The following is a 57,671-nucleotide window of genomic DNA, read 5'->3' as shown; positions in this document are numbered from 1 at the left end:
GCGATTTTTCGGGATTGTCCGGTTAGTCGGGAGCAATCCGGCCGACGCACAGGAATGTTCGGTCAATACGACCCGAATATTCGTTCTGTTCGGCATACTGCCTGGTGCGAGTGCGCGCGGCGACGGCTCGTTCACCGGTGTGCGCACGACGCGGGCTCGACATCCTGGTTCGGCACTTCTTCAGCAACGGAGGCATGGTGGGCAGGCAGGGCAGGCAGTACCGTTCGAATCACGGCACGCTCCGGCACCAGCGCCCGCCCGTCCGCATCGCTCAGCGGCCCGCTCACCCTTGGAGAGACATCTTCTGCGCCACCAGCTGGCTGTTCTTCGAACTGCCCACCGCAGTGCTGCTCGCGGTCTTCGTGGGCACCGGCTGGCTCGGGTATCTCCAGCACGTGGGCACTCCCGCCCAGCCGCGTTCGGCGGTCGTGGTGCCGGTCGACCCGGCCCGGCCGGGCGGGCACTGACCCGATCGGCCGGGTCCGATAATCCGATCCACCTGATCCGCAGACGAATTGACCCCGGTGCCGCACCAGCGGTACCGGGGTCGATGTCGTTCGTCAGGTCACGAGCGGGTCGTTCGGGTCTCAGTCGTCGACAGCGGTGCCATTGCGCGGCCGCGACGCGGCGCGGGCGCGACGGCGGGCGGCCTGCAGTTCGGCGAGTTCCTGCTCGAGGGTCTCGGCGATCCGGAACTGGCCGGTGTCATAGACATTCAGCGGAGGGACGGGATCGGTCAGATCGGCGAGCGGAGACCGTTCGTCCTCGTCGGACTTGCGACTTTTGCCCGTCGCCGAGCGACGCTCCTTGTCCGCGGACTTCGCGGGTTCCGCCTGGCTTTCGGCCTTGGCGGTGGGCCGAGGTTCGACCACTTGTGCTTCTGCGTCAACGGTTTTCTCGGCCTCGGCGGGCCCCGCGGTCAGCGCGGCGGGTCCGGTGGCGGTGGCGGTGCCCCCGGCCGACGGCGGCGTCGGGCGGGTGGGCCAGGCCACGACCGTCGGCATGGAGCGGCGGATCTGCTCACCCGGGTCGGGCAGGTCCCGGATCTGGTCGGTGGCGCGCACGATGGCCAAGCCGTACCGGGAGGCAGCGGCATTGTGGATCAGCAGCGCCACACCGATCATCACCGGCGCGATGGCGTGCACCGCCACGTCGTACCAGCTGCCGTTCTTCAGATACGGGTAGGTGTTGAGGATGACGGTCAGGCTCAGCAGCGCCATCTCGGCCACCACGACCTGACGACGGCTGTCGATCACACCCCACTCGGCGACCTTGTTGGTGCCGATCATGATGATCACGAGGCAGACGCTGATCATGCCTTCGAGCAGGTAGCTGAACCAGTAGAGCGGATCGGAGGGGCCGCCGGGCGCGATATTGTGCTGCACGTTGACCGCGGACCAGAGCATGCCGGCCGCGACGACACCGGCGAGCGCCCGCTGGCTCCACGCCCGATGCTTGTACAGCGACGCCAGTTTGGCGTGGGGGCTCGATTCCCGCCGCTGCGCGGCGATCGCCTTGCGGGCGAGCAGCAAGTCGCGAATGTCGGCCTTCTCAATCTCTTCGGAGGTCTGGCGGGCACGATCCGCCGCAGCCGCCGTGGCTTCGGCGTACTTCCAGCGCTGCGCGCGCTCCTGCTCGCGAATGCGCTCGGCGAGATCGCGCTCGGCGACGAGCTCGTTCTCCGACAGCGCGTCGGTCAGCGCGGGATCGTATTGGTACGCCAGCCGGCCGCGGGCCTTTTCGACCCGTAGCGCCAGCTGGGTGACGTCGTCCTCGCGCGGGTTGTCGATCGTCAATTGGTCCCCCGTCCAGGGACTCCCGATGGCTGGCACGTGATTCCGGTAGGCACGGAAGACATTTCTAGTCGATACACGGCCAACCGCGAAACTGTTGGTTTGCCGTTGGTCCAATCCTTACGGCGCGCCGCACTGCGACACGCGGATTGGGGTGTCCGTCCGGGCAGTAAGAACCCGCCGCTCCGGCCGGTGTCCAGTGGGGTTGCCGATGCCCGGATCGGGTCAATCGGTCAGCTCGAGTTCCTCGTCCATCGGGATCGCGCCCTCGAGCCCGTGCGGAAGGCGCCGCCGGTTGGGGGAGCCGAGGGCGGAGGTGAGATCGGTGCCGTCGTGCTCGGCCAGCAGGTCGTCCGAATCCCACACCAGCAGTGTCGCGCTGACGGTGTTCTCCGCCGCCGAGTGCGCCAGATCGTAGTGCGCGCAAGCGGGCACGTGCGGGTAGGTGATCCAGAGGTCGTAGCCGGTCATGAACAGGTCGAGGTCGAATTGCACCGAGAGCCCGAGCAGTTCGCTGCGGCCGTTGTCGTCGACGCCCGCGAACGCCTCGTCCAGCGCCAGCAGGCGCGGCGCCTGCGGGTCGGCGGAGTCGAGCATCACATGCGCGGCCGCGAACAGCGGAAGGTGCAGTGAGACCGACTGTTCGCCGCCCGAGAGCGCGCTGTGGCGGGCCACGGTGAGGCGGTCCTCGGTGCCGTCGGCGGTGAGAATGGTGAACGAGAACACCCGCCAGGTGCGGTAATCGAGGGTGGTCGCGAGGATTTCGGGGAACGAGCGCTCCGGGTGCGCGGCGCGGGCGGTGCGGATCTCGGCCGCGAAGTAGGCGCGGACGGTCGACAGGTCCTCCGGGGTGAGGTCGGCGGAGTCGCGGTCGAGCAGCTTGCACACCGCGCGCGCCGGTTCGGAGAGGTTGTCGGCCAGCACCCAGTGCACGCCGATGGTGTTGCCCGAGGACATGCGGCGCTGCTTCATCTCCGCGCCCATGCGGGAGATGAGATCGCGGGCGTCGGAGGTGCGTTCGTGGATCTGCTGGGCCAGCCCGGTCAGCAACGCGTCCTCGAGGATGCGGCGCTCGGCGTCGGTGAGCAGCAGTTCCTGATCGCGCCGGGCCGCGCCGATGCGCTCGGCGAAGTCGGCCAGCGAGGACAGCCCGTGGTCGTCGTGCACCTGCACCACGGTGAGGCCGTCGGCGGCGTCCCAGTGCAGGCGGTAGTCCTGGCGGGCCGCGGCGAGCGCGGCGTCGAATTCCTGCAGGGCGGTGGTGACGGCGCTGCGGGTGGCCTTGCGGGCCGCCTCACCCGCGCGCACCGAAGCGGTTGCGGTGGCGAGGTTCTCGAACAGGGCGGCCACTTCGGCGGGCAGCACGGCCGGTTCCTGCTCGGGATCGCCGTTCTCGATGCGGTACAGCAGCTGCTCGGGGGTGGACCAGGCGGCGTCGCCGGCGGGCCAGCGGCTGTCGGCGGGCGCGCCCAGCAGGCTGAGCAGGTCCGGGCGCGCGTAGGGGGCGAGATGGCGGACGTCGGCGAGCAATTCGGTGAGCGCGGTGCCCAGAGTGTCGTGGGCGGCGCGGTGCGCGCCCTCGGCCGCGCCGACCGCTTCGATGGCCTCGGCGGCGGCCTTGCGGGCGGCCTTCTGCTCGGCGCGGGCGGCGTCGATACGTTCGCGGGCCAGTTCCAGTTCGCGATCGATGTCGGCGGCTCCGGCGCCCAGCGCCTCGCGCAGGGTCTCCAGTTTGCGCAGCTGCTCTTCGTATCCCGAGCGGGCGGCCTCGGCCTCCTCGGCGAACGCCTCGGCCAGATCCTTGGATTCATCGAGGCGGTCCCCGGCCTCGCGGGCCCGCTCGTGTTCGCGCTGATGGTCGCCGCGCAGGCGCAGCAGCGCTGTTCCGGCGTTCTCGAAGTGCCGGACCGCGGCCGCCAGCGCGTCCAGTTCGACCGGATCGCGGGGCGCACGGTGGTCGGCGGCGATGGCGCGGACCTTCTTGTCCGCGTTGGTGTATTCGGCCACCGCCTGATCGAGTTCCCGCTCGGCCTGCGCGGCCGCCTCCGAGCGCGAGCGCAGCATGCCCGCGGCCTCGGCCACCCCGCGCAGGGCGGCGGTGACCGCGGTGGTGCGCGGAAGCGCCTTGGCGGCGGCCGAAATCCGGCCCAGCTCGGCCGTGGCGGCCTGCTCCTCGGTCTGGGCGGTCTCGGCCTCGGCGACGGCCGTTTCGATGGCAGCGGCCAATTCCGCCAGCCGCAATTCGCGGCGGCGGGCGCGGGCGGTGGTGCCGACGAATTCGGCGTCGGTCTTGACGTGCCGACCCGACTGGACGCCCTGGCGATAGCGGCCGTCGGTGGCGATGGTCAGCCCGCCCTCGGCCCCGACCGGCTGTGCGGCGGCCCCGGAGACGATGTGCGCCTTGTCCGCTCCCGCGCCGGTGGCCGTCGCGTGCGGTGACTCGTAGAGGGCGATCGAGGCGAGCACCCCGGCGACGGTCTCCCGGGGAACCGTCAGTGACGGTGAATCGTCCTCCACGACCAGCACGTCCGCGAGCGTGCGCCCGCTGGGCCGATGCTGGGGCGGCAGCGGAACCAGGAATTGGTCCGACGCGTGCGGCGGGAGCTCGGTCTCGGCGCAGACCCACGCGTCGAGCAGGTTGGCGGCCTGCAGCGCCGCCTCGAGTCCGGCGGCCTGCTGCGGCGCGACATCGTCGGCGAAGCGGACCAAACGCCACAGCGGCGCGCCGGGACGCGCTGCTCGCGCGTCCGTCCGGGCGGCGAAGGCCGGTGGCGCGTCGTCGCGTTCGGCCGCGACCCGCTCCCGCTCGGCCCGCAGTTCGCTCGCGCGGGCGGTGGCCTGGGCGGCGCGGGCGCGCGCCTCCTGGCGGCGGCCGCGGATCTCCTCGGTGAGCGGTTCGGTGCGCTCGGCCAGCACCTCGGCGGGGGTGGCGGGGACGGGCAGATCCTCCGGCGCGGCCTCGGCACCCGGTGCGGCCCCGGCGGATTCGCCGGTCGCGGGGGTCTCGGTGCCGGACGAGCCCTTGGCCTTCCCGGCGCGGCCGTTCGGCGTGCCGCCACCGCGGGCGAACGGTTCGGTGCCGACCTCACCGAGGGCCTCGTCGAGCGCCTCGAACAGCCCGGCGCGGATGGGGGTGTACACCTCGCGGTGCGTGTCCCACCAGTCGCGCAGGGTGATGGCGGTGTTCGAACGGGCCAGCGCGACAGCGGCTTCGGCCTCGGCGAGCTCGGCGGCGGCGGCATCGCGCAGTTCCACCGCGCGGCCGGAGGCGCGTTCGGCGCGGGTGCGTTCGGCGCCCGCCTGGTCGACCAGGGTCAGCGCCCGCCGGACCGCGCGGACATCGCCGTCGCGTTCCTCGGCGTGCGAGCGGACCGTGGTGGTGAGCTGGTCGGCGCGCGCCGATTCCGGCAGCGTGGTCCAGGGAATACCGGCTTCCTCGGCGACCGAACGCAATTCGTCCTCGCCGCGCGACAGCGCCGAGGCGGCATGGGCGACCGCGGCCTGCGCGCGCTCGGCTTCCTCGAGCCGCTGGTCCACGGTCTGACGGGATTTCAGCGCCTTGTCGTGGTGGACAGCCGCGGAGGTCTCCAGGCGGCGCACCGCGTCGGCGAGGTCGTCGAGCTGCTGTTTGCCCTCGTAGGCGCTGGAGCGCTGCAGGGTCTCACGGTCGGCCAGGGCCTGTTCGTAGGCGCGGTCGGCGTCCTCGGCGCGGGTCTCGGCGGCGGCGCGTTCGGTGTCGCGGCGGGTGCGCAGGGCGGCCGCGGCGTGCAGGGCGGTGCCCGCGTGGGTGACCGTGTCCAGGCGCGTCCGCACCTGGTCGACGTCCGTCTTCGCCTGGACGGCCAGGTATTTCCGGTAGACGGTGACGAAATCGCGGGTCGCGGTGTCGGCCTGCACCAGCCCCTCGAGGGTGCGCCCGACCTCCTCCATATCGCTGAAGGAGCGCGCGGCGTCGAGGATCAGCTGTTCGTCGAGGGGGCGCAGGCCGTCGGTGAGGGCCTGCGAGAGTCCGCGCGGGTCCAGGTTCTTGGCCAGCTGCGGGCGGCGCAGCGTCAGGATCAGATTGATCAGCTGGTCGTAGCGCTGCTGCCCGAGCCCGAACATGCGGGCGTCGATGGCCGCCCGGTACTCGACCGGCCGGTCCACGATGGTGTCGGAGCCGATCTGCTCGGCCAGCTGCTTGCGGGTCAGCGGCCGATCGTCGGGGCCCAGCAGTGAGAAGTCCACGCCGACCCGGCCGTCAGCGACGAAGTACCAGCGGGTCACCTTGTCGTTGGAGCGGGTGGCGCGCATGCCGATGCCGATGGTGACGGTCTCGGGGGAGTCCCAGTCGCCGCGCGCGAACTCCATCCACACGTACGAGTACGCCGATTCCTGCTTGCGGTACAGCAGGTTCGACTTCATCGTGCGTTCCTCACCCGCGAACGGGTTGAGACGGCGCGGCTCGATGCGGCCGTCCAGCACGAACGGGAACAGCACCTCGAGGGCCTTGGTCTTGCCGGAGCCGTTGGGGCCGCGCAGCACCAGACGGCCGTCGGCGAAGCAGAATTCCTGGTCGCGGTAGTCCCAGAGGTTGATGATGCCCGCCCGGGTCGGGACGAAGCGCACTCCACCGTGAATGTGGTCGGCCATCAGTTCCCCGATCCCTTCGCTGTGCTTTCGGACGCAGTGCCCGCGGTGCTGTCGGCCGGCGCGTCGTCCGCGCCGAGTTCGGTGGGGGAGAGGAACAATTCGGACTCCGCGCGGGTGCGGATGGTCACGATCGCGCCCCGGTAGCGGGCCAGCGCGGGCAGGATGAGCAGCCCGCCGTCGACCAGCTCCACCAGGCGTAGCCGTTCCAGCAGCGCCACCACTTCGCCGGTGAGGCCCGCGACATCGGCCTGCCACTGCGCGGCGAAGGTATTGCCGTAGCGGTCGGTGAGCATCTTCACGGTGTCGCGGATCCACGAGGATTCCAGGAACGGGAACTCCGCGATCTCGGGCTCCTCGGCGGGCTCGTCCGAATCCTCGTGGCCGCCGAACACATCCAGGGGATCGGCGAGCGGCGCGAAGACCGTGGTAGTGGGGATGGCGCTGTCGAGCTGTTCCACCAGATCGGTGTACGGACGCGCCGGGCGCGGCCTGCGCTCGACCGGATTGTCGATATCGAGGACCAGGTCCGCGATCTCACCCGCCAGCAGCAGCGCCACCTGGGCGAGCGTGCCGGTGCCCGGGAACCGCACGTCGGAGAGCCGGCCCGAACTGTCGATCAGCGCAACGCCTTCCGCGCGCCGCTCGGCCCGCAGCCCGGTCAGATACTCGACCTCGGTGACCAGTTTCTCCTGCGCCAGCAGCGACCGTTCGGGTTCGTCGAGTTCATCGGCGTAGACCACCGGCTTCTCGACCAGCGCCCGGCGTACTTTGCGGGCCGCGGCGGCCTGTGCGGGGGAACGGGTTTCGGCCCCGCCGCCCGCCGCCTCCGACAGCAGCCCGGTCACGCTCTGCAGGTGCTGGAGCGCGCGCGGCGGCCGGAACAGGGCGAACACGATGGACCGGTCGATGTCGTAGAGCGCCTCCCCGGCTTCGGGGTCGCTGGCCCAGCCGCCCGCGTCACCGTCGGCGAGGGTGACCGCGCCGCGCGCCGCCAGCCAGCCCACCGCGTCGACGAAGGCGTCGCGATCGGCGGCCCGGTCCGGCGCGAGCTCGAGCCCGTCGACCCGTTCGGTGTAGGCGGCCACCTGATCGGCCAACTCCGACAACGTGATCTGGTCCCCGGCCCGGCCCAGCGCGGCCAGCGCCAGCGCCAGGTACGCGTAGCGGCGGCGGTCGAAGACGCGGTCGCCGGTGGTGCGTGCGGGACGGCCCGCGTCGAGCTCGTCGAGGATCGGGAACAGTCGCGCGGTGGTCTCGGTGACCTCCAGGCGATAGCCGAACAGTTCGGCCAGATCCTCGCGCAGTTCGGTCGCCCACCGCCGCAACAGCGGCAGCGCGATCCGATCGGGGTAGGTGCGGGTGACCAGATGGTTGCCCAGGATGACCCGGGCGGCGCGCTGGTAGCTGTCCAGGGTCAGTGCATCGACGGTGCGCGCGTGCATCAGCGGACCTCCCCGCCCTGGCTGCCGGGCTCGTCGCCCGGCGGCGGTGAGTCGGTCCGATCCGGCCGCGCCACAGGGGATTTGCGTCGCCGCAAGGAGGCCGTATCGCGCACTTCCAGGCGTCGGTTGTTCAGGTACAGCACGCCCTTGGAGGTGCGGACCAGCGTGGACCCCTCGTGTTCGGAGACGGTGAGGGTGACGCCGTTGTCGGAACCGGAGGTGCCGGGCACCCGCCCGCTCACCGGCACCCACGCGGTGGAGGCGGCGTCGAGCAGTTTCAGCAGGACCTCGGTCTCGCCCTCGTCGAGTTCGCGGTCGTAGAGGTCGGCGGTGGCCAGTGAGCGCGCGGCCTCGGCGCGGGCGCGCTGGGCGTCCAGCTGGGCCTGGCGCAGCCGCCGGATGCCGGCGTCATTGCGTTGCAGCCGTGCGGGCGCGCCCGGCGTGGGCGGCCGCCCGGTCTCGGCGAGGGTGCGGGCGATCTCCAATGGCGGTGCGTCCCACCAGGATCGGATGGCCGGGATCACGTCGGCGTCGGGATGCTGCATGGCCAGGTGCCGCGGCCGCCCGAGGCCGAAGACCGCGTCGTAGAGGGCGTGCGCGGCGTCCGCGCTGGGGGCGGCGGTGAACCAGCCCGCCAGGTGCCGCAGCGCGGATTCGCGGCTGACGCCGCCCTTGCGGGTCTCGGTCACCCGGCGCAGCAACGAGAGTACGGCGGCGATGGCGCTCATGGTGGCCTCGCGCAGCCGCTCGCATTCGGTGAGCCCGCCGTCGTCGTCGCCGATGAACCAGCCGCGCAGGCCCTGCCAGCGAGCCCGCCAATCCGCTTGGCGCTCTTCAGGGTTGAGGAGCACCCGTTCGTCGCAGCGGGCGGCGCGTTCGATGAGGTCCTCGACGCCGGTGTCCTCGACCTCGCGGATGGCGGTGGCCAGCCGGGGCGCGAAACGCGCCAGGTCCATGGAGAATTCGCGCATGTGCGCCAGCAGCGCGTCCTTGTGCGCGAGGAACGCCTCCGGGGTGGCCTCGGTGGTGCGGACCAGATCGCCCAGGGTCAGATAGAAGTGCGCGGCGCGTTCGGCCAGATCGGTGAGCGCCCGGTCGAGCCGGTTCAGCACGCGGTAGACGCGCGGGGCGTCGGCGCTCTTGTTGGCCTCGGCCAGGGTGTGCAGATCGGCCAGCAGTTCCGGCAGCACCAGCCGCGAGAGCGCGGCCTCGTCGAGCCGGGCCTCGAGCACATCGGACACCGCGCGGAAGGCCTGGTATCCGGCCTGCGAGAACTGGTAGACGAAGTGCCGGTTCCGGTACTCGGCCAGTGTGGCCGCGCGGGTGCCGTCGTAACTGCGTTCCAGCACGCCCCAGTGATGCAGCTGTTCGAGCAGCGGCCCGATCTCGGTGGCGGTGAGAGCGGGCGCGCCCGGGCAACGTTCGAGCGTGTCGGCCACGTCGGAGGCGTGCAGCAGCACCACGTAGGCGGCGCGGGCGGTATCGAATGCCCGTAATACCCACAGGTAGTCGGCCCGCTTCTCGGCGGTGGCGAAGGAGAACAGGCGTAGCCGGTCGGTGCGCGGAAACTCCTCGGACCCGACCCCCCTCGGGTCGGGCAGCAATCCGTCAGCGGACTCGGTCACCGGGAGAAGGTTAGTACCCCCTGCCGACCGGTTCGGAATCGTGCCGAGTGTCGGCGCGCCCGATCCGGCCGGGGTGACCGGTTCCGCTACTCACGGTCCTGATGACGCGGCGTGAACGGACGATCAGTTGCCCAGCGCGGCGACACCCGCCTGCGCGAACCTCTCGTCCAGATCCCCGCTCGGCGCGCCCGCGACACCGATGCCCGCGATCGGAGCGCCGCCCTTGGCCGTCACCGGGGCGCCGCCGCCCAGGAACAGGGTGCCGTCGATGTCGGCCAGGTGCGGCGCGCTGTCGAGACGCTTGGCCAGCACCGAGGTCGGCGCGTTCCACGACACCGCGGTGAACGCCTTCTGCTGGGCGGAGGTGTAGGACTGCGGGCCCGCGCCGTCGCCGCGCAGGGTGACGACGGTATTGCCGTCGCGGTCCACCACCGCGACCGTCACGTGCTGGTTCTCCTTGACCGCGGCGTCCAGGGCGGCCTGCGCGGCCTTGGTGGCGGCGGCGATGGTCAGGTGGGTGCTCTGCGCCAGGTTGCCGTTGGCCACATCGGCCGCGACGGGGGTCTTGGTGCCCGGGTCGGGATCCTGGGCGTTGACCGACACCACGCCGATCACCCCGGCCGCCGCGACGGCCGCGACCGCGCCGCCGATGATCAGGCGCTTGCGGGTGGGGTTCGAGGGCTGCTCGGGGGTCATGACATCCTCCTGGGATTGCGGTGAAAGCTGTTCGCTCGGTTCGTAATCCAGCGTGCGGTCCGGAACGCCCCGGCACATCGGCGCAGTGGCTGGGATTCGGCGCGCGGTACGGCCGAACCCCGTATCAGCCGATCGGATGACCCGGGCGGCGGTGCGCGCACGGCAGAATGAGGGTGTTTGCCCGTCGTCGTCGCCGAGGAGGTGTTCGCATGCCGTCGTCCCGTGACGACACCCGGCTGCTGGGCACCATCGTGCACAGCGCCTTCTACGTCCTGCTGGCGGCATCGCTGCTGCGATTCCTGCTGCGGCACCCCGAGAGTCCGCGCACGCCGTGGGTGATCGGGCTCTCGCTGGCGCTGGCCGTGCTCTACGTGGTGAGCGAACTGCGCGCCTCCGAACGGCTGGTGTGGTTCGCGCTGCTGGTGTCGGGCTGGGCGGTACTGGTCGTGCTCGCACCGAGTTTCGCGTGGTGCGCGGTCCCGCTGCTCTATACGGGGCTGCGAATCCTGCCGGTCCGGGTGGCGCTGGCCCTGGTCGCCGGGCTGACCGCGTTCGTGGTGTGGGCGCAGCTGAAGCTCGCGGGCTGGATCGACCCGAACCTGCTGCTGGCCCCGCCCGCGGTCGCCGCCCTGAGCACCGCGCTGTTCCTGGGCCTGCTGCGCACCACCGAACGGCAGGCCGCCCTCATCGACGATCTGCGCGCCACCCGCCGCGAACTGGCCGCCACCGAACGTCGCGCGGGCACCCTCGCCGAACGCCAGCGCCTGGCCATGGAGATCCACGACACCCTCGCGCAAGGCCTGTCGAGTCAGCGCATGCTGTTGCAGGCCGCAGACCGGATCTGGGACAGCGATCCGGGTGCGGCGCGGGAGCACGTGCGCGGCGCGGCCGGGGTGGCCGAACACAATCTGGCCGAGGCCCGCCGCTTCGTCCACGACCTCGCGCCGACCGACCTGGCCGCGGGCGGTTCCCTGGTCGCGGCACTGGAGGCGATGGCGCGGCGGGAGGGCGGGGACACTCTCACCGTGCGCGTGCACGTGGAGGGCGCGGCGGCGGGCCTGCCCGCGGGGGTGGAGGCCGCGCTGCTGCGGATCGCGCAGGGCGCGCTGGCCAATGCGCGTGAGCACGCGGAGGCGAACACCGTCACCATCACCCTGACCGATCTCGGCGACCACCTGGTCCTCGACATCGCCGACGACGGAACGGGTTTCGACCCCGCGACGCTGCCCACGGCCGCCGACCGCGGGCACGGCCTGCCCGCCATGCGCGCCCGCCTGCGCCAGCTCGGCGGTGCCCTCACCGTCGAATCCGCCCCCGGGGACGGCACCGTCGTCTCCGCCGAAGTCCCCTTGGAGCGGCCGTGACCGACGCGAAAACCCCTGTCCGCCTGGTGCTCTGCGACGACCACGCGGTGGTCCGGGCGGGTCTGCGCGCGCTGCTGGGCAGCGCCCCCGACATCGAGGTGGTCGGCGAGGCGGGCAGCGGCCCCGAGGCCGTCGCCCTCGCCGAACGCCTGCACCCCGATGTCGTCCTGATGGACCTGCAGCTCGGCGGTGACATGGACGGCATCGAGGCCACCCGCCGCATCACCACCACCGTGCGGCCCGCCCCCTACATCCTGGTCCTCACCACCTTCGACACCGACGCCGACATCACCCGCGCGATTGCCGCGGGCGCGACCGGCTACCTGCTCAAAGCCGAACGGCCCGAAGAACTCTTCGCCGCCATCCACGCCGCCGCCCAGGGCCGCACCGCCCTTTCCCCGCCGATCGCCGACCGCGTCCTCAACCGCATGCGCAACCCGCAGCCCGCATTGACCGCCCGCGAACTCGACATCCTCGGCCAGCTGTCCCAGGGCCTGGGCAATCGCGAGATCGCGCGCGCCCTGCATGTCAGCGAGGCGACGGTGAAGACCCACCTGGGCCGCATCTACGACAAGCTCGGTGTCGACACCCGGGCGGCGGCGGTCGCGGTCGCCAACGAGCAACGGCTGCTGAAGTAGCACTCGGAGGCCTCGGTGCCCGCAGTTGCGCCGTCGGCGTTTTCGGGCCGATTCGTGTCATGATCGGGGCGGCGGCGGGCTCGCGGGCCGCGATCGCGACAGCGCTATCGGACAGGTGGTGAGGGTGGAAGACCAGGGTCAGCCGACGAATGAGGCCGAACAGCCGCTCGACTACCGCTTCACGCTCGCCAACGAACGCACCTACCTCGCGTGGATCCGCACCTCGCTCGGGCTGCTCGCCGCCGGCGTCGCGGTGCACACCCTGGTGCAGCCGTTCCACCACGCCGGAATCCGGCGCGCGCTCTCACTGAGCTGCATCGTGCTGGCGGTCACGCTCGCGGTCGGGGCGTACACGCACTGGCGGGACGTGCAGGCCCGCATGACCCGCGGCGACGTGCTGGGGAACACGCTGCTGGTCCCGATCCTGGCGGGCGGCATCGCCATCGTGTCGATTTTCGCGGCCGTCGCGACGGTGTGGACATGACCGGCACGGCATCGATGGTGCCGGCATGACCGAGGCGCCCACCCTCTACTCCGAGCGCACCGCGCTGGCGTGGCGGCGCACCGCCATCGCCGCCATGGGCACGTCGGCGCTGTTCGTGAATCACGCGGCGGCCAGCGGCTGGCATCCGGCCGCCATCGGGCCCGCGCTGGCCGCGGCCGGGCTGCTGTTCCTCGCGGGGATCAGCTTCGCGCGCAACAACTCCCTGCACCACGGGCATCGAGCGCACGGGCCGCGCGCCATCGCCATGGCCACGGCGGTGGTCCTGGCCGTGTGCGCGGTGGCGCTGTTCATCGCGTTCTTCGTCCCTGGCGCACCTCCCGCTACCACCTAGCGGGCGGGTTGGAGACGACTCAGGCGGGGCGGGAATCCGTTCGGCCGCCGCGTAATCCGGACGGTCGGTTCATTTCGCGGGCGTGAGCAGGGTGGTGAGAGCGCGGCGGACCGCCTCGGACGCGGACCGCGCCGAGAGCCCGCGGCGGTCGATCAGATGGTGGCGGTAGGGCCAGCCGACGGTGGCGTCGACCAGGTCGAGCAACTGCTCGCCGGAGTCGCCGGCCAGCTCCGGGGCGAAGCCGCGAGCCAGGGCCTCGCGAATCCGCTTGTCGGTCAGCCGCATCCGCTCGTCCACCGCGGGCGAGCGCAGCGATTCGACCAGGCCCAGCACCCGCGGCTCACGCTGCAGCCGGAAGATCGCCTCACCCTGGCGCACCACCGCCTCGATGCGCTTGTCCAGCGGCTGCGCCGGGTCGATCTCGGCGATGAGCGCCTCGACCTGTTCCGACTGCTGGTCCACCGCCGCGGTCAGCAGCGCGGTGCGCGACGGGAAGTGCACGAAGATGCTGCGTTCGGACACCCCGGCCCGTTCCGCGATATCGCGGGTGGTGGGGTCGAACTCGCCCTCGTGCACCGCCGACAGCAATCCCTCGATGATGGCCTTGCGGGTCTGCGGCGGATTGCGCCGCCGCCGCGGGCTGTCGCCTTTGCCCTCGCTCATGCCAGGAATCCGATCACATCGAGCCGGAACCCCGACGCGCAGGTCCCGGCGTATGGGTGAGGTCACACGGCCATGTTATTGCAGTAACGCTGCAATAGCGAGGTAGGCTGGGGTGGGGCCGGAGAGTTGGCGAATATTCAGCTAACGATCCTGCCACTCGCATCAGCCAGATGGAGACAGGAGCGCCGATGACCGACGACAACCGCACCGATCACGCGAACAACCCCGGACAGGGCCGATTCACGGTGTCGCGACGCGGAGTATTCGGGGTGGGCGCGGCAGCCCTCGCGGCGGTCGGGGTCGGCGCGGCCGTCAGCGGCTGCGACAGCAACGCCGACAACGGGTCCGCCGCGGAGCAGACCTCCAAGAATCCGGTCGACCCCAGCGGCCACATCACCGATCAGCAGGCGACGGTGAAGTCCTCGCTGCCGTTCTCCGACACCCAGGACTTCGCCGACACCGACAAGGGTTTCATCGCCAAGCTGGAACCCGATCAGGTCAAGGACGCCAAGGGCAATGTCATCTGGGACAACGACTCCTACGGTTTCCTGCAGGGCAGCTGTCCCAACTCGGTGCACCCGTCGCTGTGGCGGCAGTCGCAGCTGGTGGTGAAACAGGGCCTCTACGAAGTGGTTCCGGGCATCTACCAGATCCGCGGCCTGGACCTGTCGAACATGACGATCATCGAAGGCAGGACCGGCGTCGTCGTCATCGACCCGCTGATCTCCACCGAGACCGCCAAGGCGGGCATGGATCTGTACTTCGCCCAGCGCGGGCAGAAGCCGGTGACGGGCATGATCTACACCCACTCCCACGTCGACCACTTCGGTGGCGCGGCAGGCGTCATCACCGCCGAAGACGCTGCCTCGGGCCGCATTCCGGTGCTCGCACCGCAGGGCTTCACCGAACACGCGGTCGCCGAGAACATCTTCGCCGGCACCGCCATGGCGCGCCGCTCGGCCTACATGTACGGCGCCGCCCTGCCGCGCGGGGACAAGGGGCAGGTCGGCGCGGGCCTGGGCATGACCACCTCCACCGGCACGGTGAGCCTCATCCCGCCCAACCGCGACATCACCCGCACCGGGCAGGAGGAGACGATCGACGGGGTGCGCATGGTCTTCCAGATCACGCCCGGCACCGAGGCGCCCTCGGAGATGAACTTCTACTTCCCGGACTTCCGCGCCATGTGCATGGCCGAGAACGCCACCCACACCCTGCACAACCTGCTCACCCTGCGCGGCGCGCTGGTCCGCGACGCGCACGTCTGGTCGCAGTACCTGACCGAGACCATCACCATGTTCGCCGGCGTCTCCGATGTCGCGTTCGCCTCGCACCACTGGCCCACCTGGGGTTCGGACAAGCTCACCGAATGGCTGTCGCTGCAACGCGATACCTACGCCTACCTGCACGACCAGACCCTGCGCATGCTCAATCAGGGCTACACCGGCATCGAGATCGCCGAGCAGATCCAGATGCCGCCCGCCATCGAGCAGAAGTGGTACAACCACGGCTACTACGGGTCGGTCAGCCACGACGTGAAAGCCGTGTACCAGCGCTACATGGGCTGGTTCGACGGCAATCCCGCGCACCTGTGGGAGCATCCGCCCGTCGAGTCGGGCAAGCGGCACGTGGACGCCATGGGCGGCGCGAGCAGCGTGCTGAAAGTAGCCCGCAAGGCCTATTCCGACGGCGACTACCGCTGGTGCGTGCAGGTGCTCAACTACCTGATCTTCGCCGACCCGGACAACGAGAAGGCGAAGATGTTGCAGGCCAGCGCCTTCGAACAGCTCGGCTACGGTTCCGAGAACGGCACCTGGCGCAACTTCTTCCTCTCCGGCGCCTACGAGTTGCGCAACGGCAACTTCGGCACCCCGACGAAGGCCAACTCGGCGTCCATGATCAGCGCGCTGAGCGTGGACCAGGTCTTCGACGCGGCGGCCTTCCAGATCAACGGGCCCAAGGCGTGGGACCTGCACCTGGTCAACGACTGGGTGATCCCCGAGGAGAACAAGACCTACCGCACCGAACTGCGCAACGGCGTGCTCATCCACTACGTGGTGCCGCCGGACTTCAAGGGCCCGGCCGCCGACGCCACCTTCACCCTGCCGCGCCTCGAGCTCATCGCGGTGATGACGCGCGGCAAGGACTTCGTGAAGGAGGTCGCCTCCGGGGCGATCAAGGCCACCGGCGATCCGGCCAAGTTGAAGCAGCTCCAGGACGTGATGGACAAGCCCGACCCCAACTTCAACATCGTCACACCCTGATCGCGGGGTGGATATGGCAGAGTCCCTGTCACTTGTTCGACGAGAGTGGGAGTGGCTGTGCGGAATCGACTACGGAACGCGGTGGTCGTCGGGTGTCTGGCGATCGCCGCGGCCGTGCCGGGAACGGCGGGCGCGGAGCCCGATGCGGCCGGGGGCGCGCCCGATGCCGCCATCGCCGACACCGCGGCGCAGCTGACCGCCGCCACCACCGTCGACGCGTCGAAAGTGGTGAGCGCGGACATCGTCGACGACCGCAACCTGTCGCTCGAGGTGTACTCGGCGGCCATGGACAAGACGGTGCACCTGGACGTGCTGCGCCCCGGCGACACCTCGAAGCCGCGGCCCACCCTGTACCTGTTCAACGGCACCGACGCCGGCTACGGCGTGAAGAACTGGAAGACCCAGGTGCCGGAGGTCTTCGACTTCCTCGGCGCCAAGGACGTCAATGTCGTGGTCCCCACCGGCGGCCTCGCCAGCTACTACACCGACTGGCGCGCACTGGATCCGCAGCTGGGCCTCAACAAGTGGAAGACCTTCTTCACCGAGGAGCTGCCCCCGCTGATCGACGCGGGCCTGCGCACCAACGGCCGCAATGCCATTGCGGCGGTGTCGATGTCGGCGACCCCGGCGCTGAATCTCGCCCTCGCCAAGCCGGGCCTGTTCCGGGCCGCGGCCACCTACAGCGGCTGCGTGCAGACCAGTGACCCGATCGGCCAGGCGTTCGCGCGGATCGTCGTCGCCAGTGAGGGCGGCGACGCCGACAATATGTACGGCCCGTCCGACGACCCGATGTGGGCGGACAACGACCCCTACCTGCACGCCGAGCGGCTGCGCGGCATGGAGCTCTACCTGTCCGCGGGCAACGGCCTGCCCGGGCAGTACGACGTGGTCGACGGCAAGTACGTCATCTTTCCGGGCGCGCTCGGCTTCATGGTGCACATGATCTACGACGGCACCATCGAGGCCGCCACCGGTTACTGCACCCGCAATCTCGCCGCCAAGCTCACCGAACTCGGTATTCCGGCCACCGTGGACCTGCCGGCCAACGGCACCCACTCCTGGGGCGTGTTCCGCGACGAGCTGCTGAAGTCCTGGCCGGTGCTGGCCAAGGGATTGGACCTGCCCGTCTGATCAGGACTGGTGTGGGGCACCGTCCTTCGCGGCGAGCAGGTCGGATTCGGCTGCGACGGCGGCGCGTTCGACGGTCATCAGACTCTCGGAGTGGTGCTCGGCGTAGTACTTGGCCGCGCCGCCGTTCAGACCGAACAGGGACTTGCTCCACAGCAGCCAGATCACCGCTGCCAGGTTCACGACCAGCGCGGCCACCCGCAGGAAGGTGACCTTCTCGGTCAACTCGTACACCTCGAGCGGCAGGAACAGGCTGGTGGCCACCACCGCGAAGTACTCGCCCCAGCGCTTGACCAGCCACAGGCCCACGGCCTCGACGAGCTGGATGGTGGCGTAGGCGAACAGCGCGACCGCGATCCAGATCAGAATCGTCGGCGAGAGCGTGAACGCCGTGTCGATGCCCCGGATGATCTTGGAATGGTCGGGGTTGAAACCGATCTGGTCGGCCAGCTGGCGAATGAGCGGAAGATCCTTGTCCCAGCTGGCCTTCCAGTGCTCACGCGAACCGCGCAGCTTCAGCACGCCCGCGCCGAGCAGGATCAGCACCAGCGCGCGGCCGACCCGCTCGGCCGCCAGCAGCCGCATGATGATGCGGTCGCGCAGCAGATGCCCGCGCGGCACCTCCGGCGCGTCGTCGGCGGGACCGCTGCGGCGCGGCTCGCCCGGCACGAAATCGCCGCAGCGCAGACAGCGCCAGGATTCGCCCGCCGGGGTGGCGACGTGCAGTCGTGCCTTCAGCTCGGGCTCGGTCGGGGCGTAGGTCTCGTGCCCTCGGGCAGCGCAGGTCCAGAGACTGAAGTCCATGGGCTGGAGCGTACCCAGGCCCCGCGACAGCCGCCGTGGAACACGGCCGGGCCGCGCGCCTTCAGCCGGCGAGCGAGCGCAGCTGGTCGAGATAGGTTCTGGTGCGCGGATCTCCGGGGAAGCGCGCGACCATCTCCCGGGCCGCCTCGCCCGCGATCCACATGAGCGAGGGCAGCGAACGCCGCTTGCCCGCGAACGCGCGCATGCCTTCCTCCACCGCGAGCTCCAGATTGCGATCGCGCACCGCGACCACGGCCAGGGTCAGATGCGCCTCGGACACCCGCATGGGTTTGCGGATGCTGCCGTCGGGGCGGGTGGAGGTCGCGATCACCTGGCGGGCATAGGTTTCCGCGAGCCGGTCGTCCCCGGCGACCCGGCAGCAGTCCATGGCGTAGAAGTCGAACTTCTGCGGATCCACCACGAAGTGGTTGTCCAGATTGGTCGGGTGCTCGATCGCCTCGAGGATCGAACGGCCCTGGGTGAGTGCCTTTTCCACCTCGTGGCGGTCGCCCAGGCGGGCCCAGGCCTTGGCGCGCTGGGCGGCCAGCTGGACGCCCACGCCCAGGCGGCCGGTGGTGGCGTGCGCGGCCTCCGCGGCATCGATGGCGCCCCTGTAGTTGGCCTGGGTGAGGGCGAACCAGGCGGCCATTTCCGCTCCCCAGCCGATGATTTCGGCGTGGTCGGCCTCCTGGCCCAGGGACAGCGCCGCGCGGCGGGTGGCCTCGGCGGCGGTACGCCAGCCCAGGTCGTAGTCGACGCAGCCGACCAGCAGGGCGACCCATCCGGCCAGCACCAGCACCTCGCGATGTTGGGCCAGTGTGAGTCTGCCGTCCAGCAGCGAGGTGATGCGGCGCAGCCAGGCGGTGCCCTCGGCATGCAGTTCGTGCGGATCGGCGCACGGGTAGTCCGAGCAGAGCCGGTCGGCGGTGATGCGGATGGCGTCCAGCGTGGAAGCCGACACATCGGACATTCGTAGTCGCCCAATGAATTCGAGGGTGTCCAGTCCGGTTGCCGAGAGCATCTCGTCGTCCCGATTGGGCCGGGTCTTGGGGAAGAACGCCGCCGTCACAGTGTCGAAAGACGCGGCGATGATCGGGGCGTAGAAATCGTCGGGCCGCGATTCCCCGGATTCCCAACGCCGCCAGTTACGTAACAGTGTGCTGTCGGTGGGGAGATTGTGGCTCGACTTGGCACGCATCGCGCGCACCGCGTCGGCTTGTGACCACCCCCGAGCATCACGTTCGGCACGTATTCGGACAGCCCAGACAGGTCGATCGTCACCGGCGGACACGAGTTGTAGTATCTCACCAGTTAACGTCGGATGGACCCGGATAGGGCATCTGGATGTCAGTGGGTTGACATCTGCAATTGCATTCGCAAAAACGTCAAACTGTTTACCAGGGCACACGTCAGGACAGCGATCCCCAATCCAACGGAGGTTCGGGTGGAAGCGTTGATCTATGGGTACGTGCGTGACGATTTGGCCGACGGCCGCAGCGACGAGCTGGAGAACGCCATGTGCGGGCTCGCTCAGTCCGCGGGCCTCTGCTTCGCCGCCACCTTCCATGAATCGACCGCCGGCGATGGCACCGCGTTCGCGGAGCTGACCGCCGAACTCAAGCGCGCCGACGCGCACCACGTGGTGGTGCCGTCGCTCGAACACCTTGCGGGCCAGACCATTCCGCGCGACCTGCTGATCGCGAAACTGGCTCACGAGGCTTCCGCTCAGGTCTGGACCGTCGAGCACTAGCTCGACACGCGCCCGAAACGCCGCCGCACCCGCGTCGAGAACGCGGGTGCGGCAATGATTTTCGAGCTAATTCGGGACATTCACCTCGAAGCGGACCATTCAGCCTGAAACGGGCACGGTGGGATGCAGGGGGTCAGAGGCCGAAGCCACCCCGACCACGACGGCGCAGGTACTTCTCGAACTCGGCGGCGATGGCATCGCCGTCGATCTTGGCCATGGCGTCGTTGATGTCGACCTCGGCGTCGCCGCGTTCCTCGAGCGAGCGCACGTACTCCGCGATCTCCTCGTCGCCCGCGGTCATCTCGTTGACCGCGACCTCCCACTCCTCGGACTGCTCGGGCAGCGCGCCCAGCGGCACCTCCACATCGAGCACGTCCTCGACCCGGTGCAGCAGGGCGATGATGGCCTTGGGGTTGGGCGGCTGCGACACATAGTGCGGCACCGCGGCCCAGAAGGAGATGGCCGGCACACCCGCGCGCACGCACGCGTCCTGCAGCACCCCGGTGATACCGGTCGGTCCCTCGTAGCGGGTCTGCTCGAGGTTGAAGCGCTCCGCGGCTTCCTTGTTATAGGCGGTACCCGTGACGGGAACCGGGCGCGTGTGCGGGGTATCGGCCAGTAACGCGCCGAGGATCACCACCGTGGACACCCCGAGCTGTTCGACGAACTCGAGAATGTCATTGCAGAAGCTGCGCCACCGCATATTCGGTTCCACCCCGCGCAGCAACACCACGTCCCGGTCGCTGCCGGGGGGAGAGCAGACCGAGAGCATGGCCGAGGGCCAGACGATCTCGCGCGTCACACCGTCGACCTGGCGCACGGTCGGGCGGTTGACCTGATAGTCGTAGTAGTCCTCGGAATCGAGCTCGGCCAGCGGCTGGGAGTCCCAGATCAGTTCCAGATGTTCGACCGCGCCACTGGCGGCGTCGGCGGCATCGTTCCAGCCTTCGAAGGCGGCCACGAGCACCGGATCCCGCAGCGTGGGCAGGTCCGATTCGGGTGGCACCGGGGATTCACTGGCGTTCACCCGGTCAGCCTACGGTGTACGCAACCCCCGTGTGCATGCGACGCGCAATCGCACAATGAGCGCCGTGTGCATGATCGCCCGGTGGTTCGCGGCCCGTCTCGTTCTGGACTGAGTGGAGCGGGGGAGCGAAGCGGAGGAGCGGAGGGAGGGAAGAACGAGACCTCCAGGGCCGCGAACCCGCCGGAGCGGAGCGGAGGCAGTCAAATTCAGCTTGTCGCTGCTTCCCACTACTCTTGAGTACATGTCTGTACGCAGCCGCGCCGAATTCGACACCACCTTCTTGGACACGCTCAGACGGCGTGTCGTTATCGGGGACGGTGCGATGGGCACGATGCTACAGGCCGCGGATCTCACCCTCGACGATTTCCGCGGCCTCGAGGGTTGCAACGAGATTCTCAATGAAACCCGCCCCGACGTGCTGCGACACATCCACCGCGCCTACTTCGAGGCCGGCGCCGACGCCGTCGAGACGAACACCTTCGGCTGCAATCTGCCCAACCTCGCCGACTACGATATCGCCGACCGGATCCGCGATCTGTCCGAGCGCGGCACCCGCCTGGCCCGCGAGGTCGCCGACGAGATGGGCCGCTCCGCCGACGGCACCCCGCGCTACGTGCTGGGCTCGATGGGCCCGGGCACCAAGCTGCCCACCCTGGGTCACGCGCCCTACGTCTCGCTGCGCGACGCCTACACCGAGGCCGCGCTCGGCATGCTCGACGGCGGCGCCGACGCCATCCTCATCGAGACCTGCCAGGACTTGCTGCAGGTCAAGGCCGCGGTCACCGGCAGCCACAACGCCATGCTGAAGGCGGGCCGCCGGATCCCGATCATCACCCACGTCACCATGGAGACCACCGGCACCATGCTGGTCGGCTCCGAGATCGGCGCCGCGCTGACCGCGCTGGAGACGCTCGGCATCGACATGATCGGGCTGAACTGCGCCACCGGCCCGGACGAGATGAGCGAGCACCTGCGCCATCTGTCCAAGCACGCGCAACTGCCGGTGTCGGTGATGCCGAACGCCGGTCTGCCGGTGCTGGGCGCCAAGGGCGCGGAGTACCCGCTGACCGCGGAGGAGCTGGCCGTCTCCATGAGCCAGTTCGTGTCCGAGTTCGGGCTGTCGCTGGTGGGCGGCTGCTGCGGCACCACCCCCGAGCACATCCGTCAGGTCGCCGAGGCGGTGCGCGAGACCGAGCAGGGCAAGCGCAATCCGGTGCACGAGCCGAGCGTGTCCTCGATCTACTCCTCGGTCCCGTTCGAGCAGGACGCCTCGATCCTGATGATCGGTGAGCGCACCAATGCCAACGGCTCCAAGGCTTTCCGTGACGCCATGCTGGCCGGCGACTGGCAGAAGTGCCTCGACATCGCCAAGGACCAGACCCGCGACGGCGCGCACATGCTCGACCTGTGCGTCGACTACGTGGGCCGCGACGGCACCGCCGACATGACCGAGCTGGCCTCGCGCCTGGCCACGGCGTCGACGCTGCCGATCATGCTGGACTCCACCGAAACCCCGGTGCTGAAGGCCGGTCTGGAGCACCTGGGTGGGCGCTGCGCCATCAACTCGGTCAACTACGAGGACGGCGCGGGCCCGGATTCGCGGTTCCAGCAGACCATGGCGCTGGTCGCCGAGCACGGCGCGGCCGTGGTCGCGCTGACCATCGACGAGGAGGGCCAGGCTCGCACCGCCGAGCACAAGGTGGCCATCGCCGAGCGGCTGATCGCCGACATCACCGGCAACTGGGGGCTCGAAGAGTCCGACATCATCATCGACACGCTGACCTTCACCCTGGGCACCGGCCAGGAGGAGTCGCGCCGCGACGGCATCGAAACCATCGAGGCCATCCGCGAACTCAAGAAGCGGCACCCGGAAGTGCAGACCACACTGGGACTTTCGAACATCTCCTTCGGCCTGAACCCGGCCGCGCGGCAGGTGCTGAACTCGGTGTTCATGCACGAGTGCGTCGAGGCCGGTCTGGATTCGGCGATCGTGCACGCCTCCAAGATCCTGCCGATGGCGCGGATTCCCGAGGAGCAGCGCCAGACCGCGCTCGATCTGGTCTACGACCGCCGCACCGCCGACTACGACCCGCTGCAGAAGCTGATGGCGCTGTTCGAAGGCGTCTCGACCGCCTCCTCCAAGGCGTCGCGCGCCGAGGAGTTGGCGGCGCTGCCGCTGTTCGAACGGCTCGCGCGGCGCATCGTCGACGGTGAGAAGGCCGGGATGGAAGCCGATCTCGACGAGGCCATGCAGCAGGTGCCGCCGCTGCAGATCATCAACGAGACGCTGCTGTCGGGCATGAAGACCGTCGGTGAGCTGTTCGGTTCGGGCCAGATGCAGCTGCCGTTCGTGCTGCAGTCGGCGGAGACCATGAAGACCGCGGTCGCCTACCTGGAACCGCACATGGAGGCCACCGACGATTCGGGCAAGGGCCGCATCGTGCTGGCCACCGTCAAGGGCGACGTGCACGACATCGGCAAGAACCTGGTCGACATCATCCTGTCCAACAATGGCTACGAGGTCGTCAATCTCGGTATCAAGCAGCCGATCTCGACCATCCTCGACGCCGCCGTGGACAAGAAGGCCGATGTGATCGGCATGTCCGGGCTGCTGGTGAAGTCCACCGTGGTGATGAAGGAGAACCTCGAGGAGCTCAACTCGCGCGGGGTCGCCGAACAGTTCCCGGTGCTTCTCGGCGGTGCGGCGCTGACCCGCGCCTACGTGGAGAACGATCTCACCGAGGTCTACGCCGGCGACGTGCACTACGCGCGTGACGCCTTCGAGGGCCTGCACCTGATGGACGAGATCATGACTCGTAAGCGGGGCGGCGGGCTGGATCCGAACTCGCCCGAGGCCATCGCCGAACGGGAGAAGGCCGCTGAACGCAAGGCGCGCCACGAGCGTTCCAAGCGCATCGCCGCCGAACGCAAGGCCGCCGAGGCGCCGGTCGTGGTGCCCGAGCGCTCCGATGTGGCCGCGGACCTGCCGGTGCCGACGCCGCCGTTCTGGGGCTCGCGCATCATCAAGGGTCTGTCTCTGAGCGAGTACTCCGGGCTGCTCGACGAGCGGGCGCTGTTCCTGGGGCAGTGGGGCCTGCGCGGGCAGCGCGGCGTCGAGGGGCAGTCCTACGAGGACCTGGTCGAGACCGAAGGCCGTCCGCGCCTGCGGTATTGGCTGGACCGGCTGATCGCCGAGGGTGTGCTGCAGCACGCCGCGGTGGTGTACGGGTACTTCCCGGCGGTGTCCGAGGGCGACGATGTGATTGTTCTCACCGAGCCGAAACCCGATGCGCCGGAACGCTTCCGCTTCACATTCCCGCGTCAGCAGCGCGACCGGTTCCTCTGCATCGCCGACTTCATCCGCTCGCGTGAGCGCGCGCTGGAGACCGGTCAGGTGGATGTGATGCCGTTCCAGCTGGTCACCATGGGCCAGCCCATCGCGGATTTCGCCAACGTCCTGTTCAAAGAGGACAACTACCGCGACTACCTCGAGGTGCACGGCATCGGCGTGCAGCTCACCGAGGCGCTCGCGGAGTTTTGGCACCGCCGCATCCGGGAAGAACTGACTCTGGACGGACATTCCGTCGCCGACGAGGACCCCGCCGATGTGCTCGACTACTTCAAACTCGGCTACCGTGGCGCACGGTACTCGTTCGGTTACGGGGCCTGCCCGGACCTGGAGGATCGGGCCAAGCTCGTGGAGTTGTTGGACGCCAACCGAATCGGCGTGATTCTCTCCGAGGAGCTGCAGCTGCATCCGGAACAGTCGACCGACGCGTTCGTGCTGCTGCACCCGGAAGCCAAGTACTTCAACGCTTAATATCTTCACCAGGTTTCGGGCTTTCGCGCAGGGTGGCAGGGCGCCCGGCGCGAAAGCCAGCAGGAGGGGTACAACCACATGAGCTCAGACCGGCTGATTGCGGGGCGGTACCGGCTGACGGAACCGATCGGCACCGGTGCGATGGGGGTCGTGTGGCGCGCGACCGATGTGCGGCTGCGACGCACCGTCGCGGTCAAGCAGCTGCTGCTGACGCCGGGCCTGACCCGGTCGCAGGCCGTGGAGGCCAGGATGCGGGCGATGCGTGAGGGACGCATCGCCGCGCGCCTGCACCATCCCAATGCCGTCACCGTGTTCGACGTGGCCGAGGAGGACGGCCAGCCCTGGCTGGTCATGGAGTACGTGAACGCGGTCAGTCTGGCCGCGCTCATGCGGGAGAAGGGGCAGCTGCCGCCGGTCGAGGTGGCGCGGATCGGCGCCAAGGTCGCCGAGGCGCTGGCCGCGGCCCACAAGGCCGGCATCGTGCACCGCGATGTGAAGCCCGCCAATATCCTTGTCGCCGACGACGGGACGGTGAAGATCACCGACTTCGGCATCTCCCGGGCCACCGGCGACGTGACCGTCACCTCCACGGGGTTCCTGGCGGGCACTCCCGCCTACCTCTCGCCCGAGGTGGCGCGCGGAGAGAACCCGGAACCGACCTCCGACGTCTTCGCTCTGGGCTCGACGCTGTACGCGGCCGTGGAAGGCAAGCCGCCCTTCGGGGAGGGCGACAACCCGCTGGCCGTACTGCATTCGGTGGCGCGCGCACAGGTGCCGCGGCCCGCGCACGCCGCGACCCTCGCGCCGGTGCTGATGGATCTGCTCGCCGCCGAGGGGGCGGACCGGCCCACCATGGAACAGGCCGCCGAACGTCTGCACGCGGTCGCCGAGGGGCGGGCTCCGGCGGTTGCGGTCCAGCCGACCAAGGTGCTGCCGCCGGTGAATGCCGTTGCCGCCGTGGATGCTTCGGCGGCCACGACCGTGCTGCCGGGGTCGCGGACGGGTGCGCCGAGCAATGGGGCCGACCCCACCATGCACGTCGACATGTCGACCGGCGGGCGTGGCACCGTGCCGTCGCCGGGAATCGGCTCGGGTGTGCGAACCGGTGGCGGGGAACGCAATCCGCGTCAGCTGGTGCTGGTGGCGGCCGGCGTCGTCGGCGCGATCGTGCTGGCCGTCGTGATCGCCCTGGCGGTCAACGGCAACGGCGGTGGCGGCGGCACGCCGCAGGCGGACCAGGGCGGTTCGGCCCCGGCGTCGATCCCGGCCACCTCGCCGGAGAACCTGGGCCCGGCCGACGGCGGGCAGCAGCCCACGCGCAACAGCGGCGCGGGCGCGGCCACCCAGGCCCCGACCCCCACGCCCGCCCCGTCCTCGTCGGCGGGCGCGAGTTCCTCGGCGCATCCGACGACGACCCCGCCCACCACGACTCCGGCCGGTCCGCCGTCCGCCGCCTCGGTCGCCTCGTTCATCCAGGGCTACTACGGCATGCTGCCCGGCAATGTCGGCGGCGCGTGGGCGATGCTGTCGCCCGGCTATCAGGCGTCGACCGGCGGCTACAACAGTTACGCGCAGTTCTGGGGCGGTATTCGGTCGGTGAGCGTGGGCGCGGTGACGCCGCAGGGCGACAATCGCGCGGTGGTCGCGCTCACCTATGTGTCCAAGTCCGGGCAGGTGTCCTCCGAGAATCGCTGGATCCAGACCGACTCCTCGGGCGGGCGTCTGATGATCGCGGCGTCGGGCCTGTAGACCGCGAGCCCGGGGCCGGTGTTCGCGCCCCGATAGGCTGGACCGGCTCCGCGCGCGGCGGGGCCGGTGCGCCGCGTTCCGCGGTCGCTCCTGGATGAGGGTGTGCGGAAGGAGCTCGAGTCGGTGGCGCGGTTGGACGCGGTGTTGTGGGATATGGACGGGACGCTGCTGGACTCGGAGAAGCTCTGGGACATGGCACTGCGGGAGCTGGCGGGGGAGTACGGGCGCGAGCTGACCGACGCGGTGCGGCACGCGCTGATCGGGGCTTCCGGTCCGAACGCGTATCGCATCTTGTTCGAGGGCCTCGACATCGAGCACACCCCCGAGGCGGTCGAGCGGGCCTCGGAGTGGATGGAAGCGCGGGTGACCGAGCTGTTCCAGGGGCCGGTCCCGTGGCGGCCGGGCGCGCGGGAAGCACTCGATCTGCTGCGGTCGGCCGGGGTGCCGATGGCGCTGGTGACCAATACCAAGCGGTCGCTGGCCGAGTACGGGCTCGACACCATCGGGCGTGAGTATTTCGGGGCCACCGTGTGCGCCGACGAGGTACCGCAGGGCAAACCCGCGCCGGACGTGTACCTGCGGGCCGCGCGACTGCTCGGTGTCGTACCGGAATTCACCGTGGCCGTCGAGGATTCGCCGACCGGCTCGATCGCGGCGCAGGAAGCCGGATGCGCGCTGCTGGTCGTGCCGTGCGAGGTCCCGGTGCCGGACGCGCCCGGACGCACCTTCCGCGACAGTCTGGTCGGGCTCGAACTCGCGCACCTGCACGACCTCGTGCGCGCGAATTCCTGACCCGTTCCCATTCGTCCAAGGCGGGCCGGTCCGGGTCGCCTACCCTGCGGGTATGGACAGGGTGCTGGAATCGCTGCGCGGCGTGTGCGCCGGGCTGCCCGAGGTGAGTGAACGCGTCAGCCACGGCGAGCCCGCGTGGTTCGCGGGCGGGAAGAAGATGTTCGTCATGTTCGCCGACCACCACCACGACGAACGGGTCGGATTCTGGTGCGCGGCACCGGCCGGGGTACAGGCCGAACTGGTGTCGGCCGAGCCCGGGCGGTTCTACCGGCCTCCGTATGTGGGGCATCGCGGCTGGCTCGGGGTGTACCTGGATGTGGACGTGGACTGGGACGAGATCACCGAGATCGTCGAGGACGCCTACCGGACGGTGGCGGCGAAACGCCTGATCGCGGAACTGGATCGGCGCATCGCCGCCACCTGACCGGGCTCAGTGCAGGGGGCCGAAGAAGCCCTGGAGATCGGTGGCCAGGCCGGCCGGGTCCTCCATGGCCGGGAAGTGCAGGCCGCGTTCGAATTCCGACCAGTGGGCATCGGCCGGCGCCGGGACGACCCGGCGCACGGTCTCGTCCGCGCCGAAGATCGCGAAACCCTGCGGCACCGCGGGCGGCGCACCCCACTCCGAGGAATGCGCCTGCTCGTAGAGCGTGTGCGCGGCCGAGACGCCCGACCCGGTGAACCAGTACAGGCTGATCGTGGTCAGCAGCTGATCGCGGTCGACCGGCAGATCGGTCCACGCCTCGAACTTCTCGGCGATCCAGGCCAATTGCAGCAGTGGCGAATCGACCAGGCCGTACCCGATGGTCTGTGGTCGGGAGTTCTGGATCGCCAGATAGCCCGAGCCCTCCCGGCGGAAGGCGTCCATCCGGTCCAGGATCACCTTGTCCACCGGATCGTTCGGATCCAGGCCCTCGGCCATGCCCGGCAGGAAGGTGGCGACATTCGCGGCGGTGAGCGGATCGGTGACCACGTGCACGCCGGTCACATGCTCGCCGTCCAGCGCCGCGACCAGACCCGAGACCCCGCTGCCGACATCGCCGCCGTGCACGCCGTAGCGGTCGTAACCCAGGCGGGCCATCAGCTCGATCCAGGCGCGGGCGGTTCGCGCCATGGTCCAGCCGGTTCCCGACAGCGGAGTCGACAGGGCGTATCCGGGCAGGGAGGGCGCGATCACGTGGAAGGCCGGGCCCTCGTCCGGATCGGTGAGCAGGCCGATCAGGCCCACGAATTCGGCGACCGAGCTCGGGAATCCGTGGGTGATCAGCAGTGGCCGTGCGTCCGGTCGCGTCGAGCGGACATGCAGGAAGTGGATGATCTGGCCGTCGATCTCGGTGGCGAACTGAGGGAAGGCGTTGAGCTTCGCTTCCTGTGCCCGCCAATCGAATTCGGTGCGCCAATACCGGGCGAGCTCGCGGAGTCGGGCCTCGGGGATGCCACGCTCCCAGCCGGTGCCTGGCAGCTGGGCGGCCCAGCGAGCCTGGGCCTCCTGGACGCCGACTTCGACATCGTCGACTCCCCGGAACTGGTCACCGCCCTGCGCACCCTCATCACACGCTACCAGCGCGCCGTCACCACTGCCGGCTGACTCACCCCCCGCGAAAATGCGCGTCCAGCACCGGAACCGGATCCAACTCCGACACCAGATGCCCCGCATTGCAGTGATCGGTCAGATCCTTCCCGTCCCGCGCCTGCACCACCCGCACCTGGGCCACCGCATCGACCAGCGACTCCGCCACGTGCGCCGCGTGCCGATACCCCGGTGCGTCCCGATCCGCCACCACCCACACCCGCCGCGCGCCCCGCAGCCACTCCGCGTGCTCCCGATACCACCCGCTGGCACCCCCGGCATTGCAGGTGGCGGTCAACCCGGCCCGTGTCGCCGTCAGCACATCCGCCTCGCCCTCGCACACGAAGATGTCGCGCCCCTCCGCCACCGCCTCGATCACCTCCGGCAGATGGAACGGAACCCGCGCGAAACCCCCGGATTCCCAGCCGTTCTCGGTCAGCCGCCGCTGATAGAACGACTTCACATATCCCTGCCGATGCAACGTCCGCACCCGCACCACACACCCGGCAACGCCCCCGTCCGGCCACCGGTACACGTACGCCGCCATTCGGCGCGGCCTCCCGATCCGCGGCCCGACATCCTTCCGATGCACCGAAAGCGCCAGCCCCGCCGCGAGAATCGCCCGATCCGCCACCGCTGGTTCCCGCGCGCTCCGCCGGTGTCCCGTCCTCGGCTCCGGGGGCGCGTCGAACAGATCCCGCACCCGCAATCCGACGCGCTCCAACACCTCCACATCCGAGCATCCGGCGAAGCATCGCACCACGGTCCGCTGCCGCGACGGGTTGTAGACCACTCCCAGCGAGGCCCGATGCCGTCGCCCATCCGCCTCGTGCACCGGACACAGATAGGTCGTCCACTCGGTCCCGCGCCTCCCCGGCCCGGACACGCGATTCAGTGCCCGGTTGACGGTCTCCCACGATCCGTGACTGCCCATCCGACCGGTCCTCTCACTACCGGTGTACTCCTCTGAACGCGGTTGTCAAACGGGCGTGCGACACGTTGCTCCGCGGTGCCAATACCACATCAAAACTGGTGGGGCGCAGGAAAAGTGGCAATTCACAATCGGGGAGCTTTTCGGGCGTGTCGGGCGGTCGGTTCGCGAGAATGGGCCCATGGTTGCGGTTGGGCAGGGGAGCGTTCCGGGGGTCGATGTCGGGCGGTATCCACTGGATTCGCCGGGGAGTGACGGGTGGCTGCGGGCGGTGGAGGGGGCGCGGACCGAGCTGGCGGCGGGGGGATGTTGCGTCCTGCGGGGGTTCATCCGGCCCGAGCTGGTGGAGACGCTGCGGAGCGAGGGCGAGGAGCTGGCTCCGCGGGCGCACTACACCGTCGAGAACGTCAACGCGTACAACATTCCCTTCGACGCGGGGCTGCCCACCGATCATCCGGGGCGGATCGTGCTGCAGCGTGGAAACGCTTTCGTCGCACGGGATCTCATTCCGCGTGCGGCGCTGATCCACCGGCTCTACATCGACACCCGGTTCCAGCGGTTCGTGGCCGACTGCTTCGGGCTCGCCGAACTGCACGAGTACAGCGATCCGCTGGCCGGACTGTGCCTCAATGTGGTCACGCCGGGGCAGTCGCATCCCTGGCACTTCGACACCAACGAATTCACCGTCAGCATGCTCACCCAGGAGCCGGAAGACGGTGGGGTGTTCGAGTATTGCCCGGGGATCCGGTCGCGGGAGGCGGAGAACTTCGCCGACGTGCGCGCCGTGCTCACCGGCGACGGGGAACGGTTCATCCGCCGGCTGGCCCTGCGGCCCGGAGACCTGCAGTTGTTCCAGGGAAGGTTCTCGTTGCACCGGGTCGCACCGGTACACGGTGCGGTGCAACGGCATTCGGCGATCTTCGCCTACAGCGACAGTCCGGGACTGATCGGCACCGCCGAGCGGACCCGGCAGCTGTTCGGGCGGGTGACGCCGGATCATCTGGCGGTCGGCGAGATCCGCGGCGACCGATTGCTCGACTGAGAGGGGACCAGCGCGTGCCGGTTTCGTTGCACAGTTCCACCGGAAAAGCCTCCTTCGACGACATCTACGATCGGCCCGATCCCCGCCAGTACTACGCCCGCATGGCCGAATTGGACTACCAGATACCGGAATTGGCGAAGCCGCACTTCCAGAAACTGCTCGACGAATACCGGTCCGCCACCGGCATCGCCGCCCCCGCGGTCCTCGACCTCGGCTGCTCCTACGGCGTCAACGCGGCCCTGCTGCGCCTCGACACCACCATGACCGAACTGTCCGGGCACTACCGCGGCCGCGACGGTGACGACACCGCCGCCCTGCTCGACCGCGACCGCGCCCTGCTGCGCTCCGGCGACCGGCTGCCCGGAGTCCGCTTCATCGGCATGGACGCCTCCCGCCCCGCCCTCGACTACGGCCACGCCGCGGGCTTCCTCGACGAAGTCGTGCACGCCGACCTGGAATCGGCCGAACCCACCGAAGACCAGCGGCAGACGCTGGCCGGGGCCGACCTGATCATCTCCACCGGCTGCGTCGGCTACATCACCGAACACACCCTGCTGCGGGTGGCCCGCGCACACGGCGGGAAGCTCCCGTGGATGGCGCATTTCGTGCTCCGCATGTTCGCCTTCGACCCCATCGCGGTGCACCTGGAGACCCTCGGCTACCACACCGAACGCGCTCCGGGCGTGTACCGGCAGCGCCGCTTCGCCTCCCCGGACGAACAGGCGCGGGTGCTGAACGCCCTGGCGGGCAAGGGAATCGACACCACCGACGCCGAATCCGACGGCTGGCTCTACGCCCAGCTGTACCTGTCGCGCCCGAAACCCGGTACCGAGCGCGAACACTGATTCCGCGGACCCGGAAATCGCCGGATTCACGTCGAATCGGGCGGTACGAGCTACGGTGAAGTCGTGGCACCAGCGAAGATCGTGATCATCGGCGGTGGATTCGCGGGCGTGGAATGCGCCCGCTATCTGGAGCGATGCCTCCGCCCCGAGGAGGCGTTCATCCAACTCGTATCCCCGGACGCCGGACTGCTGTATCTGCCGCTGCTGCCGCAGGTCGCCTCCGGCACCCTCAACCCGCGCTCGGTGTCGGTGCCGCTGCGCCGGCTGCTGCGCCGCACCGAGGTGGTGCCCGGCATGGCCGTCGGCGTGGAGCCCGGCACCCGGCGGGTGGTGGTGCGCCGCACCCGCACCTCCGGCCGCGAAACCGCCCTCGAATACGACCAGCTCGTCCTGGCGCCCGGCTCCATCACCCGCATCATGGACGTTCCGGGCTTGCAGGAGCACGGATTCGGCATGAAGACCCTGGCCGAGGCCATGTACCTGCGCGACCACGTGCTGCGGCAGCTGGATATCGCCGCCGTGCGCGGCGGCCTCGACGAGGACCAGGAACGACTGAACTTCGTCACCATCGGCGCGGGCTACGCCGGAACCGAGACCGCCGCCGTCCTCAACAAGGTCTGCCGCGCCGCCGCCGGACGGTTCTTCCCCGAGGTCGAGTCCGGCATGGTGCGCTGGCACCTGGTCACCCGCGGCGACCGCATCATGCCCGAACTCGGCGACAAGCTCGGTGCCGAGGCGAAAAGGATTCTGGCCGAACGCGGCATCGAACTCATCACCGGCGCCTCCGCCGCGGAGGTCACCGCCAACGGCGTGAAACTCACCAACGGTCGATTCATCCCGTCCCGCACGGTGTTGTGGACCGCCGGGGTCGCCCCCAGCCCCCTGGCGGCGCATCTGGGCGCGGAAACCGACAAGGGGCGCATCATCGCCCAGGCCGACCTGTCGGTCCCGGGCCTGCCGGGGGTGTGGGCGATGGGCGACGCGGCCGCGGTCCCCGACACCGCCGAAGGCGACGGCCAGGTCTGCGCGCCCACCGCGCAGCACGCCATGCGCCAAGGACGGCACCTGGGCAAGAACCTGGTCGCGACGCTGCGCGGCGAAACGCCCGCGCCCTACCGGCATCCGGACCTGGGCATGGTGGTCGACCTGGGCGGGCGTGACGCGCTGGCCCGGCCGCTCGGCGTCGGATTGCGGGGCGTGCCGGCGCAATTCGTGGCTCGCGGCTACCATCTCATGGCGCTGCGCACCATCGTCGCCCGCGCCCGGGTGGCCTTCGACTGGGCCGTGCACGGCCTGGCCGGTGACGACTTCCTGCGCATCGGGTACGCCGACCACAAGGTCCATACCATCGGCGGCTTCGAACAATCCGGCTGCTACTTGCCCGCCGACGAGGTGCCGCGGGTGGTGAAGGAACTCGGCGACCCGGAGTGAACAAACCGGTCGGTTCGGAATAAACCGGATAGCCGCATGAAAACTGTTGTCGCGCAGTAAAACCACATCCTGGTCGGTCCGTGGCGGTTTCGCGCGAAAATGTGGCGCCCGGACGGTAACGATGGCAAGAATGGTGGCGTGACCGCCGGGGGACGGTGACACGTGTGCACAGCCAGGCTGCCCCAACCCCATCGACCATGAGGACACCCCTTGAGCGACAGCACCTTCGCCTTCGACGAGCAGCTGCCCCGCGTCCCGCTGCCCACCCTGGAGGAGAGCTGCACCCGCTTCCTGCACTGGTGCGCGCCGCTGCTGACCTCCGACGAGTACGCGGCCACCGCCGCCACCGTCGAGGACCTGCTGCGCCCCGAGGGCCCCGCCCGCACCCTGCACGCGGACCTGGAGCGCTTCGACGCCACCCCGGGCGTCGGCAGCTGGCTCGACGAGTTCTGGCCCTCCCGCTACCTGGGCCGTCGCGACCGAATCGCGTTGAACGCCAACTTCTTCTTCCTGTTCCGCGATGACACCGCCCTGGCCGGCTCCACCGGCTCCGACCAGAGCGAACGCGCCGCGGCCCTGATCTCGGCGGCGGTGAACTACAAGCTGCGCCTGGACGCCGAGGAGATCCCGCCCGCCACCCAGCGCGGCACGCGACTCAATATGGCGCAGAACAAGTTCCTGTTCTCCGAGACACGCATTCCCGGCGCACCGCAGGACACCGTGCGCGTGCCCTACAGCGAGGAATGGCCCGGGCACTCCGAAGCCCGCCACATCGTGGTCTTCTACCGCGGCAACATGTTCCGGATGGACGTCATCGGCGTCGGCGGCGTCCCGCACACCCCCGAGGACCTCACCGACGGCCTGCGTGCGGTCATGAAGGCCGGGGCGCGCCGGGCCGCCACCAATTCCGCCGCCGGGCACCTCACCACCATGGCTCGCGCCGACTGGGCCCCGCTGTACGCCGCCCTGCGGCCCGCCAACGCCGCCGCCTTCGAGACCATCGAGACCGCGCTGTTCTGCGTCTGCCTCGAGGACTTCGCGCCCCGCGACACCCTGCACGCCTGCGACCAGCTGCTGCACGGCGACAGCGGCAACCGCTGGTTCGACAAGGCGGTGTCGTTCGTCGTGTTCGCCGACGGCGAGGCCGGCATCAATGTCGAGCACTGCGGTCTGGACGGCACCACCATCCTGTCCTTCGTCGACACCCTGCTCGAAGCGCCGGTCGGCGACCACGCCGCGCAATCCGGCGCGCAGGCGCAGGGCCTGCCCGCCGTCGAACCCGTCGAGTTCACCTTCGGTCCCGAGGCCCGCACCGAGATCGCCTCGGCCGCCGCCTCGTTCGCCCAGTTCGCCGCCGACACCGCCACCTCCACGGTGTCGTTCGACTTCGGCACCCAGCGCGCCAAGCAGCTCGGCATCTCCCCGGACGCGCTGGCCCAGCTGAGCTACCAGCTCGCGCACCGCCGCAGCAAGGGCCTCAACGGGGCGACCTACGAATCCATCGCCACCCGCCAGTTCCGCAACGGCCGCACCGAGGCCATGCGCGTCATCACCCACGAGATGCTGGATTTCGTTGCCGCCATGGAGGATCCGGCCGTGGACCGGGACCGCAAACTGGTGGCCCTGCGCACCGCCGCCGAGGCGCACGTGCGCCGCGCCCAGGAATGCCAGCGCGGCGAGGCTCCCGAACAGCACCTGTGGGAACTGCAGTGGATCCAGCGCCGCCGCGGCGAACAGCTCGGCGCGACCGAGGCGATGCCGTTCTTCGACAGCCCCGGCTGGACCATCACCCGTGACGACTGCCTGAGCACCAGCTCCGCGCCGTCGGTGAACATCCAGTACTTCGGTTTCGGCTCCACCAGCCCCAAGTGCATCGGCATCGCCTACGTGCTGCTGCCCGACCGCTGGAACCTCTACCTGGCCACGCCCAAGCACGTCGCGCGGCAGATGCACGAGTTCGCCGACCAGCTGCGGGTGGCCGTGGCCGAACTCACCGAACTGCTCACCGTATAACCGATTGCGGGGAGTGTGCGCCCGTCTGAGAGAATCACTCCCCGTGAAATCTTTCGAAGCCCTGTTCGCCGAGCTGCAGGATCGTGCCGCCAACCGCCCCGAGGGGTCGGGCACCGTCGCCGCCCTGGACGCCGGCGTGCATGCGCAGGGCAAGAAGGTGCTCGAGGAAGCCGGCGAGGTCTGGATCGCGGCCGAGTACCAGAGCGACGACGAGCTCTCCGAGGAGATCTCGCAGCTGCTGTATTGGGTGCAGGTGCTGATGGTGGGCCGCGGGCTGCGGCTCGAGGACGTGTACCGACATCTGTGACGCACCGGTCGCTCCGCACACACCGTGCGGAGCGACCTTTCCGTCCCCCGTCGGCCACGTCTTCCCTTCCCATTCCGAAAGGACCTCCCATGCTTCGCGTCGCAGTCCCGAACAAGGGCGCCCTGTCCGAATCCGCCGTCGGCATCCTCACCGAGGCGGGCTACCGCAAGCGCACCGACTCCCGTGAACTGAGCGTGCTCGACCCGGTCAACCAGGTCGAGTTCTACTTCCTGCGGCCCAAGGACATCGCCATCTACGTCGGCTCCGGCGAGCTCGACCTCGGCATCACCGGCCGCGACCTGGCCCTGGATTCCGGTGCGCCGGTGCAGGAGCGGCTCGCCCTGGGCTTCGGCCGCTCCACCTTCCGCTACGCCGCCCCCGCCGGGCGCGAATGGAAGGTCGAGGACCTGCAGGGCAAGCGCATCGCCGCCTCCTACCCGAACCTGGTCCGGGGCGACCTCAAGGCGCGCGGCCTCGAGGCCGAGGTCATCCGCCTCGACGGCGCGGTCGAGATCTCCATCCAGCTCGGTGTCGCCGACGCCATCGCCGACGTCGTCGGCTCCGGCCGCACCCTGCGCCAGCACAACCTGGTCGCCTTCGGCGAGTCGCTGTGCGACTCCGAAGGCGTGCTCATCGAGGCCAAGGGCGCGGACCAGAACGACAAGGCCCGCAACCAGCTCGTCGCCCGCATCCAGGGCGTGGTCTTCGCCCAGCAGTACCTGATGCTGGACTACGACTGCCCCAAGGCGCTGCTGGAGCGGGCCGTCGAGATCACCCCCGGCCTGGAGTCGCCGACCGTGTCCCCGCTCACCGATCCCGACTGGGTCGCGGTGCGCGCGCTGGTGCCGCGCAAGAATGGCAACGAGCTCATGGACCAGCTCGCCGACCTGGGCGCCAAGGCCATCCTGGCCACCGACATCCGGTCCTGCCGCGCCTTCTGATCCCGCTGCCGGGTCAGGCCGGGCCGGGCTCCGGCTCGTCCTGACCGGACGGGAAAGGCGGTGGCGTGCCGCCGAATTCGGGGCATAGTCGCTTGAAATCGCAGTACTGGCACATCCAGCCCGGGCTGGGCGGGAACTCGCCGGTCTCGGCGGCGGTGACGATGGCCGCCCACAGCGCCGACAGGATCCGCTCGAAGCGCAGCAGCTCCTCCGGATCCGGGGCGTAGGTCAGGGTGACGCCGTCGGTCAGGTACATCAGCCGCAGCTGCGCCGGGGCCCGGCCCTGGGTGCGGAGCAGGACCAGGGCGTAGAACTTCAGCTGGAACAGCGCCCGGGTCTCGTACGCCAGGCCCGGGGCGCGGCCGGTCTTGTAGTCGATGACGTGCAGGTTCCCGTCGGCCGAGCGGTCGATGCGGTCCACGATGCCGCGCAGCGGGGTGCCGTCGGGCAGATCGGCCTCGATGAAGGTCTCGCACGACTCGGGCTCGAACCCGGCCGGATCCTCGAGCCGGAAGTACACGTCCACCAGCTTGCGCACCTCGGCCAGGAACTCGGGCAGTTCCTCGTCCGGGATCAGCGACTCCACCTCGGGCCGGGACTCGCGCACCCCGGTCCAGGCGGGTTCGATGAGCGCGGCCGCGGCCGCCACATCCCGCTCGGTGGCGGGCAGCCCGAACAGCGCCTCCAGCACGGCGTGCACCACCGTGCCGCGCACCGCCGCCCGCGAGGGCGGCTCCGGGATCTGGTCGATCACCCGCAGCCGGTACTTGAGCGGGCACTGCTTGAAATCGATTGCGCGCGAAGGGGACAGCGCGGGCCCCCGCGGCGCGAACCGCTCTGTCTCCGGGGTACTGATCGCGTCGACCGACATACCTGGCAGGCTAAACGCAGGCACCGACAAGGTGCGCACGAACTCGCCGCAGCACAATCGCAGCGACGCACGTTTCACGACAACACGCAGAACGGAGTTTCATGACGGCCAGACGGACCGGCCCTTTCCAGATCGGTGACCGGGTACAGCTGACCGACGCCAAGGGGCGCAAGTTCACGGTGATCCTGGAGGTGGGCAAGGAGTTCCACACCCACGCCGGCCACATCAACCACGACGACCTCATCGGAGCCGACGAGGGCTGCGTGGTGAACTCCGCCAAGGGCACCCCCTACCTGGCGCTGCGCCCCCTGCTCACCGACTACGTGCTGTCCATGCCGCGCGGCGCGGCGGTCATCTACCCCAAGGACTCCGCCCAGATCGTGCACGAGGGCGACATGTTCCCCGGCGCGAAGGTGCTCGAGGCCGGGGCGGGGTCGGGCGCGCTGACCTGCTCGCTGCTGCGCGCGGTCGGCCCCGAGGGCAAGGTCATCTCCTGGGAGATCCGCGAGGACCACGCCGAGCACGCCGTCAAGAATGTCGAGCGATTCTTCGGCGAACGTCCCGAGAACTGGGAACTGACCCTGGGCGATGTGACCGAGTACGCCGGCGAGCAGGTCGACCGGGTGGTCCTGGACATGCTCAAGCCGTGGGAGGCGCTCGAGGCGGTCTCCAAGGCGCTGATCCCCGGCGGCGTCTTCCTGGCCTACGTGGCCACCACCACGCAGCTGTCGGAGGTGGTCGAGGGACTGCGCCGCCAGGGCTGCTGGACCGAGCCCACCGCGTGGGAGTCCATGGTCCGCCCGTGGCACGTGGTCGGCCTGGCCGTGCGCCCCGAGCATCGCATGCAGGGCCACACCGCCTTCCTGGTGAAGGCCCGCCGCCTGGCCGACGGCGTCACCGCGCCGCGCCCGCAGCGCCGCCCCTCCAAGGGCTGACCCGAAATCCGAAATGGCACCTCAGCGGCGGGATGCTGCTGAGGTGCCATGTTCCTTGGCTCAGCCAGAAGTTCGCGGCGCGTCTCGTTCTGGACTGAGCGAAGCGGAGGAGCGGAGGGAGGGAAGAACGAGACCTCCAGCGCCGCGAACCCGCCCCGGAGCGAAGCGGAGGGGCGATCAAGCACAGGCCGCGCGGGCCATTCCTAGGACGGTGCAGGCGCCGGCGTCGGACAGCTTCCAGGTGCCGTCGGCGTACTGGAACGCCATCGGAACGTCGGGCATGGTGCCGTGCGGGGAGGTCACGCTGACCTTGGCATCGGCCTTGGTGCCGTCCTGTTTGATCTCGCCCACGGCGAAACTGACCTGGTAATGCGCGAGTCCCTGGTTCATGGTCTCGATATTTCCGAGACGCTTGTCCCCGTCGACGACTAGTTTGGCTTTGTCGGCGGCCGGTTTTGCCGGGTCGGCGAAGGCCGTGAGGACGCTCTGCAGGCTCTCCGCGGTCGGCGCGGGCGCGGCGGCGGCCGACGACACGGACGTATTCGTGGACGAAGAACCCTTGTCGTCGGAGCTACATGCGGTCACAGTTGCGGTAACGGCCGCGAGGGCCGCCACGGTAGCCAGGGAAACACGAAGCGTCCGGGAGACGTTGCGCATACCAGGAGTACGACTGGTGGGAAGGAGCATCAACGGCACCTTTCGGCTCGGGCCGGCGTTAACTCGCCGGAAACAGGTTAGGGCAGGCTAACATGCCTGTTCGGCCCGTGGGCCGCAGCCTAGATGTGATCACGACGAAACCATGTCGGAAAGCGGGAACGGTTAGAGCCCGGTAGCGTTGATAGACCGGGACTGGGAGGAGCAGCATCATGAGCCCCATCGAACATTCGGATTCGGCAGCCTGGAGGGAACTCGAGGCCGTACGTGCCGAGGCAGCTGCACTCCGGAGGCAACTCGCCGACACGCCCGATCGCACACGGGAATTGGAAGCGCGTGTTGATTCGCTGACGATTCGCAACACCAAGTTGATGGACACCCTCAAGGAAGCGCGCCAGCAACTGGTCGCTCTCCGTGAGGAAGTGGATCGCCTCGGCCAGCCACCCTCGGGCTACGGCGTTCTCATCGGTGTGTACGACGATCAGACGGTCGATGTGTTCACCTCCGGACGCAAGATGCGGCTGACCTGTTCGCCGAACATCGACACCACCACCCTCACCTACGGCCAGACCGTTCGCTTGAACGAGGCGCTGACCGTGGTGGAGGCCGGGAACTTCGACGCCATCGGCGAAATCGGCACGCTGCGTGAGATTCTCGACGACGGGCGCCGGGCCCTGGTCGTCGGGCACGCCGACGAGGAGCGCGTGGTCTGGCTCTCCGGTCCGCTGTCCGCACTGGTGGACGTGGACGACCTCGAGGACCCGGATCGCCCGATTCGCAAACTGCGCCCGGGTGATTCGCTGCTGGTCGACACCAAGGCCGGCTTCGCCTTCGAGCGGATCCCCAAGGCCGAGGTCGAGGACCTGGTGCTGGAAGAGGTCCCGGATGTCAACTACGAGGACATCGGTGGCCTGTCCCGCCAGATCGAGCAGATCCGCGACGCCGTCGAATTGCCGTTCCTGCACAAGGATCTGTTCCGCGAGTACGCCCTGCGCCCGCCCAAGGGCGTGCTGCTCTACGGTCCTCCCGGTTGCGGTAAGACGCTGATCGCCAAGGCCGTCGCCAACTCGCTCGCCAAGAAGATCGCCGAGGCGCGCGGTGAGGACGCCAAGGAAGCCAAGTCGTTCTTCCTCAACATCAAGGGCCCCGAGCTGCTCAACAAGTTCGTGGGTGAGACCGAGCGCCACATCCGGATCATCTTCCAGCGGGCCCGCGAGAAGGCGTCCGAGGGCACCCCGGTGATCGTGTTCTTCGACGAGATGGACTCCATCTTCCGCACCCGCGGTTCCGGCGTCTCCTCCGACGTGGAGACCACCGTTGTGCCGCAGTTGCTCTCGGAGATCGACGGCGTCGAGGGCCTGGAGAACGTCATCGTGATCGGCGCCTCCAACCGCGAGGACATGATCGACCCCGCGATCCTGCGGCCCGGCCGCCTGGACGTGAAGATCAAGATCGAGCGGCCCGATGCCGAAGCGGCGCAGGACATCTTCTCCAAGTACCTGACCGAGACGCTCCCGCTGCGCTCCGACGATCTCAACGAGTTCGACGGCGACCGCGGCAAGTGCGTGCAGGCCACCATCGAACGCGTGGTGGACCGCATGTACGCCGAGAGCGACGACAACCGCTTCCTGGAGGTCACCTATGCCAACGGTGACAAGGAAGTCCTGTACTTCAAGGACTTCAACTCCGGCGCCATGATCCAGAACATCGTGGACCGGGCCAAGAAGTACGCCATCAAGTCGGTCCTGGAAACCGGCAACCCGGGTCTGAGCATCCAGCATCTCTACGATTCGATCGTGGACGAGTTCTCCGAGAACGAGGACCTGCCCAACACCACGAATCCCGATGACTGGGCTCGCATCTCGGGTAAGAAGGGCGAGCGCATCGTCTACATCCGCACCTTGGTGACGGGGAAGAACGCCAGCGCCAGCCGCGCCATCGACACCGAGTCCAACACGGGTCAGTACCTGTAAGGTTCGGAAAGCCAAGAGGCCCGTCTCCTTTCGGAGGCGGGCCTCTTCGTCTGCGCGGAAGCCGGAGCCGGGGCTCAGCTTCCGGGGACGAAGCCCGGGTAGACCCAGTGGCTGACCCCGCCGCCGGGCGCCAGATAGCCGGTGACATTGGGGTAGTTCATCGCCAGTCGCTTGAGCTGGTGCGGGTTGCCGTCGGCGTCGGCCTGGAAGCAGCTGGTGGTGACGCCGTGGAAGCCGGAGCACACGATCCGGGTGGAGTTGCCGAATGGCGAGGTCAGACGGGCGCGGTCGACCAAGGGATTCCAGTAGTCGAGGTCGCTGGGGGTCAGGAAGCCCTTGGCTTCGAAGACGTAGATCGGGCTGTTCGGCTGCTGGACCGGCCAGTCATCGGCCGAGGCGGTACCGGCGCCGAGGGTGAAGGCGGCCCCGGTGACGACGGCGGCCGCGGCCAGCCGGGTGACGCTGCGGGTGATCGTGTTCATGTACCCCTCCATGGAACGTCGATAGACACTGCGCGCATCAGTATCACACCAGCGCGCGATCCTCGGTCCAGTCCACATGGAGGCGGCGTTCCCGGAACAGCCACCGATCGCCGTCGCGGGCGAAGGTGTCGGCGTACCGGATGTGCATGACGAAGATCCTGGGACCGGCGGCGTCGTCGTAGACATGGGAGGCGGTGCAATACGTCTCGCCGCGGACCGCGTCGCCGGAGAAGTCCAGCAGTTGGTTGGCGATGAGGTGCTGGGTGACGCGGTAGCGGTCGAGGGGTTTCATGGCCGCCTCGATCTCGGCGCGCCCGCGGACCGTGGTGACGGGCCGGCCGGATCCCCAGTCGATGACCAATGTGCCGTCCGCGGTGAAGAGTTCGGCGATGGCGGCGTCGCGGCGGCGATCGGCATGGGCCGCATAACGCTCGGTCAGTTCGCGCAGGGCGAGGCGGTCGGGCAGATTGTCCATATCCCTTCCTAACGCCCGCTCGGTTGCCCGGTATTCGATCCGGCCCACTGGCCGGGAAACTGTTCCCCAAATGTCGCCGTGTTTTACCTGCCCGCCATCGCGGGAGGTGGAACATCAGGAGATGGCGAATGTGCGAGCGGCGCTGGTGCAGACGAGCTGGACCGGCGACAAAGAGTCGATGATCAAGGCGCACGAGGATTACGCGCGTCAGGCGGCCGCGGCCGGGGCGAAGGTGATCTGTTTCCAGGAGCTGTTCTACGGGCCGTACTTCTGCCAATTGCAGGACACCACGTTCTACGACTACGCCGAATCGGTCCCGGGCCCGACCGTGGAGCGATTCGCGGCGCTGGCTCGCGAACTCGGCCTGGTCATGGTGCTGCCGGTGTACGAGCAGGAACAGCCGGGCCTGCTCTACAACACCGCGGCGGTGGTCGACGCCGACGGCCGCTATCTCGGCAAATACCGCAAACATCATATTCCACACGTGAACGGGTTCTGGGAGAAGTTCTACTTCCGGCCCGGGAATCTGGGCTGGCCGGTCTTCGATACCGCGGTCGGCCGCATCGGCGTCTACATCTGCTACGACCGGCATTTCCCCGAGGGCTGGCGCGCGCTGGGCCTGGCGGGAGCCGAGATCGTGTTCAACCCCTCGGCCACCTCGCGCGGATTGTCGAGTTATCTGTGGAAGCTCGAGCAGCCCGCCTCGGCGGTGGCCAACGAATACTTCATCGGGGCCATCAACCGGGTGGGCGTCGAGGAGTACGGGGACGACGATTTCTACGGCACCAGCTACTTCGTCGACCCGGAGGGGCAGTTCGTGGGGGAGGTGGCCTCCGACACCGCGCCGGAACTCGTCGTGCGCGACCTGAACATGGACCTGATCAAGGTGGTGCGCGATCGCTGGGCCTTTTACCGCGACCGCCGCCCCGATGCCTACGGAAAGCTGGTGGAGCCGTGAGCATCACCATCATCCACGGCGGAACCGTGGTGTCCGCCACCGGAACCCAACCCCTCGACGTCCTCATCGACGGTGAGACCATCGCGGCGGTGGTCCAGCCGGGCTCCACCGCGCTGGGCGCTGACCTGGCCGCGACCGCCGACACCGTCATCGACGCCACCGGCAAGTACGTGATCCCCGGCGGCGTCGACCCGCACACCCACATGCAGCTGCCCTTCGGTGGCACCGAGGCCTCCGACACCTTCGAGACCGGGACCCGCGCCGCGGCGTGGGGCGGCACCACCACCATCGTCGACTTCGCCGTGCAGAAACCGGGGGAGCGGGTGCAGGACAGCCTGGCGCTGTGGCACGAGAAGGCGGACGGGCGCTGCGCCATCGACTACGGGTTCCACCAGATCGTCGGCTCGGTCGACGCCGAATCCCTGAAGGGCATGAGCGAATTGGTGGCCGAGGGCGTCACCAGCTTCAAACTCTTCATGGCCTACCCGGGCGTCTTCTACTCCGACGACGGCCAGATCCTGCGCGCCATGCAGACCGCCGGTGACCTGGGCGCGATGCTGATGATGCACGCCGAGAACGGGATCGCCATCGATGTGCTCGTCGCGCAGGCCCTGGCCCGCGGCGAGACCGCCCCGATGTATCACGGTCTGACCCGTCCGTGGCAGATGGAGGAAGAGGCGACGCACCGCGCGATCATGCTGGCGCAGTTGACCGGTGCGCCGCTCTACGTCGTGCACGTCTCCGCCAAGCAGGCCCTGGAACAGATCGCCGAGGCGCGGGGCAAGGGGCAGAACGTGTTCGGCGAGACCTGCCCGCAGTACCTGTACCTCTCGCTGGAGGAGAACCTGGCCGCGCCGGGCTTCGAGGGCGCCAAATGGGTGTGTTCGACCCCGCTGCGCGCCCGCGCCGAGGGGCATCAGGACGAGCTGTGGCGCTACATCCGCACCGGTGACGTCTCCACCGTGGCCACCGACCACTGCCCGTTCTGCATGAAGGACCAGAAGGAACTCGGGCTCGGCGATTTCAGCAAGATCCCCAACGGGATCGGCGGTGTCGAACACCGCCTCGACCTGATGTTCCAGGGCGTGAAGGACGGTCGTATCTCACTCGAGAAATGGGTGGAGGTGTGCTGCACCGCCCCGGCGCGGATGTTCGGGCTGTACCCCCGCAAGGGCGTGATCAGCCCCGGCGCCGACGCCGATGTGGTGATATACGACCCGAACGGGCACACCGGTATCGGGGTCGGCAAGACCCACCACATGAACATGGACCACTCGGCCTACGAGGGCTTCGAGATCGACGGCCACGTGGACACCGTGCTGGCGCGCGGCCGGGTGATCGTCGACGGCGGGCAGTACCTGGGCAGCGCCGGGCACGGCCGATTCCTGAAACGCGGTCTGTCGCAGAGTCTCATCTGACCCATCGGCTTCGAGGGGAGAGTTCCGGTATGGACATCGGTGTGGTGTTGCAGTGCAACCCGCCCGCCTCCCGGGTGATCGAACTGGCCAGAATCGCCGAGACGCACGGGTTCTCGCACGTGTGGACCTTCGATTCGCACCTGCTGTGGCAGGAGCCGTACGTCATCCACAGCCAGATCCTCGCCGCGACCCGGCGGGTCGTGGTCGGGCCCATGGTGACCAATCCCGCCACCCGCGACTGGACGGTCACCGCGTCCACCTTCGCCACCCTCAACGACATGTTCGGCAATCGCACCATCTGCGGGATCGGCCGCGGCGATTCGGCTGTGCGCACCCTGGGCGGCCGGCCCGTGAACCTGGCCACGCTGCGCGAATCCATCGGCGTCATCCGGGAATTGGGCAATGGCCGCAGCGCGCGGATCGGGGACACGGTGATCCACTTCCCGTGGGCGAGCGAGTCGCGGCTGCCGGTGTGGGTGGCCGGATACGGGCCGCGCGCCCTGGAGCTCATCGGGGAGGTGGGCGACGGGTTCATCCTGCAGCTCGCCGATCCCGACATCACCGCCTGGACCATCGCCCGTGTGCGCGCGGCCGCCGAACGCGCGGGCCGCGATCCGGGTGCGATCACCATCTGCGTGGCCGCGCCGGCCTACGTCACCGACGGCACGCCGGAGGCCCTGGCCCACGCGCGCGACCAGTGCCGCTGGTTCGGCGGGATGGTCGGCAACCATGTTGCCGAGATCGTGGCCCGCTACGGCACGCACTCCGAGGTGCCCGACGCGCTGACCGACTACGTCGCGGGCCGCCGGGGGTACGACTACAACGAGCACGGCCGGGCCGGGAACCCGCACGCGGACTTCGTGCCCGACGAGATCGTGGACCGGTTCTGCGTGCTCGGCACCCCCGACCAGCACCTGGCCCGGCTGCGCGAACTCGAGGCCCTGGGCGTCGACCAGTTCGCGGTCTACCTGCAACACGACGCCAAGACCGCGACCCTCGACGCGTACGGCGAATCGGTCCTGCCGCGTCTCACGCCCGCGACCGATGCCACAGTCCACCAGTAGCTGTGATGTAGATCACATTTTTATCAAATCGATATAAATGCAGATGGAACGCGTTCTACCGTGTAGTTCCGGTCGGGTTGCTGAAAGTTCTCCGGGCAAAGGCCTTCCCTTTGATTGTGAACCGTGGATGATTCACATACCCGACATGTTATGGATAGATGAGGAGTAGCAAGTGACCGGATCCGCTGAGGATTTCCTGGCTGCAGTTCTGATCAAGACCATCACGGGTCTGTTCAGCGGCAGCGCCGGTGGTAGCACCCAGCCGACCGCCTGAACGTAGCAAGAAACCGACGGCCCATCGAATCGCGCGGGATTCGGTGGGCCGTCGGCGTTTCCGGCGGACACGCCGACGACGGTCGGATCGACACGACGCGACCGCGGCAGCCTCCCGCGTTTGCGCGGTGTCATGTCGTAGCTTGAACGACCGTGAGGCAACTGACCGCGACGCTGCTGGTTCTGGGTCTTTCCATCCCCCTGGGGCAGGTCCCCGCGCAAGCCGAGCCGGATCCGCCGGCGTCCGGGGTGGTGACGGTGGCGCCGTCCGCCGGGGCGCCGAATCCACTGCAGCAGTGGATCGATGAGCATGTGCCCGCGCCGATGAAGATGGTCCCGCGCGCGGCGCGGCCGCTGGCGGCGCCGGGCGATCTGCCGCCGGAACTGACGGAGTTCTGGAATGCCGTGCAGTCCCCGCCGACGGGCGACCCGCTGTTCGACGCCTGGCCCGCTGATCTCGACCGCTACGCGCCCGGTGAGATCCTGGATTCCCGTGATGTGACGGACTCGGCGCGGCCGACCATGTTCCTGTTGAACCTCACCGGCATCTCGCGGGCCACGATCCTGAAATTCCGCACCACCAACTCCGCGGGCGAGCCCTCGATCGGGACCGCGACCCTGGTCCTGCCGCCGACGGAGTGGACCGGGCCCGGCCCGCAGCCGGTGCTGGTGAACGCGCCCGCCACCAACTCGCTCAACAAGCGCTGCACCCCCGGGTACGTGCTGGCCCACGGCATGGAGGTGCCGACCGGCAACGACTTCACGCCGTCACCGACCACCTGGGCGCTCCAGCACGGGTACGCGCTGATCATTCCCGACCACGAGGGGCCGCTGATGGCCTACTCGGAGCCGACGGTCGCCGGGCACAACGTGCTGGACTCGATCCGCGCGGTCCGCGAGTTCGCCCCGGATCGGTTCGGGAACAGTCGGTTCGCCTCGACGGGCTACTCCGGCGGCGCGATCGCATCCAATGCCGCGGCCATGCTGGTGTCGGACTACGCGCCGGAGTTGCTCCCGTATTTCGCGGGCGCGAGCTTCGGGGGACTGGTCAACGACTACCGCCGCTTCGCCCACACCTTCGACGGCTCCTACATCTCCGCGTTCCTGCTCAGCACCGTGCTCGCGCTCAGCCGGGAGCACCCGGAAATCCTCGGCCTGATGAACCACGCGGCGCAGTGGCTGGCGACCTCGCCCATCAAGGACAACTGCAGCGGGAGTTTCGGTGCGCTCGGGATCGCGCCCATCCCGGTCGACATCATGGCCAAGGTCGACAAGTCCCTGGACAGCGCGGCGGCCGAGTCGGTGTTCCGGCAGCTGAGCATGCAGGGCCGGAAATCGGGTGTGCCGCTGTTCATCTACCACGGCGTCCACGATCCGTGGGTTCCCGTATCGGAGGCCGAGGAACTGTGGCGTGCGCAGTGCGCGCTGGGGGTGGCGGCGACGAAGAACATCGTCGGGGGTGAGCACCTCGCCGCCTACGTCAGCTCCTACGGCGCGACCATGGACTGGCTGGACCAACGCCTGCGCGGCGTCCCCGCCTCGGGAAACTGTGTCGCGCCCGCCGGCGGCCGGTGACGCCGGTTCAGCGCAGCAGATCCCCGATCAGGACCCGGGTGTCGGGGACGAACGGCCAATGCGGGTCCTCCACGTAGGAGCGCAGCTCCTCGTCGCTCCACCACCAGCCGTCCACGATCTCCTCGGGCTGATGGGTGATCGGGCCGTCGTAGCGCAGCTCGTAGGCGAACAGGTGACAGCGCATGGGCCGTCCCTCCCACTCGCCGTCCCAGGCCGCGGCGGCCAGCGGCAGCGGCCGGTCGTCGTGCGGGCCCAGCACGATGCCCAGTTCCTCGCCCAGTTCGCGGACCGCGGCCTCGGCCGGATCCTCGCCCGGTCCCAGCACCCCGCCGGCCAGGCAGTCGTGCATGCCCGCGAAGACCGCCTTGGTGTCGGTCCGCTTGTGCACGTACACCTTCGATCCGTCGAGCGACCGCACCAGCACGCCCGCGCTGGCATGCCAGAGGCCCCGCTCGTACACCACGGCGCGCTCCTGCGCGCCGACCTCACGCCCGACCGCGTCGTACACCGCGATCATCTCCGGCATATACGGGCCCTCCTCGCTGCCGCGCCACCGGTCCGGGCGCTCTGAACAGCACTTTAGTGATGCCGCCGGGCGGGCGAGCGGTATGGTCGAGTATCGCGGCGCGCCGCGGTTCCACCCGCTGTCGCGAGGGGGCCGCCGGGGCCCGCGCTGCGGCGTAGCCTCAGGGGCGCAACCGTTTTCGTCAGGGAGGACGAGACCATGCCACTGCCGCGGACACTGGCGAGGATCAATCGCCGGATCAATCCGGTGTTGGGGATCGCGGCCCGCGTCATGCCGCTGTGCGGGGTCGTGGTGCACCGGGGACGCAAGTCGGGGCGGGTGTACCGGTCCCCGGTGATGGTCTTCCGGCGCGAGGACGGCTACCGGATCGCGCTGACCTACGGGCGGGACGTGGACTGGCTGAAGAATATTCGCGCCGCGGGCAGCTTCGAGTTCGAGACCCGCGGGCGCACCGTCACCCTCACCGATCCGGTGCTCGGGCACGACGCCAGCGCGTCCTGGGCGCCGCCGCTGGTGCGGCAGGCGCTGGTGGGCCTGAACGCCGCGGATTACGTCCAGGCCCGGCCCGTGGACCGCTGACCGACGGAATGCTCGAAATTTGCCGGGGGTGGTTCGGGCCGGGCGGCGACCGTTCAGCGCACCCGGAGCCGGATGCTGACGCAGCCCTGCTGCCAGCTCTGGTAGGCGTCGGCCCGGTTCGGAGCGCCGGCGGCGTCGAATCCGATGCCGTTGAACTTCGCCCACTGCTTGTTGTGGCGGGCGATGGCCTCGGAGAGCCGGATGACCGTGTCCTCGTCGGAGAGCACCTCCGCGTCGGCGGTGTGCTTCGGGCCGCCGAACGACACTTCCAGGGGGACGTCCTCGCTTTTGTGGGGACGCCCGTTGTGCGACGATCGACCTCTGAGCAATAGCCGAACCGATCGACTGTGATCACGGTTGGTGATGGGTATGCGCGGCCGACAATCGATCCGAATCATCGTGCTCGCCGTGGCCCTGGCGCTCCCGGCCTGTGGCGGCACCCCGCCGTCCCCGCCCGCGACCGGCGGTCAGGTCCCCGCACGATTCGAAGCCGGGCCCTGCGCGCCCACCCCGCGGCCCGTGCCGCTGCTCGCGGGGGCCCGCTGCGGGCAATTGATCGTCCCGCTGAATCGCGAGACATTCGACGGCCGGACCCTGCGGCTGTCCGTCGCGGTGGTTCCCTCGCGGACGCAGCCGCCGGCCAAGGAGCCGATCGTGTTCCTCACCGGCGGCCCGGGCCAGGACGCGGTCGCCGATACGCGGTCGCCGATCCGCCGGTTCCGGCCGACGTGGGCATCAACCGGGACCGCGACCTGATCGTGATGGGGCAGCGCGGGGACATCACCTCGAGTGCGAACTTGACCTGCCCGGAGATGGACCGGTTCATCGCCCGCCGGATCGGGATGCGCTACGACGCACCGGCCACGGGGGAGGCGTACGTCCAGGCGGTGCGGGAGTGCCGGGATCGGCTGGCCCGCGGCACCGACCTCACTGCCATGAACTCCACCGAAAGCACTGCCGACCTCATCGATTTGCGCAAGGCCCTGGGTATCGGGAAGTGGAGCGTGTTCTCCCATTCCTACGGCACCGATCTCGCCCTGATCTACCTGCGCTCGGACGCGGCGGCGATCAGCGCGGTCGCCTTCGACGGTGTGACACCGCCGTCGGTGGCGGCCCTGGGCTGGACGTGGGCCAGCGCCCGGCAGGCCCTCGACGCCATGGTGCGGGCGTGTGTCGATCAGCCGGGCTGCGCCAAGCGCTATCCCGACCTGGAGGCCACCTTCGTGCGGCTGGTCGGCGAGGTCGAGGCGAATCCCGTCGCCACGACCGTCGGCGGCACCGACGTCGTCATCGACGGGGGCTCGATGCTCGCGTGGTTCGTGCCGGTGGCGACGCACCTGCCCGCGGACTTCCCGTCCGTGATCGACGAACTGGCACACGGCAATCCGCAGCCGATGGCCGAGCAGATGGCCGGGGCGTTCGCGACCCCCGCACCCGTCGGCGTCTTCGCCTGGGGGCTGACACTGAGCATCTGGTGCCGGGAATGGGTACCGTTCGAGAGCCGGGAAGACCAGCTGGCCATGGCGAACAAGGCGTTCCCGAGCTTCCCGGACTCGGTGAAAGCCCAAGCGCCGCAACTGCCTTTCCTGCGGGAGGCCTGCGACGCCTGGAATGTGCCGCGCGGCCCGGCCTCCATCCGCGACATCACCGTGAGCAACCTGCCCGCGCTCGTGCTGTCGGGCAGTTACGACGCCCAGACCGGCGCGGTGTGGGGCGATTACATCGCGAAGAACCTCTCGCGATCGACTGTCGCCGTCGCACCCGGGGAAGGCCACGGCTCGTGGGCGGAACCGTGCGGGAGCACGATCATCGCCTCCTTCTTCGCCGACCCGAACACCGTGGACGTGGCGTGCACGAAGGATCCACCGCCGCCGTACGCCATCCACCCGCCACGACCATGACCGCGGTGATTTCGGCGTCGCCCGGAACGGCAGCGTCCCGTCGGTCGGTGGTGGGCGGCGCGATGGCCTTGGCGCTGCTGCTGGTCGGCGTGGCGTGCGGCGGTACGAACGCGCCACCCGGCGCGACGCCGACCACGACGCCCCGCAAACCCGCGCACTACGTCGAAAGTTCGTGCGTGACAACGCCGCAACCGGTCTCGCTGCTGGCCGGGGCGCACTGCGGGGAGCTGGAGGTGCCGGTCGACCGCACCCGGTCCGACGGTCCGACCCTGCGATTGGCCGTGGCGATCGTTCCCTCGGAGACCCAGCCGCCCACCGCCGAGCCGATCGTTTTCCTGGAAGGCGGTCCCGGTCTGGACGGCATCGCGGCGCCTCCCATCGCGCCCGGCGCCGGTCTCGGGCACAACCGCGACCTGATCCTGATCGGCCAGCGCGGCACCCAGACCACGAGCACACCGCTGCTCTGCCCCGAGCTCGACGAGTTCTACGCCCGCCGGGTCGGGCTGGTGTTCGACGCGCCCGCCACCGGTGACCTGGACATACGAGCCGTCACCGAATGCCGCCGGCGGCTGGCCGCGACCACCGATCTCGCGGCGTACAACACCACCGAAAGCGCCCGGGACCTCGTCGACCTGCGCAAGGCGCTGCGGCTGGACCGGTGGAGCGTGTTCGGACATTCCTACGGCACCGACCTCGCACTGGTGTACATGAACCTGGACGGCCCCGCGATCACCGCGGTCGCGCTCGACGGCGTGACACCGCCCTCGGCCGCCGGACTGGGCTGGACCTGGCCGAGCGCCCGGGGCGCCTTCGATGCCGTGATGCGGGCCTGCGAAGCGCAAACCGCCTGCGCGCAACGCTATCCCGGCCTCGGCGCGACCTTCGTCCGGCTGGTCGGCGAGCTGGAACGAAACCCCGTCACCACCACCGTCGACCTCCCCGGCCACCCCGGGACGACGGTCGTCATCGATGGCGGCACCCTGCTGGCGTGGTTCGTCGGCGCGGCCGGACGCCTGACCGCCGGGATACCCGCCGCGATCGACGACCTCGACCACGGAAACCCGCAATCCATCGCCACGCAGTACGCGTCCGGCTGGATGAACACCGGGCCGAGCAACGCGACCGTCGCCACCGGCCTCACCCTGAGCATCTGGTGCAGCGAATGGGTTCCCTTCGAAACCTTCGACGACCAGATGCGCCAGGCCCGCACGGCATTCCCCGACTTCCCCGAATCGGTGCTGGCGCAAGCGCCGCAACTGCCGTTCCTGCGCGAGGAATGCGCGGTGTGGAATGTGCCGAAAGCTCCCGACTCGGTCCGCGACGTCACCCGGGGTTCGATTCCCACGCTGGTGCTCACGGGCGGTTTCGACGCCCGCACCGGACCGATGTGGGGTGACTACGTGGCCGAGGATCTGTCCCGATCCACCGTCGTGGTGGTCCCCGGCTGGGGGCACGGCGTGTTCCTGAACCCGTGTGGCGCACAGGTGATCGCCTCGTTCTTCCGCGACCCGAATCGCCCGGATACCCGCTGCGTCGCCGCGACGCCGCTGCCGGAGTTCACCATCCTCCCGCCGCGGTGATCACGCGCTGAGCGCAGGAGGTCCGGAATCCGCGGCGCGGTGCCGCGTCCGAAATTTGCTGAAAAGAAGCTGTAGATTTCGAGTGTTCGCAGCATGATCCGGTGGCGAGGAGCGCGCGTTGACCGATGTGGTGGATCGACCGGCCCGGTCGAACGGTGGTGGACGGCATGCCAAGCCCGTGGAGCGGCCGCCGTTCGCCTGGCTGACCGTGGCCGCGGTCGCGGTGCCCGCCGCCGTGGTGCTGCTGCTGTCGGCGCGCCGCTACGGCTACTTCGGCGACGAGCTGTACTTCCTGGCCGCGGGTCGCCGCCTGGCGTTCGGCTACGCCGACCAGGGCCCGGTGCTGCCCCTGCTGGCGCGATTGATGGACACCATCGCACCCGAGTCCTACTTCGTGCTGCGGCTGCCCGCGGTCGCGCTGACGGTGACCGCGATCGTGTTGTGCGCCCTGCTGGCCCGCGAATTCGAGGGCGGCCGCTGGGCTCAGTTGCTCGCGGCCATCGGCTACGCGAGCTCACCGTTCCTGCTGTTGCAGGGCACCATGCTCACCACCAATGCCGTCGATACCGCGCTGTGGGTCATCATCACCTGGCTGGTGGTGCGGTGGGTGCGGGCCCGCGATGATTGGCTGCTGCTGGCCGCCGCCCTCGTCACCGCCGTCGACATGCAGGTGAAGTGGCTGATCCCGTTCTTCTGGATCGCGGTCGTGATCAGCAGCATGCTGTGCGGGCCGCGGGAATTGGTGCGCAGGCCGCTGTTGTGGACTGGCGGCGTGATCGTGGTGCTCGCCACCGTGCCCGAACTCATCTGGCAGGAACGTCATTCGTGGCCACAGTTGAGGATGGGTGGGGTGATCGGGTCCGAGCAGGGAATCCTGGGTGGGCGGCTGCTGTTCCTGCCCATGTCGATCAGCCTGGCCGGATACCTCGGGGCGCTGCTGCTGTTGTGGGGATTGTGGGTGCTGTTGCGCTGGGATGTGCTGCGGCCCTACCGGTTCCTGGGCGTCACGCTGCTGCTGTTGTTCGCGGCGTTCCTGATCACCGGCGGGCGGATCTATTACGCGGCGGGCATGTACGCGGTCATGATCGCGGCGGGCGCGGTCGGCGTGGTCGGGACAGCCGAGCGCATCGCACCGCTGTGGCGGCGGGTGCTGACCGCGGGCATAGCCGTACTCGCCGTGGGCGCAACGGCTTTCACGCTGTACTCGACGCCATGGCGGCCCGCCGAGGAGGTGCATCCGCCCAAGGACGACGCCGAGGCGGCGATCAATATCGGCGTCTACGGGTCCTTCGGCTGGCACGAACTCACCGACGAGGTGACCCGTGCCCACGACGCGCTCAGCCCGGCCGAGCGTGAGCGCGCCGTCATCATCACCGACACCTATTGGCAGGCCAGCGCTCTCGACGAGTTCGGTCGCACGCACCTGCCGCCGCTCTACAGTCCCAGCCGTGGTTTCGGCTACTTCGGCACCCCGCCCGACGACGCCACGGTGGTACTGGCCGTCGGCGGCTACGAGGCGGTGCTGCGCAGCCAGTTCGAGCACGTCGACCCGGTCGGAAAGGTCGACACCCGCCTCGGGTTCAAGGGCAATACCCAGGACGTCACCATCTGGAAGTGCTCGGGCCGGAAGAAGCCGTGGTCACAGGTGTGGCCGCAGTGGATGCACCTGTGATCGGCCGGACCACCGCCGCCGCGGCCGCTTCGCGTTCCCGGCAGGTGCGTACCGCCGCCGCCAATCGTGGGAGCGGCGCGACCAGTTCGTCGCCGAGCGGGCCGTGCAGGCCGAGCTGACAGAGCACGCCGGTGGCGGCCAGGATGGTGCGCCCGATCGGCGCGTACTCCGGCGGGGTGGTGAGGTGGCGCGACACATTGGACAAACTCGGCTCGGTGGCGCGCCGCACCTGGGCGCGCAGCCACGCCTGGGTCAGGTGGGCGTCACGGCGCCGGTACAGGTCCACGATCGGGTCGACCATGCCGACCAGGTCGGCGATCGCGAATTCCCGTTCCGGGCGCACGAATCCGTGCTCGCGCAACGCCACCTCCAGGTCGGCGGGGCTGCCGTTGAGGGCCGCCTCGCCGATATCGCCGACCAGCGTGGGAAATTCGGCCGGGAACGGTGAGCACGCGCCGAAGTCCAGGACGCCCAAGCGGCCGTCGGGCAGCATCCGGAAATTACCCGGATGCGGATCGGTGTAGAGCAGCCCGGTCCGGGCGAAGCTGGACATGACGAAACGCGTCACCAGCAACCCCGCGCGGGTGCGCTCGGCGGGCGTCCCCGAGGCGATCACCCGGTGCAGCGGGACGCCGTCGAGCCATTCGGTGACCAGCACGTCGCCCTGCTGATCCACCACCGCCGGGAGATGGAAGTCGGGGTCGTCGGCGAAGGCGGCGGCGAAGATCCGTTGCGTGGCGGCCTCTTCGGCGTAATCGAGTTCCGCGCCGATGCAGGCGGCGAACGCCTCGGTCACCGCCCGGGTGTCGAGGTCCGGGGCGAAGACCTTGGCCAGCGGCGCGAGCCGGCGCATGTGCTCGAGATCCGCCGCCACCGCCGCCCGCGCCCCGGGATACATGAGCTTCACCGCGACCCGCCGCCCATCCGGCCACACCGCGCGATGCACCTGTCCGACCGAGGCGGCGGCCGCCGCGCGAGTATCGAACTCGGCGAACCGGTCCCGCCACCGGTCGCCCATCGACGCGGCCATGGCCCGGTCGACCGCGGCGGGCAGCATCGCGGGCACCGAATCCTGGAGCCGCGTCAACGCCTCCCGATAGGGCTCGCCCAGCTCCGGCGGCAACGCCAGTTCGTAGAGCGCCAGCAGCTGACCCAGTTTGGCCGCGACGCCCTTGAGCTCGCCCAGCACCTCGAACATGTGCTGGGCGGTGCGTGCCTGGATATCGAGTTCGACCTCGCGGGACGGTGTTCCGAGCGCCCGCCGCCCGAGCCCGCCCACCCGGCGCGCGACATAGGCCACCGGCAGCGCGGTGATCTTGGCGGTCCGGGCCGCGGCGCGGGTCGGCAGGCCGTCGGCCGAGCCGGTCGAGCGGCGGCGCGCACCCCGGACACCGCCCTGGCGCGGTTCGAGCATCGAGAACCTCCGAAACGTCGAGAGCCTCACTGTGTCACGGTGTCGATCTTCGCGGCTGGGCGGCGGTGACCGCAAGGACCGGACAGGCGACCGCGCCGGGCCTAGCGCCCGAACGCCGCGGCCGGACCGAGCGGCACCACCAGCGCCGACGGATACGCGGCGGTCCGCTGGATCTGCTGCGAGGTGCCCAGCAGACGGCCCAGATCGGCCGGGTTCGGGATGGTCGACGGGAACGTGCCGCTGGTGATGCGCAGACGCAGCGCGTGGCCGGGTTCCAGCCGGTGGAAGGCGGGGCGGATCTTGATCTCCATCCGCACCACGTCGCCGGGGGAGAGCAGCTGCTCGTTCTCCTTCAGCACGGTGTGCTCGGGCGCGTACACCGCGCCGTCGCCGGTGCGCCAGGTCTTGCCGTCGTCGAGAGTGCGCTGACTGGCCAATTGCGAACCGCCGGTGATGTTCACGGCCGTCCCGTCCGGCGCGACATCGTCGAGCCACACCTGGAAGGCGGCGTCCGAACCGGTCGAGGAGGCGTACAGGGTGACGGCCGACGGCCCGGCCAGCATGGTCGGCTCGGCCACCGGGTCCATGGTGTAGCGCAGCCCGGCGGTCGGGTTGCGCACCCACTCGGTGCACGGGTTGGAGACGGTGAAGACCCGGAACACGAAGTCGAACAGGCCCGCCGCCCACTGGCCCAGCGTCTCACGGTTGCAGATAGTGTCGATTCCGGTGTAGTTCAGGCGATCCGAGGCGTCGACGGCCGTCGGCCGGTCCGCGACGAGGCGGTCGCCGTCGAAGTAGCGCTGCTCGACGGCGGCCTGCTCGAACGGGTAACGCGCGGTGTCGGCGGCGGTGTTGTTCGCGTCGATGACGTGCAGTGGCGTGCGGGTCTCGTCGATCCCGTTGGGGATGTCCTTGAGCCACCGGTCGAACCAGGCCAGGGTGATCTGGTCGGTGTCCATCCGCGAGCCCGGGCCCAGGCCGAGGCCGACGTGATACCAAGGGCCCATGAGCAATTGGTAGCGTCCGTCGGCCTGCTGGTCGGCGGCCATCGGAGCGAACTGGTCGCGTCCGGCGGCCAGGTTCTGCAACTGCGCGTAATTGCGCACCGCGCCTTCCTGATACAGGTCCCACCAGCCGTCCACCTGGTACATGGCGATGTTGTTGTCGACCAGGTTGTGCAGGTCGGTTTCGAAACGCCGCTCGCGCCACCAGGAGTTGTCGTAGGCGGTCGGGCCGCCGGTGTAGGCGTCGAAGAGCAGTTTCACGGTGCTGGTGTCGGGGCCGACCAGGGCGGCGAGGTGATCACCGAGGGACTTCAGGAAGGTCTGCGGTGACAGCGGCGCGGTCAGGAACGGGCCGATCAGGCTCAGATACGGGACCATGAGCGAGATGACGGTCAGCAGTAGCGGGCTCATCATGCCGTCGTGGTTGAGCACCTCGTCGAAGATATTGTTGGGCACCGCGAACGGCACGATCGCCTTCAACGGCGAATCGGGTCCGATGGTCTCGGCGGTGCGCATGGCCGACAGGCCGGGGAACGAGTAGCCGTACATGCCGACCTTGCCGTTGGAGCCGGGCAGTTCGGCCGCCCAGTCCACCAGCTCGACACCGTCCTTGCCGTCCTGCTGCGAGGCCGGGCTCCACGCGCCGGTGGAGCCGCCGGTGCCGCGCACGTCCGCGGTCACCTCGATGTAGCCGTGCCGGACCAGCATGTCCTGCATGGAGGTGGCCTGATTGATGACCCGTCGCGCATCCTTCAACTGATCGGGCAGCTGGATGTGCAGCTCGTCGATGACCGAGGTGATGGCGGCGGTCAGCGCGCTGGCCACCGCACCGTAGGTGGTGAAGTTGACGATCACCGGGAACTCGCCCGCGGCCCGCTGCCCGGTCGCCGGATCGGTCGGATACCGCACCTCGGCCTGCAACTGGGTGCCGTCCGACAGTGAAACCACCTGTCCCAGTTGATAACCCACCCCGTACCGCTCCGGCGTGGGCCGGTAGTCCGAGGGCAGGCCGAAGTTGGCGGGCGCGTCGGGCACCGGCCCGAACACGGGCGCGGCCCCCGACGGCGTGGTGGCGGCGATGGTCATGGCCAGCGCGGAGAAGCCGGCCACGGCCCAGGGGGCCGGGCGGCAGCGGCGCGGCCGGAAGGTGCTGCTCAACGAAGTACCTCTGCGGATGGTCGGGAGGTCCCGGCGGGCGCGGACCGGATGCCGCGCCGCATGACCTCGTCGTCGGTGTTCAGCACACCGCACAGTGCCCGCGCGCCGGTACCGGCAATCGCCAAGAGTGCGGACGAGGGCATTGTGCAACCGACCAAACCGCAGGCGCGGGGGAACGGGCAGGAGGAACGCGACAGTCTCCACGCAGGTGCGTGGCGGACCGTGGCGAGGAGCCGTGCGCGACGGACCGGGATGCACGGGGTGCGGTGCGGACCAGCGACGTGCAGCCGCACGGCGTGGGATCGGTGGCGGCGCGAACTACGGTGCGAAGCAGGCGGTTTCGAGCCGCCGCGCGATCCGGGCGGCCGACAGGGTCATGGCGTCGGTCGGGCGGTGCGGATCCAGGCCGGTCAGCTCGTGCACCCGGGCCAGGCGATAGGTGACGGTATTGCGGTGGACGTTGAGCAGCCGGGCCGTGGCCAGCTGGTTGAAGCCGGTGTCCACGAACACGTCCAGGGTGTCGGTCAGCACCGCCTGGCTGTCGAGCGGCTCGAGCACGGCCGCCAGCCCGGGGCGCGCGGAATCGCCCGCGGCGACGGTGTATTCGAACATCAGGTCCGCGCGGCGGCACACCGGCTGCGGGCGGCCCAGGCAGCGGCCGAGCTCGGCCAGCGTGCGCGCCTCGGCGAACACCTCGGGGATCGCCGCGCGGTTCGCCGCGGTGGCGACGCCGACCCAGAACGGGGCGGGCGCGGCCGAGCGCGGCTGCTCGGTGGGCGCGGACCGCCCCAGCGCGAGCCGGCCCGGCAGGCGCGCGGTGAGCGCCGCCAGGGTCGCCGTACCGTCGTCGCCGGAATGCAGTGGCAGCAGGGCCGTCCAGCCGCCGCTGTCCAGGCGCAGGAACACACCCGGGATGGCTTCGACGCGGTGGCGCAGTTCGCTCGTGTCGCCGCCGTGGGCGGACCCGAGCCGGAACGCGGCGAGCAGGAACGCGTCGGGCACCGCCACCGCGGGTTCGCCCGCCCACTCGACCGGGTCGCGGCCGGTGAGCAGCGCGTC

Annotated in this window: 50 protein-coding genes (2 of these 50 only partly in view); 30 read left to right on the top strand and 20 right to left on the bottom strand. The window is 69.5% G+C overall.

Annotated elements, in window-relative coordinates; genetic code table 11:
* Both ACFYTS_RS13155 and ACFYTS_RS13150 read left to right on the top strand, forming a co-directional pair.
* Window positions 1–26: the 3' portion of a metallophosphoesterase gene (locus ACFYTS_RS13155; RefSeq protein WP_387303722.1), read on the top strand. 1,354 nt of this gene lie to the left of the window's left edge; the window shows 26 of its 1,380 coding nt (coding positions 1,355–1,380); its start codon lies beyond the left edge, outside the window; the stop codon is at window positions 24–26.
* Between the two features lie 168 nt (window positions 27–194).
* Window positions 195–467, top strand: coding sequence for a hypothetical protein (locus ACFYTS_RS13150; RefSeq protein ID WP_357284115.1), 273 nt, complete (start codon window positions 195–197; stop codon window positions 465–467).
* Window positions 468–587: 120 nt separating this feature from the next.
* Here the strand turns inward: ACFYTS_RS13150 and ACFYTS_RS13145 are convergent, their stop codons facing one another.
* From ACFYTS_RS13145 to ACFYTS_RS13125, 5 genes are all read right to left on the bottom strand, one after another.
* A complete protein-coding gene (locus ACFYTS_RS13145; RefSeq protein WP_357284112.1) occupies window positions 588–1,796 on the bottom strand; it encodes a hypothetical protein in 1,209 nt (402 codons plus the stop codon).
* Between the two features lie 222 nt (window positions 1,797–2,018).
* A complete protein-coding gene (locus ACFYTS_RS13140) occupies window positions 2,019–6,425 on the bottom strand; it encodes an SbcC/MukB-like Walker B domain-containing protein (protein ID WP_387303718.1) in 4,407 nt (1,468 codons plus the stop codon).
* On the bottom strand, window positions 6,425–7,867 hold the full coding sequence (locus tag ACFYTS_RS13135; protein WP_387303715.1) for a TIGR02678 family protein: 1,443 nt from the start codon (window positions 7,865–7,867) through the stop codon (window positions 6,425–6,427). Before ACFYTS_RS13135 ends, ACFYTS_RS13140 begins: the two co-directional genes overlap by 1 nt.
* Window positions 7,867–9,471 carry a TIGR02677 family protein gene (locus ACFYTS_RS13130; RefSeq protein ID WP_387303834.1) on the bottom strand — a complete coding sequence of 535 codons (1,605 nt, stop codon included), beginning with the start codon at window positions 9,469–9,471 and terminating at the stop codon, window positions 7,867–7,869. Before ACFYTS_RS13130 ends, ACFYTS_RS13135 begins: the two co-directional genes overlap by 1 nt.
* A 144-nt stretch (window positions 9,472–9,615) precedes the next feature.
* Complete coding sequence (locus ACFYTS_RS13125; protein ID WP_387303712.1) at window positions 9,616–10,188, bottom strand: heme-binding protein; 573 nt, start codon at window positions 10,186–10,188, stop codon at window positions 9,616–9,618.
* 209 nt (window positions 10,189–10,397) lie between these two features.
* Between ACFYTS_RS13125 and ACFYTS_RS13120 the strand changes: the two genes are divergently transcribed.
* From ACFYTS_RS13120 to ACFYTS_RS13105, 4 genes are all read left to right on the top strand, one after another.
* On the top strand, window positions 10,398–11,552 hold the full coding sequence (locus ACFYTS_RS13120; RefSeq protein ID WP_387303709.1) for a histidine kinase: 1,155 nt from the start codon (window positions 10,398–10,400) through the stop codon (window positions 11,550–11,552).
* Window positions 11,549–12,190, top strand: a complete 642-nt coding sequence (locus ACFYTS_RS13115) for a response regulator (protein WP_387303707.1) — start codon at window positions 11,549–11,551, stop codon at window positions 12,188–12,190. Before ACFYTS_RS13120 ends, ACFYTS_RS13115 begins: the two co-directional genes overlap by 4 nt.
* 124 nt (window positions 12,191–12,314) lie before the next feature.
* On the top strand, window positions 12,315–12,674 hold the full coding sequence (locus ACFYTS_RS13110; RefSeq protein ID WP_387303704.1) for a YidH family protein: 360 nt from the start codon (window positions 12,315–12,317) through the stop codon (window positions 12,672–12,674).
* 25 nt (window positions 12,675–12,699) lie between these two features.
* The gene (locus tag ACFYTS_RS13105; protein WP_387303702.1) at window positions 12,700–13,026 is read left to right on the top strand and encodes a DUF202 domain-containing protein; all 327 of its coding nucleotides are present in this window, start codon (window positions 12,700–12,702) and stop codon (window positions 13,024–13,026) included.
* Between the two features lie 69 nt (window positions 13,027–13,095).
* Here ACFYTS_RS13105 and ACFYTS_RS13100 read toward each other — a convergent pair whose 3' ends face one another.
* Entirely contained in the window at window positions 13,096–13,689 is a 594-nt protein-coding gene (locus ACFYTS_RS13100; RefSeq protein WP_357284090.1) for a TetR/AcrR family transcriptional regulator, read from the bottom strand.
* A gap of 188 nt (window positions 13,690–13,877) precedes the next feature.
* Between ACFYTS_RS13100 and ACFYTS_RS13095 the strand changes: the two genes are divergently transcribed.
* A complete protein-coding gene (locus ACFYTS_RS13095) occupies window positions 13,878–15,953 on the top strand; it encodes an alkyl/aryl-sulfatase (protein WP_387303698.1) in 2,076 nt (691 codons plus the stop codon).
* A gap of 57 nt (window positions 15,954–16,010) precedes the next feature.
* Complete coding sequence (locus ACFYTS_RS13090) at window positions 16,011–17,084, top strand: alpha/beta hydrolase (protein ID WP_387303696.1); 1,074 nt, start codon at window positions 16,011–16,013, stop codon at window positions 17,082–17,084.
* Here the strand turns inward: ACFYTS_RS13090 and ACFYTS_RS13085 are convergent, their stop codons facing one another.
* Window positions 17,085–17,885 (bottom strand): DUF2127 domain-containing protein, encoded by an 801-nt coding sequence (locus ACFYTS_RS13085; RefSeq protein ID WP_387303693.1) that lies wholly within the window; start codon window positions 17,883–17,885, stop codon window positions 17,085–17,087.
* 61 nt (window positions 17,886–17,946) lie between these two features.
* The gene (locus ACFYTS_RS13080) at window positions 17,947–19,083 is read right to left on the bottom strand and encodes an XRE family transcriptional regulator (protein ID WP_387303691.1); all 1,137 of its coding nucleotides are present in this window, start codon (window positions 19,081–19,083) and stop codon (window positions 17,947–17,949) included.
* Window positions 19,084–19,329: 246 nt separating this feature from the next.
* Here ACFYTS_RS13080 and ACFYTS_RS13075 point away from each other — a divergent pair, with 246 nt between their 5' ends.
* Window positions 19,330–19,635 (top strand): hypothetical protein, encoded by a 306-nt coding sequence (locus ACFYTS_RS13075; RefSeq protein ID WP_357284077.1) that lies wholly within the window; start codon window positions 19,330–19,332, stop codon window positions 19,633–19,635.
* 133 nt (window positions 19,636–19,768) lie between these two features.
* Here the strand turns inward: ACFYTS_RS13075 and ACFYTS_RS13070 are convergent, their stop codons facing one another.
* Entirely contained in the window at window positions 19,769–20,662 is an 894-nt protein-coding gene (locus ACFYTS_RS13070) for a PAC2 family protein (RefSeq protein ID WP_357085358.1), read from the bottom strand.
* A gap of 241 nt (window positions 20,663–20,903) precedes the next feature.
* Between ACFYTS_RS13070 and metH the strand changes: the two genes are divergently transcribed.
* The 4 genes from metH (at window position 20,904) to ACFYTS_RS13050 (ending at window position 27,447) form a co-directional block, all read left to right on the top strand.
* A complete protein-coding gene (gene metH / locus ACFYTS_RS13065) occupies window positions 20,904–24,482 on the top strand; it encodes a methionine synthase (protein ID WP_357284075.1) in 3,579 nt (1,192 codons plus the stop codon).
* 78 nt (window positions 24,483–24,560) lie between these two features.
* Window positions 24,561–26,231 (top strand): serine/threonine-protein kinase, encoded by a 1,671-nt coding sequence (locus ACFYTS_RS13060; protein WP_387303686.1) that lies wholly within the window; start codon window positions 24,561–24,563, stop codon window positions 26,229–26,231.
* A gap of 102 nt (window positions 26,232–26,333) precedes the next feature.
* On the top strand, window positions 26,334–27,023 hold the full coding sequence (locus ACFYTS_RS13055) for an HAD family hydrolase (RefSeq protein ID WP_387303684.1): 690 nt from the start codon (window positions 26,334–26,336) through the stop codon (window positions 27,021–27,023).
* Between the two features lie 52 nt (window positions 27,024–27,075).
* Complete coding sequence (locus tag ACFYTS_RS13050; RefSeq protein WP_387303681.1) at window positions 27,076–27,447, top strand: MmcQ/YjbR family DNA-binding protein; 372 nt, start codon at window positions 27,076–27,078, stop codon at window positions 27,445–27,447.
* Window positions 27,448–27,453: 6 nt separating this feature from the next.
* On the opposite strand, the gene ACFYTS_RS13045 is transcribed toward ACFYTS_RS13050, so the two are convergent.
* Both ACFYTS_RS13045 and ACFYTS_RS13040 read right to left on the bottom strand, forming a co-directional pair.
* Entirely contained in the window at window positions 27,454–28,677 is a 1,224-nt protein-coding gene (locus ACFYTS_RS13045; protein WP_387303679.1) for an epoxide hydrolase family protein, read from the bottom strand.
* The gene (locus tag ACFYTS_RS13040; protein WP_387303677.1) at window positions 28,610–29,425 is read right to left on the bottom strand and encodes a toprim domain-containing protein; all 816 of its coding nucleotides are present in this window, start codon (window positions 29,423–29,425) and stop codon (window positions 28,610–28,612) included. Before ACFYTS_RS13040 ends, ACFYTS_RS13045 begins: the two co-directional genes overlap by 68 nt.
* Before the next feature lie 277 nt (window positions 29,426–29,702).
* On the opposite strand from ACFYTS_RS13040, the gene ACFYTS_RS13035 reads away from it, so the two are divergent.
* The 6 genes from ACFYTS_RS13035 (at window position 29,703) to hisG (ending at window position 36,100) form a co-directional block, all read left to right on the top strand.
* Complete coding sequence (locus ACFYTS_RS13035; RefSeq protein ID WP_357284058.1) at window positions 29,703–30,563, top strand: arpA protein; 861 nt, start codon at window positions 29,703–29,705, stop codon at window positions 30,561–30,563.
* A 14-nt stretch (window positions 30,564–30,577) separates the two neighbouring features.
* Complete coding sequence (locus ACFYTS_RS13030; RefSeq protein WP_357284055.1) at window positions 30,578–31,408, top strand: class I SAM-dependent methyltransferase; 831 nt, start codon at window positions 30,578–30,580, stop codon at window positions 31,406–31,408.
* Window positions 31,409–31,471: 63 nt separating this feature from the next.
* On the top strand, window positions 31,472–32,839 hold the full coding sequence (locus ACFYTS_RS13025; protein WP_387303674.1) for an NAD(P)/FAD-dependent oxidoreductase: 1,368 nt from the start codon (window positions 31,472–31,474) through the stop codon (window positions 32,837–32,839).
* A gap of 210 nt (window positions 32,840–33,049) precedes the next feature.
* Window positions 33,050–34,852, top strand: coding sequence for a choline/carnitine O-acyltransferase (locus ACFYTS_RS13020; RefSeq protein ID WP_387303671.1), 1,803 nt, complete (start codon window positions 33,050–33,052; stop codon window positions 34,850–34,852).
* A 43-nt stretch (window positions 34,853–34,895) separates the two neighbouring features.
* Entirely contained in the window at window positions 34,896–35,159 is a 264-nt protein-coding gene (locus tag ACFYTS_RS13015) for a phosphoribosyl-ATP diphosphatase (RefSeq protein WP_357085381.1), read from the top strand.
* Between the two features lie 89 nt (window positions 35,160–35,248).
* A complete protein-coding gene (gene hisG / locus ACFYTS_RS13010) occupies window positions 35,249–36,100 on the top strand; it encodes an ATP phosphoribosyltransferase (RefSeq protein ID WP_357284047.1) in 852 nt (283 codons plus the stop codon).
* A gap of 13 nt (window positions 36,101–36,113) precedes the next feature.
* Here hisG and ACFYTS_RS13005 read toward each other — a convergent pair whose 3' ends face one another.
* Complete coding sequence (locus tag ACFYTS_RS13005) at window positions 36,114–36,971, bottom strand: RecB family exonuclease (protein WP_387303667.1); 858 nt, start codon at window positions 36,969–36,971, stop codon at window positions 36,114–36,116.
* Window positions 36,972–37,072: 101 nt separating this feature from the next.
* On the opposite strand from ACFYTS_RS13005, the gene ACFYTS_RS13000 reads away from it, so the two are divergent.
* Entirely contained in the window at window positions 37,073–37,906 is an 834-nt protein-coding gene (locus ACFYTS_RS13000) for a tRNA (adenine-N1)-methyltransferase (protein WP_357284042.1), read from the top strand.
* A gap of 177 nt (window positions 37,907–38,083) precedes the next feature.
* Here the strand turns inward: ACFYTS_RS13000 and ACFYTS_RS12995 are convergent, their stop codons facing one another.
* Complete coding sequence (locus ACFYTS_RS12995) at window positions 38,084–38,440, bottom strand: hypothetical protein (RefSeq protein ID WP_387303664.1); 357 nt, start codon at window positions 38,438–38,440, stop codon at window positions 38,084–38,086.
* Between the two features lie 332 nt (window positions 38,441–38,772).
* Between ACFYTS_RS12995 and arc the strand changes: the two genes are divergently transcribed.
* The gene (arc, locus tag ACFYTS_RS12990; protein ID WP_357284036.1) at window positions 38,773–40,533 is read left to right on the top strand and encodes a proteasome ATPase; all 1,761 of its coding nucleotides are present in this window, start codon (window positions 38,773–38,775) and stop codon (window positions 40,531–40,533) included.
* Window positions 40,534–40,607: 74 nt separating this feature from the next.
* Here the strand turns inward: arc and ACFYTS_RS12985 are convergent, their stop codons facing one another.
* Entirely contained in the window at window positions 40,608–41,015 is a 408-nt protein-coding gene (locus tag ACFYTS_RS12985; RefSeq protein WP_357284033.1) for a hypothetical protein, read from the bottom strand.
* A gap of 43 nt (window positions 41,016–41,058) precedes the next feature.
* Window positions 41,059–41,490 carry a nuclear transport factor 2 family protein gene (locus ACFYTS_RS12980; protein WP_387303659.1) on the bottom strand — a complete coding sequence of 144 codons (432 nt, stop codon included), beginning with the start codon at window positions 41,488–41,490 and terminating at the stop codon, window positions 41,059–41,061.
* Between the two features lie 121 nt (window positions 41,491–41,611).
* Here ACFYTS_RS12980 and ACFYTS_RS12975 point away from each other — a divergent pair, with 121 nt between their 5' ends.
* The 4 genes from ACFYTS_RS12975 (at window position 41,612) to ACFYTS_RS12960 (ending at window position 46,778) form a co-directional block, all read left to right on the top strand.
* Complete coding sequence (locus tag ACFYTS_RS12975) at window positions 41,612–42,448, top strand: nitrilase-related carbon-nitrogen hydrolase (protein ID WP_357284027.1); 837 nt, start codon at window positions 41,612–41,614, stop codon at window positions 42,446–42,448.
* On the top strand, window positions 42,445–43,866 hold the full coding sequence (hydA, locus tag ACFYTS_RS12970) for a dihydropyrimidinase (protein WP_387303656.1): 1,422 nt from the start codon (window positions 42,445–42,447) through the stop codon (window positions 43,864–43,866). The genes ACFYTS_RS12975 and hydA overlap by 4 nt, the downstream gene beginning before the upstream one ends.
* A gap of 29 nt (window positions 43,867–43,895) precedes the next feature.
* A complete protein-coding gene (locus ACFYTS_RS12965; RefSeq protein WP_387303654.1) occupies window positions 43,896–44,930 on the top strand; it encodes a TIGR03842 family LLM class F420-dependent oxidoreductase in 1,035 nt (344 codons plus the stop codon).
* 426 nt (window positions 44,931–45,356) lie between these two features.
* On the top strand, window positions 45,357–46,778 hold the full coding sequence (locus ACFYTS_RS12960; RefSeq protein WP_387303651.1) for a lipase family protein: 1,422 nt from the start codon (window positions 45,357–45,359) through the stop codon (window positions 46,776–46,778).
* Window positions 46,779–46,785: 7 nt separating this feature from the next.
* Here ACFYTS_RS12960 and ACFYTS_RS12955 read toward each other — a convergent pair whose 3' ends face one another.
* Window positions 46,786–47,304, bottom strand: coding sequence for an NUDIX domain-containing protein (locus ACFYTS_RS12955; RefSeq protein WP_357284016.1), 519 nt, complete (start codon window positions 47,302–47,304; stop codon window positions 46,786–46,788).
* Between the two features lie 198 nt (window positions 47,305–47,502).
* On the opposite strand from ACFYTS_RS12955, the gene ACFYTS_RS12950 reads away from it, so the two are divergent.
* On the top strand, window positions 47,503–47,883 hold the full coding sequence (locus ACFYTS_RS12950; protein WP_357284014.1) for a nitroreductase family deazaflavin-dependent oxidoreductase: 381 nt from the start codon (window positions 47,503–47,505) through the stop codon (window positions 47,881–47,883).
* A 53-nt stretch (window positions 47,884–47,936) separates the two neighbouring features.
* Here ACFYTS_RS12950 and ACFYTS_RS12945 read toward each other — a convergent pair whose 3' ends face one another.
* Entirely contained in the window at window positions 47,937–48,149 is a 213-nt protein-coding gene (locus ACFYTS_RS12945; protein ID WP_387303647.1) for a hypothetical protein, read from the bottom strand.
* A 103-nt stretch (window positions 48,150–48,252) separates the two neighbouring features.
* On the opposite strand from ACFYTS_RS12945, the gene ACFYTS_RS12940 reads away from it, so the two are divergent.
* The 4 genes from ACFYTS_RS12940 to ACFYTS_RS12925 all read left to right on the top strand — a co-directional run bounded on the left by ACFYTS_RS12940 (window position 48,253) and on the right by ACFYTS_RS12925 (window position 53,036).
* Complete coding sequence (locus ACFYTS_RS12940) at window positions 48,253–48,639, top strand: hypothetical protein (RefSeq protein ID WP_387303644.1); 387 nt, start codon at window positions 48,253–48,255, stop codon at window positions 48,637–48,639.
* On the top strand, window positions 48,612–49,784 hold the full coding sequence (locus ACFYTS_RS12935) for an alpha/beta hydrolase (protein WP_387303642.1): 1,173 nt from the start codon (window positions 48,612–48,614) through the stop codon (window positions 49,782–49,784). Before ACFYTS_RS12940 ends, ACFYTS_RS12935 begins: the two co-directional genes overlap by 28 nt.
* A complete protein-coding gene (locus ACFYTS_RS12930; protein WP_387303640.1) occupies window positions 49,733–51,364 on the top strand; it encodes an alpha/beta hydrolase in 1,632 nt (543 codons plus the stop codon). Before ACFYTS_RS12935 ends, ACFYTS_RS12930 begins: the two co-directional genes overlap by 52 nt.
* Window positions 51,365–51,491: 127 nt before the next feature.
* On the top strand, window positions 51,492–53,036 hold the full coding sequence (locus ACFYTS_RS12925; protein WP_387303831.1) for a glycosyltransferase family 39 protein: 1,545 nt from the start codon (window positions 51,492–51,494) through the stop codon (window positions 53,034–53,036).
* On the opposite strand, the gene ACFYTS_RS12920 is transcribed toward ACFYTS_RS12925, so the two are convergent.
* The 3 genes from ACFYTS_RS12920 to ACFYTS_RS12910 all read right to left on the bottom strand — a co-directional run.
* A complete protein-coding gene (locus tag ACFYTS_RS12920; RefSeq protein ID WP_387303638.1) occupies window positions 52,966–54,450 on the bottom strand; it encodes an ABC1 kinase family protein in 1,485 nt (494 codons plus the stop codon). The two genes, ACFYTS_RS12925 and ACFYTS_RS12920, sit on opposite strands and share 71 nt — an antisense overlap.
* 101 nt (window positions 54,451–54,551) lie before the next feature.
* The gene (locus ACFYTS_RS12915; RefSeq protein ID WP_387303636.1) at window positions 54,552–56,612 is read right to left on the bottom strand and encodes a CocE/NonD family hydrolase; all 2,061 of its coding nucleotides are present in this window, start codon (window positions 56,610–56,612) and stop codon (window positions 54,552–54,554) included.
* Window positions 56,613–56,930: 318 nt separating this feature from the next.
* Window positions 56,931–57,671, bottom strand: partial view of a PucR family transcriptional regulator gene (locus tag ACFYTS_RS12910; protein WP_387303633.1) — the 3' portion only. It continues 471 nt past the right edge of the window; 741 of the gene's 1,212 nt are visible here — the last part of the coding sequence; its start codon lies off the right edge, out of view; it ends in the stop codon at window positions 56,931–56,933.

Origin of the sequence: Nocardia sp. NPDC004151, assembly GCF_042874235.1 — a bacterium.
GTDB lineage: Bacteria > Actinomycetota > Actinomycetes > Mycobacteriales > Mycobacteriaceae > Nocardia.
This window is presented reverse-complemented; position numbering and strand designations above follow the sequence as displayed.

Excerpts from the sequence above, each read along its gene's own strand:
- ACFYTS_RS13150 (WP_357284115.1), top strand. The coding sequence starts at position 195 with ATGGTGGGCAGGCAGGGCAGGCAGTACCGTTCGAATCACGGCACGCTC.
- ACFYTS_RS13140 (WP_387303718.1), bottom strand. The coding sequence starts at position 6,425 with ATGGCCGACCACATTCACGGTGGAGTGCGCTTCGTCCCGACCCGGGCG.
- ACFYTS_RS13135 (WP_387303715.1), bottom strand. The coding sequence starts at position 7,867 with ATGCACGCGCGCACCGTCGATGCACTGACCCTGGACAGCTACCAGCGC.
- ACFYTS_RS13125 (WP_387303712.1), bottom strand. The coding sequence starts at position 10,188 with ATGACCCCCGAGCAGCCCTCGAACCCCACCCGCAAGCGCCTGATCATC.
- ACFYTS_RS13120 (WP_387303709.1), top strand. The coding sequence starts at position 10,398 with ATGCCGTCGTCCCGTGACGACACCCGGCTGCTGGGCACCATCGTGCAC.
- ACFYTS_RS13105 (WP_387303702.1), top strand. The coding sequence starts at position 12,700 with ATGACCGAGGCGCCCACCCTCTACTCCGAGCGCACCGCGCTGGCGTGG.
- ACFYTS_RS13100 (WP_357284090.1), bottom strand. The coding sequence starts at position 13,689 with ATGAGCGAGGGCAAAGGCGACAGCCCGCGGCGGCGGCGCAATCCGCCG.
- ACFYTS_RS13095 (WP_387303698.1), top strand. The coding sequence starts at position 13,878 with ATGACCGACGACAACCGCACCGATCACGCGAACAACCCCGGACAGGGC.
- ACFYTS_RS13085 (WP_387303693.1), bottom strand. The coding sequence starts at position 17,885 with ATGGACTTCAGTCTCTGGACCTGCGCTGCCCGAGGGCACGAGACCTAC.
- ACFYTS_RS13080 (WP_387303691.1), bottom strand. The coding sequence starts at position 19,083 with ATGCGTGCCAAGTCGAGCCACAATCTCCCCACCGACAGCACACTGTTA.
- metH (WP_357284075.1), top strand. The coding sequence starts at position 20,904 with ATGTCTGTACGCAGCCGCGCCGAATTCGACACCACCTTCTTGGACACG.
- ACFYTS_RS13060 (WP_387303686.1), top strand. The coding sequence starts at position 24,561 with ATGAGCTCAGACCGGCTGATTGCGGGGCGGTACCGGCTGACGGAACCG.
- ACFYTS_RS13050 (WP_387303681.1), top strand. The coding sequence starts at position 27,076 with ATGGACAGGGTGCTGGAATCGCTGCGCGGCGTGTGCGCCGGGCTGCCC.
- ACFYTS_RS13045 (WP_387303679.1), bottom strand. The coding sequence starts at position 28,677 with ATGCGGGGCATCTGGTGTCGGAGTTGGATCCGGTTCCGGTGCTGGACG.
- ACFYTS_RS13035 (WP_357284058.1), top strand. The coding sequence starts at position 29,703 with ATGGTTGCGGTTGGGCAGGGGAGCGTTCCGGGGGTCGATGTCGGGCGG.
- hisG (WP_357284047.1), top strand. The coding sequence starts at position 35,249 with ATGCTTCGCGTCGCAGTCCCGAACAAGGGCGCCCTGTCCGAATCCGCC.
- ACFYTS_RS13005 (WP_387303667.1), bottom strand. The coding sequence starts at position 36,971 with ATGTCGGTCGACGCGATCAGTACCCCGGAGACAGAGCGGTTCGCGCCG.
- ACFYTS_RS13000 (WP_357284042.1), top strand. The coding sequence starts at position 37,073 with ATGACGGCCAGACGGACCGGCCCTTTCCAGATCGGTGACCGGGTACAG.
- arc (WP_357284036.1), top strand. The coding sequence starts at position 38,773 with ATGAGCCCCATCGAACATTCGGATTCGGCAGCCTGGAGGGAACTCGAG.
- ACFYTS_RS12985 (WP_357284033.1), bottom strand. The coding sequence starts at position 41,015 with ATGAACACGATCACCCGCAGCGTCACCCGGCTGGCCGCGGCCGCCGTC.
- ACFYTS_RS12980 (WP_387303659.1), bottom strand. The coding sequence starts at position 41,490 with ATGGACAATCTGCCCGACCGCCTCGCCCTGCGCGAACTGACCGAGCGT.
- ACFYTS_RS12975 (WP_357284027.1), top strand. The coding sequence starts at position 41,612 with ATGGCGAATGTGCGAGCGGCGCTGGTGCAGACGAGCTGGACCGGCGAC.
- ACFYTS_RS12965 (WP_387303654.1), top strand. The coding sequence starts at position 43,896 with ATGGACATCGGTGTGGTGTTGCAGTGCAACCCGCCCGCCTCCCGGGTG.
- ACFYTS_RS12955 (WP_357284016.1), bottom strand. The coding sequence starts at position 47,304 with ATGCCGGAGATGATCGCGGTGTACGACGCGGTCGGGCGTGAGGTCGGC.
- ACFYTS_RS12950 (WP_357284014.1), top strand. The coding sequence starts at position 47,503 with ATGCCACTGCCGCGGACACTGGCGAGGATCAATCGCCGGATCAATCCG.
- ACFYTS_RS12940 (WP_387303644.1), top strand. The coding sequence starts at position 48,253 with ATGCGCGGCCGACAATCGATCCGAATCATCGTGCTCGCCGTGGCCCTG.
- ACFYTS_RS12920 (WP_387303638.1), bottom strand. The coding sequence starts at position 54,450 with ATGCTCGAACCGCGCCAGGGCGGTGTCCGGGGTGCGCGCCGCCGCTCG.